A 57,671-nucleotide genomic window follows, 5' to 3' on the forward strand; every position below is an offset into this window, starting at 1 on the left:
GTCGCGTCTCTTGCTTCCACTCCGGCAAACCACCCATCAGGCACCAGAGCCGACGAATCGGTCCATCCCGCCAGCTGAGAACGCATCAGCCCTGCTTTCCGAGCGGCCTGGCGGGGGCAGGCCTCGTAGCGCATGAACTGATTTGTGAGCACTGATTCGTCCTTTTCTCGCCAGGGGCGAAAGCGCTTCCGACGTGGGGTGGGAAGCACTCCCGTCTCGACCTAGTTATCCGAGTAAGGAGAAATAGAGGAGTACGGCGAGCGTGGTCCAGACATTTGACACGCCCCCGCCAACAAGACTCCTGCATCCCCCGACGCCGTCTGGCATATGCAGTACGGCCCGTCCAAGATTCAATAACCGACAATGCCGCCCCCGCCACTTCTTTTAATGTGATGTCCATCACATGGCTTGATATACAACCTTTGGGTTCGTCCCCCGTCTAACAGGTGGGATCTGTATGCGCGCATTAGATGCGTCGTCTAACAACTCCCGGCATGCATTCCATAGGTGTCCTATGCGACAAGTCGGACCCTTCGGCGACGCGCCTGCGGCTCGTACAGAGCCAGCAGCAGGGCCTCCGCCCGGTCCGGAGAACTCACCCCTCTCGCCTTCATCGACCGCTTGGACTCGATCACCGTCCGCCCGGTCGCGCTCGTGCCGAGCTTGGGCGCGGACAGCTGGGCCTGAGTTCGCCGGTCCACGCGCAGGCGTAGCGCCGATGCGGCGGGCGAGACCAGCGCCCGGGTCGCCAGCCACATCTCATCGCGCTGGGTCGCAGGGCGCAGCGTCGCCGCCTCGTCGTCCCGGCCCGGTGCCTCACTGACGACGACCGAGACGATCTCCGCCTCGTGCAGCCCTTCCCGCCGCCATGCCTCCAGGAGACCGGCCACACCCCAGCCGACCCCAACACCATCGACCTTGACCCGAACCGGGAGCTGGGTGCCGATCGCTTGCGCGAGGACCTGAGCCGCCAGGATCTCGCGCAGCACGACGCCGGCGACCGCGACGGGGTCAGCGTTGTCCTGGCCAGCCGTGGCGTGGCGCAGCTCTACGAGGTCGCCGACCGAGCGGGCGATCACCATCTCGTCGCCGCCGCCGGCTGCGACGTCGACGCCAAGACGCACCCACGCGCCAGCCTTCACTCGGTGGGCGGACCGCTCGGTTTCCAGCCCTAGGCTGTCCAGAGCGCGGAAGTTGTCGCCTTCGGGTTCGGCCGCATCGGCGGCGGCCTCTACCCAGGACGACGGGATGGCGCGGGCCTGGCCGCCGCGCGGGAAGCGGGCGTGCACCTTCGCCGCGACGAACGGTGCGTCAGGTCCGTGGTCCCGGATGGTGTCCTGCACCCACTCGGGGTCGACGAGGTGGGATGCGAGCAGATGCGCGGGGGCCTGCGAAGGGCAGGACCGGCACCGGCGGGTTCGCTCGCCGGACAGCAACGGGGTGTCGTAGACGCTGATCGGCAGAACGTGGACGGCTGGGTCCGCGCAGGTTTGCTCGAACCAACTGCCCTCGTCGTCCGTCGGCGGGTTGCCGATCAGCAGTGCCCGGGTGTGCTCGCCCGTGAGGACACCGCGCATCGCGGCACCGATGATCCGGCCGATGCCGCCGGCCTCGTCCACGATGAACATCAGCCGCGGGGCGTGGATGCCCTGGACAGCGGACTCGTCGTGGTCGGGCGCGGAGAACCCGTAGGCCACCACCACGTCCGAGCCGTGGGAGTCGGGCATCTTCCACTGGGTGACGCCCACTTCGCCGGGCAGGCCGGCTCGGGCGACGATCTGACGGATGTGCGGCCACATCTGGCGCTGGACCTGCCGGGCACGGGTGGCGGTGGTGACCGTCAGGGCCGTACCTGGGGGGTGGACGACCGAGCTCCACACGGCGGCCCGGGCGGCGATGTGCGTCTTGCCGGAACCGAAGCAGCTCGGCACGGCCACCCGGCGGTTGTGGACCAAGGCCTCGAGGATTTCGCGTTGTCTGCTCCACTGGCTTTCTCCGAGGACGTCTTCGACGAAACCAACCGGGTCGTCGGCCCACAGGGCGTACGGGGTGCCCGCAGCCGCGTTGGCGGCAGCGAGGACCTGGCCCCAGTCCTTCGCCGTTAGGCCGTCGTAAAACCTGCGCCGCAGGGCGGGGGGTGCTGCGGCAAGGTCGGCGTACAGGCGGCGGCCTTCCCTGCCGGGGCGGGGTGCAGGCAGGGCTGGCAGGGGCTGCTTCACGTGCTCCCCCATGGGTCGGGAGTGATCGGCCAGCCAGGGTGCCCGGGCATCCGCCGTGTGTCGCGTCGAGTCTGCGAGCGGATGAATTTACCTGGGTAAGTTTTCTAGACCTGGGTCCAGTTATCTGCGAGGCTGGTACCGCCAGCCGGGGACCGCGAACCCCCGGCCCACTCACAAGGAGACCAACCATGGCCCTGACCAGCCGGATCACCGCCCGCCACACGGCCGTTGCCCTCGCAGTCGTCGCCGCCTTCGCCACCGGAACCACCCTCGCCTCCCACTCGACCATCAGCCCTGCCGCCCCCACCAGCCCGACGACCGTCTTCCTCAGCCCCGCCCCGGCCCAGCCCGTCGCCGGGCCGACCGGGCCCGCAGTCCCGGCCGCCCCTGCCACCTCGACCGCACCGCTGGCCCCGTCCCTCACCACGTGCCCCATCCCCGTCCCCGTCACCGACGACCCCAGCCCGGCCGCCGCGATCACCATGACCCAGCCCGCCGCAACCGTGACGGTCACCGAGCCCGCCCCGACCGTCACGGTGACCGTCACCGCCACCCAGGTCGTCACCGGCCCCACGGCCACCGCATCGGCCAGCGCCCAGCCCGTGCCGTTCCCGACCACCAGCCTGTCGCCGAGCCCGAGCGCCCCGCACAGCCCGACCCAGCCGGGCACCAGCCCGCAGGCGACCCGCTAGAGGTCAGCGCGCCCGGCCCCTCGGCGAGGGGCCGGGCAGCCGCTCATCGGCCGACGTGCTGCGGCGGCAAGGAAAGGACCCAACCGCGGGAGGTCTTGGTCGCCACAACGCCCAGCTGCGTGCGCGCCCGCTGGACCGTACGAGGGGCAAGTCCTATCGCCGCCGCCGCCGTAAGCACCTCCCTGGCCGGGGCTGGCCCCCCAGAGAGCAGGTTCTGCAGAAAGCTGTAGGCGCTGGCACTGGCAGGGCGGCGCCGGCACAGGTCGGCGCCCTCGATCGCCCGACACGTGCCACGCGGAAACCGGCTATTCCACACGATCGGCCGGTTCCGGCCAGCCTGGTGGAACTCCAGGCCGCCCATGACTTTCCACGACTCGCTGGCCACCGGCACCAGGGCCATCGACCCTGCAGGACCGTTGACCGCCATGTGCACCGCCGCCGTGCTGGCCAACACCGCCGCTGCCTGCGCCCGGCGCGACGCCAGCCAGCCCGCCCGTTTGGAGGCCTCCCGCACCGCCAGCACCGCCGTGCCCAGCCGGACCGCCAGCTCCGCCAACGCCCTCAGCGCCCGCTCTACCGGCGTGCGGTACGGGCACACCAGCATCACGTCCACAACGACAAGCTCCACCTCCCGCCCGGTGAGCTGCGCCTCCAACTCCGGAAGGTCCGCCGGCAGCCGCAACCCGCGCCGACCACCCCTCCCGCCCAGCACCTCGAGCACCTCCGCCAGCTCTTCGGATGCTCCCGACGCCGCAAGAAGCCGCCTCGCCGCAGCGGAGGTATGCGGCGCTGTCAGCACCGCCACCTTCCGTCCCCGGCAAAGCTGACCGTCTGGCAGTCCCCTGCCTGCCGATGCCCTGGCCGCCAGGTCAAGTGCCAGAGCCAGGGTGTTCACCCCTTCCTCGCCGTCGATCAACGTCAAGCCCGCGGACGGCACGTAGCCTGGCCAGATCCACCCGGGGCCCTGCCCGAACGCCGGCGGAGGCACCGCCACGAACTGCGCACCGATGCGGAGGGCCGACGCCACGTCCTGCGGGTCGCACCCCGCCCCCAAGCAGTCCAGCTCCACCCGGCCATCGCCCGCCGCGAGCACCAGCAGCGAGCCCTGCCGATCGTCGTGCGCCGGGCACCGTGCCAGCCACCCGCCCTCGGTCAGCCTCACGTTCCCCCAGCGGCGCAGAGCCTCCTGCACCACCGCGTAAGAGCCATCCGGCACTTGAATCACCCCTCCTTTGATCGCCGTCCACCAACGGCATCCACCTCTAGGTGCTACGTCTCCGCAGTCGGCGCGCTACGCGCCCTGGCCGTCGGCACTGACGGACCATCACCTGCCCTACCTGCAAGACGCACCAGAATGCGCAAGGTTGCGCTGTTTCGCACAACGGGCTCGGCAAACCTGCTGCTCATCGGCGCCACCTCAACGCCGTCGCGCCGTTGCGCGCCCGGCAGGTTGCCACGTGCGGCGCGTAAAGCCGTTCGTAGGACATCAGCGGGAGTTCCGAGGTCGGGCGACGTGAGCGAATCGTTCCCGTCCCGTCCCGGTAGACCGCGGTGTTGCCCTGCACGCTCGGCTCCGGGTCAACGGCGAGCCGCGCTCCGGACGCTGTAAGGCTCCAGTGCACGGGCCGCCCGCACCGGCGACACGTCGCCAGTCCTCGACGCGGCAGCTTTTACGACCCGACGGACGCCGGATCCGCTACAGCCAGAAGCGCAGCCACCTGGCGCCAGCCGTACATCGCCACCGCGTTCGCCTGCCCGTGCTCGGCGATCGCCGCCACCACGTCCACCGGATCTGCGGCCACGTGGCGGCCGCCGGGCAACGCGGCCATCAACGGGTGCTGCCCCGGCATCGCCAACGCCGCTCGGCTCTTCCCGCTGGATGGCGGTGTGTCCACCAGCGTCAGGGCCCGCCGCCCGGCGACCGCTGGCCCCTGGTCCTTCGCCACCTGCTCCTCGATGCCGGCCAGCCGCTCGGCAACTGAGACCGCCGCCGCGTCCGCAACGCCTCGGCGGCTGCCCGAACGGGACACGGCCGCCGGCGCCTGCGCCGGCCGGGCTTCTGGGTTCGCCCGCTGCTCCCTGACCCACTTGCGCCACAGCGCCTGCCAGTCCGCGCCTTGCGTGCCCCGGCCCCGGTGCCAGTCCGTGAAGGCCGCTGTCGTGGCCGCCAGGCCCGCCCGGCCGCCGAGGCGGTCGGTGTGCCCTTCGGCAGCGGCCCAAAGCAGGGCCGCTTCGTCCGGTTCGAAGCCTTCCGGCAGCGGGCGCCGGCGCGCCGGCCCCCAACTACCTGCCGGCCACACACCCACACCAGCCCCCTCCCTTCGGGAGGGGAGGGCAGGGGCCGGGCACGCGCGAGGACCGTGACCGTCCCCAGGGGACTCGACCGTCTGACCTGTATCTTCACCGCCACCGAACCGGCGACCGGTCGGCAGATCATCCAGCGGCGCGTCATCCTCCGCCGATGGGGAACCGCCTCCTCGCTGCTGGCGCTTCTTCTCCGCCGCGCGCCTTCGGCGCTCCTGGACCTGCCGCCGGCTGGGGTTCGCGTCCAGGTAGTCGTGCATCACGAAGTCGCCCTCCCGCACCTGCGGGCACTTCAGACAGGAGTGCCGAGCGGCGTGCCACAGGCCCGACGCCACGAGCTTGCGGATCTGCGTCGCGGTCCCGTTCTTGGCGGCCACCGCGCCGGGAATCACCCCGTCGGTCAGGTGAGCGCTCGCGTAGGCACCGCAGCGCACCCACAGCCCGAGGGCTGCGTTGCCTGCCGCCAGCGTCTTGCAGTGGTCGTCGGTGCTGTCGCCAACGGCGAACCAGGACATGGGGGTGATCTCCTACCAGGGGTTGGGTGCCGGGGCCGCAGTCCGGCAAGGCGCGGGGGAAGGCTGGGCCGCTCAGGCCGCCGCATCCGTCGTGGTCGCCACATCGATGCCGAGCAGGGCGCGCAACTTGGCCGTGGGCACCAGCAGGCGCCGGCCAACCGAGATCGTCGGGATCTCACCGCGCCGCGCCGCGTTGTAGCTCGCGGCCTTCTGGAGACCGAAGTACCGGCCAGCCTCCGGCACGGTCATCGTCGGCTGCACCCGCGGGTCCGGCAGGGCGGGAGTGGTGTCTGTCGTCGTCATGGCCGAACCCTGACTCAGGACCGGCCCTTTCGTCCCGCTGTCCACCTCCAGCCCCACCCGTCTCAGGATGTGCCACGGACGGCCGCTGCGGTACACGCCAGGCCACATACAGGCAGGTCACAGCGCATGCAAACCGCAGATGGCGTTCTTGGCGCCAAGCGACTGACGTGTGATCAGCCACCGTGCTGCGTGCCTTCACCTACCGAAATGCGCCTGGTGACAGTGCAGTTGCGGCGCCATCGGTCCACGCTTGTCCACAGCCGTCCCCCCTGCCCGCGCGCCGACCATCCGCGTCCAGGCGGACCAACTTGCAGATTTTCAGCCTGAAGGGCCCTGGAGGGCTTGCAGTACGGCAACCCGCTCTACCTGGCCAGGACCCAGGCCAGTTCGAGCACGTGTGTATGGCGCCATGCCGGGCAAGGTGCACGCGATGCACACGGTGCCTACGTTGGAGATAGCAGCCTCATCGCTCAACAAATCCTTGGTCTTGGGGTGCCTATGTCTTGGTGGAGAGAGAATCCCGGGCAGTGGGTCCGCGTGAAGGTCCCCAGGCCGGCCGTCGGCGGGTACGGCTGGCTGTGTGGATTCTTATTCGCGGCAGCCGCCGCCCTTTGGGGAATAGCGGCGTTCTGGCAGAATTCCCGAAGGGCGCAGGGCGACGTATGGGTTACGGCTCTGCAAGTTTCCAACCCTTTCCGATTCTTTATAGTTGGAATTTTCGCGATTGGGGCTTGCTACTGTTTTCGAAGATTCCGAATTAGTCGCAGAATGATAGTTCCCGGGCCGATCTCGGTACCGACCTTCAGTAGCGAAGGCAAAGACCCAAGGATCGAAGTTGAGAGATTGACGACAAACTTTCGCGAGGCTCTGGCGGAAGTCAGCCTGGAGGCGCCTTCCCCGATGCCTGGAGGGTCACAGCAGATCGATTTTGTGGAAGTTCTGCACAGCCCCGCGCTGGACTCCGGTAGTTCACCCGCCAGTCTGGCGGCAGCCTTTGGGAAACTCTTGAGCGCGACTCACGTCAGTTACTCCTATCAGGTCAACGGAGTGCTCTACCGTAGCCCGGAGAACGCGTGCAGCGTGACAGTGCAAGTCATCGTACTCCCCAAGTGGGCCAGCCAATCAATCACCTGCACCGCCTCGACATTTGAGGCCGCCATAAAGAGCGCGGCATACGAGGTCTGCGCTTTCATTCTTCCACTGACGCGGCTTGTAGAAAAACCGCCCTGGGCTGCCTGGTACGGCCTGGCCATCCCGCACGGACTGTTCAGGGATGTACAGGAGGCGCAGAAGTACAAGTTCTCCAGGCATTACGACGAGGCCCTCGGCAAGTACTTCGATGCAATTTCACAGGACCCTCACAACCCGTTCCTTCGGCTTGAGGTGGGGTTCATTCAGGAGCAGCTCGGTCTATGTCTTGATGCACTGATGACCTACCAGGACATCATCAAGCTGGGGCTGGATCGGGACCTCAGACGCCTGGCGTGGATAAAAGGAACTCCGGCGTATTTCCGCAAAATTGGGGTCCGGAAGAACTGGTGGCACGCAGCATTGCTCACGGCGCGATACCGTCAAGCGATACTGCTCGGCATGGGAGAGCAACTGATCGGTGATTGGTGCTCATGCAAAAAGGAACCGTCCGGAGAGAGTAAACGAGATGCCGAGCTCCAGCACCTACGCACCCGAATTCGGCAGATGTTCAAGGAGCATGAATCCGACTTTGCCGAGTACCTCAAGGATCATGGCGAGAAGGCTGGATCAGGAGGCAGGGCGGGTGTAAAGGAACTATTGGATCGCGATTTCGCGAATACGCCCAAGGGCAAGTACGACAAGTACCTGGTACAGGAGTTCCTTCAGTTTGTCGGGCAGAAAAAGGCGCAGGACCTGTGTCGGGCCTACCGTTTCCGGAGAGTTCCAGGGGGCACCGTGTCGCGGGTGGCTCTGAGACTCATGCTGGTATGGACGCCGGCGCGACGGTGCTGGACCCGGGCGGCTCGCAGGGATTTGGGGGTCTATAGGGAACTGTGCGAGCTGAAATATGCCAGAGTTTACGGTAGTTCACGCGTGGCGAAGTTGAGAAAGTCCACGTCGCAAGTGCTGACAAAGGTCGCCGGGCGAGAGTGGAAATGGCCGATGACCGTAGAGCACATCCATCGGGAGATACGGCTCGCCTGGTTCAGGGGCGTGCCGCTGCACCGGAGCCCATGGCACGACTTCTACTACTCTGCGTGTATTTTTGCTATTGGACTCCTGCCTTTCGACAAAGACAAGCCGGTCAGGGTGGAGAGCGAAAACGAGGACGAAAACGCGAAATCTCTGGCCGAGCGGGCCGTGGACTGCCTCGACAAGGCGTGTCGGCGTGCGGACAGCAGTTCCATCGCCTCGATGCGGTCGTGGATCGTGGCAGAGGATCCGGACCTCGCGGGCCTGCGAACATTCACTGCGTTCGTGGACTGGGAGGACGAGCACTACCCGCTCAAGAACCCGGCGTGTCTTCGCCCGGTCGACGTGCACGATCTGGAGCTGATCAGATACCAGCACGATTTGGTGGAAAAAGTGGCAGGCCTGATGGTTCAGATATGGGAACGTCGTGAGCGTGATCTTTCAAGCTCGCGCATCGACGCCGGCGAGATGCTGTCGCAATGGCGCGAACAGGAGAGCCGCACCTGGAAAATGGCTCGTGACTTCGTCGTCGACCGGCACCACTGGCAGACCAGGTTCGATTTCATCAGGACCATGCACGACTTAGCCCAGGACAACTCGTTCCTGTTTGATCATTCGTGTCCGAGCTACGGTGATGATCCAGTAATGAAGCTTCGGGAAGCGCGTCGCCGCCGCCAGGGTCCGGATAATTCTCACTGGGAATTCCAGCGAACAGTTCGCTCGGTGCACGAAAGCCGGAAGGACAGGATGGGCGCACTGGGTGAGCTTCTCGGAAGCGAGGGGAACCTCAAGGAGCCGATCCGGCTTCCGCTCCCCAAGACGTCGAGCCAGAAGGAGATGCGCCGCCTGTGTTCCGACCGTTCTCGGATGTGGGAGCGGCTGGCACAAGCCTTCTCCGAGGTGCCTGGAGAAGACTCCGTAGGGGCGGTCGGAGACGTCAACACCGTCTTCGAGGGGCCTGGCGGGAAGTAGCTGTGCCGGTAGACCGGGGTTGCCCCGACCGAAGATCGGCTTGGCGTCGCGTCTGCCCGGGACGATCGCCAGGCCTCCTGTACGGAGCCGGACCAGGGGTGCAACGTCCGCCGCTTCGGGCGTGGGTGCCGGGTCCTGCTCGGGGTTGGTGGTGCTGGCCATGCCGGTGATGCTCCCGTCTCGCCGAGGCAGACTAACCCGACATACCGGGCGTCTCAGTCGAGACTGTCGGGGAGGAGGACGATCCAGCCCTGAACCCCGGGATCCCCAGTGCTCATGAAGCCGCTATCCGCGCGGTCCTCGGCGCCGACCTCCAGAGCCCGCTGCATGAGGTGCTAGCCCGGAACATCAGCAATCGCACGGCCGCTCGCGGGTACCAACAGTTCCGCTCGCTGCTCGCTCCCCCGTCTCAGGCCTGAGGGGCCACGCGGCTTCGACAGGCCGCGCCGCCGATCCCAGCGACATCCCGACTAGGCACCGGGCGTCGCTAGGTGCGCGGCCCAGCCGGCAGCCACCCCGCATGACTTCGGACCTGGCGTCGCTATTCACCCGGACCGCCGACATCGCTGCGCGCCCCTAGCAAGACCGCCATCCGCGACCTGCACCATTTAGGCAGCCACGGCTACGCCAAATCGGGCGAGCCCACGCCCCGGTGACCTGCGCAGACTCCAGTGGCTCACGTGGCAGGGGCGAGCAGCCGCGGACGTGTAGCGACAGGGCAGACGCGGCGTGCCCCCTGAATCTCAGCGTGCTCTGAAGACCACTGCGTGCGTACGGTCTGCCTCAATCAGCACGCCAAAGCCTGTTCCGCCCGCCCAGGTGGCCAGGTGACTGTGGGCGTGCCCAGCCGAGCCCTAGCGGCTCCCACGCCCCCACAGAGGGAGACCATGCCTGCCCAGTCCCACACGTCCATCCGCACTCGACCTGCCGAACTGCTCCCCGATGCCGCTGGCCACCCCGAGCCTAAGGCCGAGCCTGCACCCGAGTTCGACCTCCTGCACAGCGGCTGGTACTCGACCGAGGAACTCGCGACCCTGCTAACCGTCGATCCCTCGACCCTGCGGCGCTGGCGCTCGGCTACTCCCCCGCAGGGGCCACCCTTCGTGCAGATCGCGCCGCGGCTCTACCTCTACAGCATCCCCGACACCCAGGTGTGGCTCGCCCAGAGGCGCACCGTCCCACCCAAGGCAGCCTAAATTGTCCGACCGCACCCAGCTCATCCCCATGGGTGTTCACCTCACCACCGACATCGAGCACCGCCCCGACAGGCAACCATCCCGCCAGTACCGCGCCCGCGTGCGCTGGACAGACCCAGGCGGTGACGGCCGCAAATCGCTCTCCTCCTCCGTCGCCACGGAGGAGGAGGCAGAAGCCTGGATCGCCCGCATGGAGCGCGCCGCAGGACGCGGCATCACACCCCATACCCTCACCATGACCCTCAGCGAATACGGCGACGAGAACTGGGACTTGGCCATGCGCGGCCTCGAAACCACCACCCTCGACCCCTACACCGCAGGCTGGAAGCTCCGAGTCGTCCCGACCCTCGGCCACATACCCGTCACCAACATCACCAACGGCATCACCGACCGTGCCCTGCACTCCTGGATCGCCGACGAGCTCAGCATCTCCTCCGTCAAGAACAGCCTCGCCCCACTCGTCCGCATCATGGAGCAAGCCGTCCGCGACGGCATCATCGACTTCAACCCCTCACGCATGAGCGGCTGGCAACGCCTCTACAAGAAAGCCGAGGACGAACTCGACGACCCCCGCTCCCTCGCCCTCAAGGACTGGGACGCCCTCGAAGAACTCGCCAACGCCGTCATCGAACGCTCCCACAACCACTACCGCGGCTGGGGCGACATCGTCCGCTTCGCTGCCTGCACCGCCGCCCGCATCGGCGAAGTTTCCGGCGTCCGCGTCAAAGACATCAACCGCTTCGACTGGACCTGGGACCTCTGCCGCCAAACCACCACCGGCCCCGGCGGCCTCATCGACAAAGGCACCAAAGGCAAGCGCCGCCGCACCGTACCCATCATCGAAGAGATCCGCGACCTCGTGAGCTGGCGCATGAGCGTCGTCGGCAACGACCCCATGGCCCGCCTCTTCACCGGCCCACGCGGCGGCCGCGTCACCACAGCCATCCTCCGCGACGCCACCCACTGGGACGAAGTCGTCGTCAGCCTCGGCTACGAATACCTGCGCCGCCACGACCTCCGGCACACCGGTCTCACCTGGCTAGCCGACGCCGGCGTTCCAATCCACGTCCTTCAGAAGATCGCCGGACACGGCCATATCACCACCACCCAGCGCTACCTCCACCCGGATAAGAGCGCCATTGAAAACGCTGGTCGAACCCTCAGCAAGCACCTGGCAGCAGACCGCCAAACCGCACCTGACTTCCGCGATGCCATGAGCACAAGCCCGAGCACAGCCGAGGCCCCAGTCCGTCATCTACGACTGGTCCAGTAGAACAGCCGATACCCACCCGCGTAACAGGTGGTTCGGCACGGCCGGAGCAATGGCGGTCACGCTGAGGTGGCCAGTGTGGCTGGCCATTTTGCGTGGCCGCCAGCAGCATGGGTGCCGACACGGCGACCGCCTGCGGCGAGGACTCGACACAGAGTTGTCGTGATCGTGGGCAGTTCCAGCGGCCGATTGCCAGCGGAACATGTGCCTGTCTGTCGTGCCGTATGACAGCCGGCCCCACCTGCGGTCGATGGTGACGACTCGCGGAGCTACAGGCCGGGCCCGGCGATGTACAGCGGAACACCGGTGCGGCGGGCTGCGCCGAGCTGCGAGATCAGCTCGAACTGCTCGGTCGGCACCAGCGGCTCCCACTCCTGCAGGCTACGGACCGCGTAGTCGGTGTGCTCCTGCGGATCCAGGACGATCGCCTCGATCTCCGTGTCCGTCATCGTGCCGCCGTCAAAGATGTAGCCGAACCGGGTGGGGAGCTTCTCCGTCGGCGGCCGGAACACGGAGGCAAGGATCTTCGGCTCCCCGGTGAGAACGCGACCGGTCTCCTCCCTGGTCTCGCGCACCGCGGCCTCCCACGGGGTCTCGCCGGGGTCAAGCATGCCGCCCGCCAGGAGCTGCCAGCCCTTGTCGCGGGACTTGAGCAGGATCGGTCGCCCAGCCGTGTCGGTGGTGTAGGTGCAGGCCCAGCCGAAGGCGTAAGGGTAGCCGTCGAACAGCCACCTGTGGCTCGGGGCGATGGTCACGTGCGGTCCCCGTTCGCGCTCCAGTCAGCCACGTGGTCGGACAGCATCGTCGCGGCGTCCGATGTCGTCGCCCGCAGCGCGACCATGCCGGCCACGATGACGTCGCACAGCTCGGCCTGGAGCTGCGCGAGGGTGTGGCTGTGGCCCTTGCGGGGGTTGGTCCCGAGAACTCCGAGAAGCGCTTGGGCCGCCTCGCCGACCTCTTCCTGAAGCTTCACCATCTGCATCGTCAGCAGCGGCTGCCCCAGGCTCTCGCAGTGCTCGTCGAGGCCATGGTGAATGCGGTCGACGGCCGCCCACACCCGCGGCTTGCCGACCCGCAGATGCCCCTCCAGCTGCCGCAGGTAGTCCTTCAGCGCCGGAGGAACCTTCATGGACTGGACCTCGGCCAGCGGTACGAGCCGCAGCTCCTGGCCCTCCCCGAGGACCAGTTCCGCGGGGTCCACCTCCCGGATCGCGTGAAAGAAGCGCGTGCTCACGGTGTCGTGTCCGTCGAAGGGAACCGGGTCGAAGGGCAGCAGACCGGGGACGTCCAGCCCCGTCTCCTCCCGCAGCTCCCGCCGGGCGGTCTCGTACGGGGTCTCGCCGGGCTCACGCTGGCCGCCGGGGACGACCCAGTGAGCGGGCCAGCAGATGTCCGGCGTATCGTCCCGAAGCTGGAGCAGGACTTCGTTCCGGCTGGTGGTGATGATCGCGTCGGCGCTCTTGAAGTCGTCCATCCGGACAGTCTGTCGTCTCCGCAGGGCAGTTGTCGGTGGCTCACTCGAATGAGCGACGGCCCGAACCCCGGCGCGGCGGTGATGATCAGACCGGGGAGCCCAGGCGCCTGCTCCCTCCCTCGACAGGCCTGCGAAACAGGCAGCCGTCCTGGTCGTGGAAGTGGCACCCAGCGCGACGTCGGGATGCCCGCGCTGTCGAGGCCGGATCGTGCGACGTTCTCCGGCATCGAATCCACAAGTACGCCGCCCGCCGGCCCCTGCGGCGGGAATCGCGCCTGGGGCGTCTGGGCCGGCCTCGATGACGCCCGGCAGCTCGTGACTGGCGCTGGTCCGCTCGCCTCGTGCGGGACCTCCGAAGGGCGGGCGGTCTCGCAATTCAAGCGTGAGAAGGGGTGGCCTATTCACGGCCAGGGCACCGGCCCTCGTGGGGTAATTCGCACGCCTCGAAGGGCGGCATCCGGGGCGTGTGCCCCTGTTACCGACGTCGCGTCAGGCGGCAGATCAGACGGCGACTTTTCCCGGGGGACGACCCTCAGGAATGTGCCGAGGGAATTCGGGGGGCGGTTTCTTAGGTGAGCCGTTGGTGGGTGTCCTAGCCGCCTCGCCCGACCTCGCGAGAGGCATGTGGCAGGTGCTGGTCCCTGCGCGGTCCCCAGCAAGATCGTTTAGGAGTCTTCGCGGGCGGCCCGCTCTACTGATGGAACGTCATGCAAAAGGCCGCTGACCTGGGATTTCTCCCGGTCAACGGCCTTTCCGACTCACGTCGGGACGACAGGATTTGAACCTGCGACCCCTTGACCCCCAGTCAAGTGCGCTACCAAGCTGCGCCACGTCCCGTGGTCTCGGTGCCTGCAGCGGGGCCTGGGGGGCTCTGCTGTGGGCTTCTCGACCTTGTCTCCGGTTGTCCCGGCGACGTGGAAAACAATACAGCACGTCGGGGGGTGCTCGCTGCCAGGTTTGAGGGGTGGGGTGGGTCAGGGGGTCGGGTGGCGGGCGTCGTAGGCGAGGAAGGCGGGGCGGCGGGCGGCGAGGAGGAGCACGGCGGCGACACAGGCGAGGCCGCCGCTGATCACGGAGGTGGCGGGGTTGGTGAGGGCGGCGACGGTGCCGGATTCGAAGTCACCGAGGCGGGGGCCGCCGGCCACGACGACGATGAAGATCCCTTGGAGGCGGCCGCGCATCTCGTCCGGGGCGGCGACCTGCATCATCGTGTTGCGGAAGATCATGCTGATGGTGTCGGCGCAGCCCGCGACGGCGAGCAGCAGGAGGCCGAGCCAGAGGTTGTGGAGGACGCCGAAGACGGCGATGGCGAGGCCCCACGCGACGACGGCGGCGAGGACGGCGACGCCTTGGCGGTTTACGCGGCTGACCCAGCCGGAGAAGAGCGCGCCGATCAGGGCGCCGACGGCCGGGGCGGAGACCAGCAGGCCGACGGTGCTGGCGTCGCCGTCGTAGAAGGTGACCGCGATGGCGGGGAAGAGGGCGCGCGGCATGCCGAAGACCATGGCGGCCAGGTCGGCGAGGAAGCTGGTGCGCAGGTTGGGTTGCTCGCGCAGGAAGCGGAGGCCGTCGAGGACGGAGGCGCGGCCCTTGCGGTCGCCGAGCGGGCGCATGGCGGGTAGGCGCCACATCGCGTAGAGGGTGCCGGTGAAGGCGACGGTGTCGAGCAGGTAGGCGGCCTGGGCCCCGTACACGCCGATGAGGACGCCACCGAGCATCGGGCCGATGGTGAGGCCGAGGTTCATGCTGACGGTGTTCAGGGCGTTCGCGGCCGGGAGCTGGTGGGTGGGCACCAGCCGGGGGATCATCGCGGAGCGGGCGGGTGAGCTGAGGGCGAAGAACCCGGCCTGGACGGCGACGGCCGCGTAGAGGACGGTGACCAGGCCGAGGCCGGCCAGGGCCTGCGCGGCGAGGATCGCGGAGACGACCGCCAGGCCGCCCGAGCCGATCAGACCCAGCCTGCGCCGGTCGACGGTGTCGGCGATGGCGCCGCCGTAGAGGCCGAAGGCGACCAGCGGGACGAGGGAGAAGATGCCGACCAGGCCGGTCGCGAAGGCGGAGCCGGTCAGCTCGTAGACCTGGACGGAGACGGCGACGGCCGTCATCTGCTGGCCTATGGAGGAGACGGCCTGGCCGAGCCAGACCCGGCGGTAGTCGACGTGGTCGCGCAGCGGGCTGAGGTCGGCGAACGCCCGCCGGTACCACGGCGCGGCGGTGGCCACCGGGTCCGCCGGCAGGTCGCCGGCGGCCACGGCGTCGGACATCGCGGCACCTGCGGCTGCGGCGCCGGCGGCCGCAGCGACGGGTGCCGATGCGCCGCCCGCCGGGTCAGGCGCGGGCTCGGCGGCGGGCGGAGCGTCCGCCGACGCGGCGGAGATGGAATGTTGATCGTTCGACATAGTCCTCCATGCTCCGCCCCGCCCCCGGCTGCCCCCGCACCGGGGCCCGCCCTCGACACCGCTGAGCCGACCGGCCCCCGTTGCCGCGCACCCGTCGCCACGAGCCCACGGTCGCACCCGCCGGTCTACCGGCTCAGCACCTGCTTCTCCCCCGCCTCCACCGCGAAGTCCAGCCGGTTGCCCGGCGGCGGGAACGGGCAGATGAAGTGGTCCGAGAAGGCGCATGGCGGCAGGTAGGCCCGGTTGAGGTCGAGGACCGTACGGCCGTCGGCGTCCGGCGCCGGCAGCGTGATGAAGCGGAAGCGGTAGCTGTCGATGCCGCTGCCCGCGTCCGCGATCACACCGCTGAGGCGGTTGCCCGACCGGCTGACGGTCAGCGTGCGGTGCTCGCCGGCCACGGTGAAGGCGATCTGCCCGGTGACGGCCAGTGGACGCTCCTTGCCGTCCGCGTTCGGGACCACGACCGACCGGGCCTCGTCGTCGAACGGGGTGAAGATCGCGGGCACGGCCCACTCGGGCGCGTACGCGTAGGCGGAGATGCCGGCGAAGGCGGCCCGGCGCGGCGCCGCCGGGTCGAAGACCCGCAGGGCCAGTTCGCCTTCACGCTCGATCGGGACGAGCAGCAGGTCGCCCAGGGTCGCGGTGTCGGCAGCCGGGTCGCTGTCCGGGCGCAGCAGCAGCTCGCCGTCCACCGGCCCGTCCGTGCCCGTGACGGTGATGCCGTCGCCCGCCTTCGCCCGGCCCCGGACGCCTTCGGTGTCGGCCCACCAGTGCCCGGGCAGGCCGGGGATCTCGGCGGGCTCGGGCTCCAGCCAGTGCGTGCCGGTGAGTGCGAGCTGGCCGTGCGGCGAGCTCACGGACGCCGCCCGCCCGTCGCTCCAGTGCTTCCAGTCCTCCGCGGCCGTCGCCGTCATCGGTCCACCCTCCCGGTCGGTCCGCGGACGGCCCGCCGTTCGGGCCGCCCGTCTCCTCATCCACAACACCGCCCGCTCGGACGGATCATTCCCACCGGTCCGAAGCCGCCGAAACGCAACACGGCGGCGACGCACCGAGACACCGCACAACTCGGAACACACACCACGGATCACGATGACGGATCACGGGTCGCGAAGCACGGATCACGGATCACGGATCACACGACGCCTACCCGTCCCGGCGCTGCAGCGGCCGGAACAGCCCCTCCTGCATCACGGACACCACCAGTTGCCCGTTCCGGTCGAAGATCTGCCCGCGCGCCAGGCCGCGCGCGCCGTGTGCGATCGGGGATTCCTGCTGGTACAGCAGCCAGTCGTCCGCCCGGAACGGCTGGTGGAACCACATCGCGTGGTCCAGCGAGGCCATGTCGAAGTGCCGCTCGCCCCACAGCGGCTCGACGGGGGCGCGGACGGCGTCCAGCAGCGTCATGTCGCTGGCGTAGGTGAGGGCGCAGACGTGGATCAGCGGGTCGTCCGGCAGCGGGCCGTTGGTGCGCAGCCAGACGCCGCTGCGTGCCTCGACGCCGACCAGTTCCTCCTTGGTCCAGCGCAGCCGGTCGACGTAGCGGACGTCGAAGGGTTGGCGGCGGCTGATGAACGGGGGCAGTTCGCCGAGCCGGGAACCGACCTCCTGCAGGGCGCTGGGCAGGTCCTCGGGGGCGGCGACCTCCGGCATCGGGTACTGGTGCTCGATGCCGCCCTCCTCGGGTCTGTGGAAGTCGGCGGTGAGCGCGAAGATCGACCGGCCGCCCTGGATGGCGAGCACCCGGCGGGTGGTGAAGGAGCGGCCGTCCCGGATCCGGTCGACCTGGTAGACGATCGGCACACCGGGCACCCCGGGGCGCAGGAAGTAGGCGTGCAGTGAGTGGACGGGGCGTTCGTCCTCCACCGTGCGGCCCGCCGCCACCAGCGCCTGCCCGGCGACCTGGCCGCCGAACGTACGCTGCAGTGCCTCCTCGGGGCTGCGCCCGCGGAAGATGTTCAGTTCGATCTGCTCGAGGTCGAGCAGATCGACAAGGTCGTCGACGGGGGTACCCATGAGCACGCTTCCTCTCCGGACTCCGATCCTTCCGGATGCGGACTCCGATCGAATTCTCCAGCTCACTCGAATTCTCCGGCGACCCGGGTCATTCCCGCTCACCGTGTCCAAGTCTCCATTTCACTCGAACGAGTAAACGAGTCGACGAACAGCTGACGGAAACCGCCCGATCCCTCCCGGGCACGCGTCCCTACGCCCCAGCCCCGCCGCGCCCCTACGCCCCCAGCCCCGACTCCCGCACCGTGATGTTGAGCCGCCCCACCAACCCCAGCTCCGGCTCCGCCGTCCCCGGCAGCGTGCGCACCACTCCGTGGTACGCGAACCGGGCCGGGCCGCCGAACACCAGCAGGTCCCCGCTGCGCAGCTCCAGGTCGGTCCACGGCCGGGTCCTGGTCTCGGTGTTCCCGAGCCGGAAGACGCAGCGGTCGCCGAGCGAGAGCGAGACCACGGGCGCGTCCTTCCGCTCGTCGCGGTCCTGGTGGAGGCCCATCTTGGCGCCGTGCGGGTAGTGGTTGACGATCGCGACGTCCGGCTCGTACGACGCGGCGCCCGCGATCTCCGGCAGCACCTCTCCGTACGCCCGGGCGACGGCCCGGCGGGCGAGGCTGCCCAGCTCGGGCGGGAACGGCTTGACGGGCGCGCCGTCCTCGGCGACCCGCCGGTACCCGTAGGGGTACCAGTGCCACCCGAGGCTCACCATCCGTACGGACATCATCCCGCCGGTGGGCATCCGCACCGTGTGCAGACCGGCCGGCGGGCGGGCCCACTCCCGGCAGGCGGCGATCAGGCGCAGCTGCGCGTCGAGGTCCAGCCAGCCGGGGAGCAGGACGGCGCCGGGAGCGGGCTCGAGGCGCGCACGCGCGCCGGTCCCGGAAGTCCCCGCATCCGCCGGGTCCCCCGAACCCCCGGAATTCCCCGAAGCGCTCGAGGTTCCTGGGGCCCCGGCTGCCCCGGGCAGGTCACCGAACAGCTCGCCCTGGATCACCCCACCATCCTCCCGCACCTCCCCTACCCGGGCCCAGTCCCGGCCCCAACCCCGGGCCCACCCCCGGGCCCGGCACCGCCGCTCCGGGCTGCCCCGCCCCCGAGCATCCCCAGTTCCCGCGCACAGGAAGGCCAGGCCTCCCACCCCTGCCGCCGTACGATCTCCTCGCCCACGGTCGTCTGCTCCCGCCGACTCGCGTGGTCCGGTCGGTCGGCGAAGCGCAGGCCGTCGGACTCCTCCCAGGTGGAGGGCCGGATCTGCAGCCCGCCGTAGTAGCCGTTGCCGGTGTCCGCCCGCCAGTCGCCGCCGCTCTCGCAGTCGGCGAGCTCGTCCCACACCAGGTCCGCAACTCGGACGGCAGCGTCGGCCCGCACGGCACCCATGGCAACCGCCAGCACCAGCATCACGGCGGCACCACCCCGGACCACAGCCCGACGGCGACCTATCGCTTCATCACGCGAATGCGGCATGGCAGCCGAGCCTAGGCACGCCAGGCGCCACCCGCCACGAAACGCCGACGGCCGCTCCCCCACTCGGCGGAGTACCCGCGCGAGGGAGAAGCGGCCGTGGGAGCCGGAGCCGCTGGCACATCCGAGCAGCCGGTGTCAGCCGCTCACGAGGCCTCAGGACTTTTGAGTCTCAGGACCTCCGAGCCTCAGCAGCTCGGATACACAGCAGCCCGGTTACACAGCTCGGATACGCAGCTCAGATGCTCAGATGCTGAGGGTCTGACCGGGGAAGATCAGGTCCGGGTTGCCACCGACGACCTCGGCGTTGTTCTTGTACAGGTCGTGCCAGTCCAGGCCCTGCGCGGCGGCGATGGAGCTCAGGGTGTCACCGGACTTGACGGTGTAGTTGCCCTTGGCCGGCTTGGCGTCGTTCGAGCCGGTCCATGCGTCGGCGCCCTTGTCGGCCTTCGGGGCAGCAGCCTTCGGGGCAGCAGCCTTCGGCGCGACGTCAGCCTTGGGCGCGGCAGCGGCCTTCGGGGCCTGCGCCGGCTTGGCGGCCGGGGCGGCGGGCTTGGCAGCCGGGGCGGCCGGAGCGGCCGGCTTGGCGGCGGTCGAGCCGGAGGTGGCGCCCGCCGAGGTGTCGACGGCGGCCGGGGCGCCGCCCTTGGTCAGACCGGCCTTGACGGAGCAGACGGGCCAGGCGCCCGGGCCCTGCGAGGCGAGGACCTTCTCGCCGATGGCGATCTGCTGCGCCTTGGTGGCCAGGTTGGCCTGCGAGGCGTAGGCGGTGCCACCGAAGGCGGCCCAGGTGCTGGAGGTGAACTGCAGACCGCCGTAGAAACCGTTGCCGGTGTTGATGGCCCAGTTGCCACCGCTCTCGCACTGGGCGACAGCGTCCCAGGTGGAGACCGAGGCGGCGGAGGCCGAGGTGGCCGTGACGAGGCCGGCCACCGGCAGGGCCGCGACAGCGGCGCCCGCCACGACAGCCATCCGAACGCGGTTGCGCTTGGTGGCGGTGGAGGTGGTGGCAGCGGCGTTCTCGTTACGGAAAGTCATGAGGTTCCTCTCGACAGCCCCGGGCGGACATGCGGAACCAGACCCCGTGAGGGGCCGCGTTCGCTTGCCGCGTCCGTCGGGCGGCCGTGCACGTGTCGGACGTGCCGCTGCCGCCCCGGCCACCCAGCCACTCGCCGACGACCTGTTCGAGCGATCGCGTCGGCGGGCACCGGCCGCACCCGGCGGACCGGGGGGCTGTGCGTCGGGGGTGAACCCGGGTGGCGCTCGTTGCGCCGACCAAGAAGCTACGAGCCGGTCGCCGGGGATTCCAAAACTCGAACGGTCTGCCCAGCTCAGCCAAGGGTTACCGGCGGTAAGACCAACACAATCATGTCTGAAATGTCGGATTTGGCCATTGATTCCTAGATCAAACACCCCCGCCGCGTGACTCACCTCACCGCTTCATTCCGGCAGTCCCGTCACCGACATCGACAGATTGCGACCACGAGAACACGCATCGCGGTCGGATAGGGGGCAATTCCCGTCAGCCTCGACGGGCACCCGTGACGCCTGACACAAGGGCCCGTTGGTCATGTCGACCTCCCCCTGTCCGCCCCCGAAGCCCCATCCGCATCCATCCGAGGAGACCCTGTGCCGCGCATGCTCGACGTCAGCGACGAGGTCCGGTCCGAGATCGGCGACGACGAAGCCGACCGCCTACTGGGCGGCGACCGCGCCCCCGACAGCTACGAGTGCACCTCCTGCCGGACCCCCGGTGACACCCATGTGGAGCCCACCAGCACCGTGCTGTTCGTCGGCGACGAGACCGCCGTGCTCGCGTTCGCGCACGCCCGCTGCATCCCCTCCCAGGTGGTTCCGGTCTCCGAGGCGCAGCTGGTCGGCGCCGTCCGCAGCATCAGCCAGGCCCAGACCGGCGCCCCGGACCTCGCCCTCCCCACCGCCCCGGCACCGGGCCCGGCCACCCCCGCCGAGTCCGCGGCCCAGTCGCCCGCCCCCGGCCAGGCCGCCATCCTCGGCATCACCTGCGGGCTCGTCCTGCACGGCAAGGTCGGGCACGCCTCGCTGGTGGTCGAGCCCACCGGCCCGGTGGGCCGCCCCGGCAGCACCTCGGGCGAGGACGAGTTCCTCGACCTCCTCCAGGACGCCGGCTTCCAGCCCGTCACCAACCTGGACGAGACCCCGGAGCAACTGGCCGGCTGGTCGGTCCTGGTCGCGATGGGCAAGCTGCACGCGATCCTGCAGCCCGCTGCCGCCGGTGGCAGCACCGGCTGGTGGCAGGCGCACCAGCCGCTCCAGGTCACCGACGCCTGGCGGATGGCCGCGAGCCAGCTCTCCGAGGTGACCATGTACGCCGTCCCGGCCGGCATGGTCGGCCGCCAGCCCCGCGAGGACCTGCTGCGCCAGGCGCTGGAGCGGGCGGTGGCGCTGGGCCAGGTGGTCGCCGCCTCCCTCCCGCTCGCCGGCACCTGATCCGCCTCCTCCCCTCTCTACGCGCCGGACGGCGGCCGCCTCCACCTCGGGCCGCCTCCGGCGCGGGCTCGCGCCCCGTAGCCCGGCGCACCGTGCGCATCCGCGTCGCCCCACACCGCGCGCTTCCCCCGCATGAGCCGCTCGCATGGAACGCAACACATGAGCGCCACTCATGAGGAGCTCCGCACCGCACATGAGCATCACTCATGGGCATCGGCATATGAGCATGACGCATGGGCGCCGCACATGAGCAACATGCATGGGCGCCCCTCGCATGAGCGTTGCTCATGGGCCCCGCACCTGAGCAGCACGCATGGCGCCCCCCGCATGAGCGCCCCGCATCCCCCGCCCCTCTCGCTCGTTGGCCCCTACGTGTACAGCTACGACGTCTCCGCGTCTCCCGGCCGCTCCGCCAGCGCCCCCCGCTCGATCCCGGGCATGCGCCCGTCGTACGACGCCGAGCACCCGCACTCCATCACGCCGATCTACGACGAGCTGTACTCCGAGTACCGGCGCCTCTTCCGTGCGCTGCCCGGCGACCGCTCGGGCGAGGAGGACCTGGCGTTCACCGGCTTCGCGGTCCGCGACGGCTACCCCCTGCTCGGTGAGCAGCGTCCGCACCCGCCCCAGCACCAGGCCTTCCACACCCTCGCAGGCCAGATGCCGGGCCTCCCGCAGTTCCTGTCGTCCCAACCGCACGGCACGGGCTTTGCCTCCGGCCACAACGGCGGCCACCACAGCGGGCACACGGGCAGCCACCAGCACAGCCACCACAGCCACACCGGCAGCCACCACCACGCCGGGCACCACACCGGAACCCACACCGGGCACCACCCCGGAGCCCATGCAGCCCACGCGACCCACCCCAACCCCGCCGCCACCACCAGCAACGGCCTCGGCCACACCGCCCCACCCCCCACTCCCGCCCCCACCTCCAACCCCAACCCCGCCCCAAACTCGGTCCAACTCGCCGGCACACCACCCCAGTTCACCAACGGCCAAGGCTGGATCGCGGCCGGCTACCTCGGCCCGCTCCCGCACCCGGTGTCCGTACCCGCGCCCGCACCGCCCGCGCCACCCGCACCATCCCCGGTGATGGGTACCGTCACCGGGCTCGCCACCACCCCGTCCACCGGCGGCCGCCACCGCCAGATGCTCTCCCTCCCCCCGGGCCGCAACGGCGATCACCACTGACACACCGCCCCACCGGCGCACAGAAACGCCGAAAGGCCCCGCCACCACCGTGACGAGGCCCTCCAGCCGTAGGTCCGTCGCCCGACTACGACGACGTACTACCGGACGTACTTACTGCTGCTACTACTTCCTCTTGCGCTTCTCCCGGACCCGCACCGAGATCGAGATCGGCGTCCCGACGAAGCCGAACTCCTCACGCAGCCGGCGCTCGATGAAGCGCCGGTAGCCGGCCTCCAGGAAGCCCGAGGCGAAGAGCACGAAGCGCGGCGGACGGATGCCCGCCTGGGTGCCGAACAGGATGCGCGGCTGCTTGCCGCCCCGGATCGGGTGCGGGTGGGCGGCCACCAGCTCGCCGAGGAAGGCGTTCAGGCGCGCGGTCGGGATGCGGGTCTCCCAGCCCTCCAGCGCGGTCTCGATCGCCGGGACGAGCTTCTCCATGTGCCGGCCGGTCTTGGCCGAGACGTTGACCCGCGGGGCCCACTGCACCTGGACGAGGTCGCGCTCGATCTCGCGCTCCAGGTAGAAGCGGCGCTCCTCGTCCATCTGGTCCCACTTGTTGTAGGCGACGACGACGGCACGCCCGGCCTCGACGGCCATCGAGATGATCCGGGTGTCCTGCTCGGCGAGGGTCTCGCTGGCGTCGATCAGGACGACCGCGACCTCGGCCTTCTCCAGCGCGGAGGAGGTGCGCAGCGAGGCGTAGAAGTCGGCGCCGGCGGTCAGGTGGACCCGGCGGCGGATACCGGCGGTGTCCACGAACTTCCAGGTCTTGCCGCCGAGTTCGATCATCTCGTCGACCGGGTCGCGGGTGGTGCCGGCCACCTCGTTGACGACGACGCGCTCCTCGCCGGCGACCTTGTTCAGCAGGCTGGACTTGCCGACGTTCGGTCGGCCGATCAGCGCGATGCGGCGGGGGCCGCCGGGGGCGCCGTCGCCGAAGGTCTGCGGCGGGGCCTCGGGCAGCGCGGCCATGACGGCGTCGAGCAGGTCGCCGGAGCCGCGGCCGTGCAGGGCGGAGACCGGGTACGGCTCGCCCAGGCCGAGCGACCACAGGTAGGCGGCTTCGGCCTCGGTGGACGGGCCGTCGACCTTGTTGGCGCACAGGACGGTCGGCTTGCCCGCCCGGCGGATGATCTTGATCAGGGCCTCGTCGGTGTCGGTGGCGCCGACCTTGGCGTCCACGACGAACAGCACCGCGTCGGCCTGCTCGATGCCCAGCTCGGCCTGGGCGGCCACCATGGCATCGATGCCGAGGACGTCGATCTCCCAGCCGCCGGTGTCGACCACCTTGAAGCGGCGGCCGTTCCAGGTGGCCTCGTAGGTCACCCGGTCACGGGTGACGCCCGGCTTGTCCTCGACGACGGCCTCGCGGCGGCCGATGATGCGGTTCACCAGGGTCGACTTGCCGACGTTCGGGCGGCCGACCACCGCCAGCACCGGCAGTGGGGCGTACTCGGCGCCGTCGAAACCGTCGACGGCGTCCATGTCGAAGCCCTCTTCGGCGGCAAGGGCCATGAACTCGGCGTAGTCGGCGGCGTCCAGCCCACCGTGATCGGCGGCGGAGTGCTCTGCGGTCATGTTCGTCTGTTCCGTTTCCCGGCCCGGCCCTTCCCAGGGGCGTGCCGTGCGTACCTGCCCCGTTCGGGGCAGCGCGATGGTTGTCTCCGCGGCGCCTTGGCGGCCCGCGGTTCACTCAGTGGCCGGACCGACGGCAGTCGGACCGGCAGTACTTCACACCGACAGTGCTTCCCGCCGACAGCGGTTCAAGCCGACAGCGGTCGGACCGGCAAGGGTCAGACCGAGGACAGCCCGGCCCGCTCCTCCACCAGCGCGGCGATCCGGTCGATCACCTGCTCCAGGGTGAGGTCGCTGGTGTCCACCAGGACCGCGTCCGTGGCCTGGGCCAGCGGGGCCGTCTCCCGGGAGGAGTCGGCGGCGTCCCGGCGGGCGAGATCGGCGGCCATCGCGGTGATGGTCGCCTCGTCCACGCCCTTGGCGCGCAGCTCGGCCGCACGACGCGCGGCCCGGGCCCCCTCGGACGCGGTCAGGAAGACCTTGACGGTGGCGTCCGGGAAGACCACGGTCCCCATGTCCCGGCCCTCGGCGACGATGCCCCGCTCGGCGACCTCGGCGCAGCCGCGCTGCAGCTCCACCAGCCGGGCCCGCACCGCCGGCACCGCAGCCACGGCGCTGACCTGCGCCGTTACCTCGGGGCCGCGGATCGGGCCGGAGACGTCCTGGCCGTCCACCGTGATGGTGGGGCCGTCGGCGTCCGTGCCCGACACGATCACCGGCTTGCCGCACGCGACGGCAACCGTCTCCGGGTCGTTGACGTCGACCTCGTTGGCCAGCATCCACCAGGTCATCGCCCGGTACATGGCGCCGGTGTCCAGGAAGCTCAGGCCCAGCCGGGCGGCGACCGCCCGCGAGACGGTCGACTTGCCGGAGCCGGAGGGTCCGTCGATGGCGACGACGACCGGGGCGTGCGCTCGGTCGGCAGTGTCCACGGGGGCGAACCTCTCTCTGAGCATGGGCGCCGAAGCCTGCACAGGCGGACGGCCGGGGATTGTCTCCCTCAAGGTTAATGGACCGCCGCCGTGACGAACTCCGCCGCCCGCCCCACCCCTGCCGGCAGAGCCCCTCAGAGCCCCGGAAAACCCCCGAAGCCCCGAGCCCCCGAGCCCCGGAAATCCCCCGAGCCTCCGAGCCCGGGAACACCCCGGAGCCCCCGGGGCCCCCGGAACCTCAGTCCCGCACGCTCCACCCGCTCGCCCGCAGGGCCTTCACCAGCCGCTTGACCGCCGTCGGCGCCACCGACAGCTGGACGAAGCCGACCTGCTGCCCGGTCGAGTGCTCGATGTCGACGTCCTCGATGTTGACCCCGGCGTCGCCGACCTCCCCGAACAGTCGGCCCAGCTCGCCCGGCTGGTCGCCGAGGACGACCGCGACGGTCTCGTACCGGGTGGGCGGCGCGCCGTGCTTACCGGGGATCCGGGCCTGGCCGGTGTTGCCGCGGCGCATGACCGCCTGGATCCCGGCCGCGCCCGCCCGCCGCTCGCCCTCCTCGGCGGCTTCCATGGCGCGCAGCGCGGTGACGGTCTCGCCGAGGTCGAGGGCGACCGCGTCCAGGATGTCGGCGACCGCGCCCGCGTTGGCGGAGAGGATGTCGACCCACATGCCGGGGTTGGAGGCGGCGATCCTGGTGACGTCGCGCACGCCCTGGCCGGAGAGCCTTATGGCGGTCTCGTCGGCGTTCTCCAGCTGGGCCGCGACCAGCGAGGACACCAGCTGCGGGGCGTGGGAGACCAGGGCGACGGCGCGGTCGTGCTCGGCGGCGTCCATCACGATGGGCATCGCACCGCAGAGCGCGACCAGCTCCAGCGCGGCGTTGAGCGTCTCGGTGTCGGTGTCGGCGGTCGGGGTGAGCACCCAGGGGCGGCCCTCGAAGATGTCGGCACGGGCGGCCAGCGGGCCGGAGCGTTCGCGGCCGGCCATCGGGTGGCTGCCGATGTAGTGGACGGTGTCGCACCCGAGCGCGGCGACCTCGCTGCCGGGGCCGGCCTTCACGCTGGCGACGTCGGTGTACCAGTGCGCCAGGTTGCGGCGCTGGCAGTCGGCGAGGACCTTGCCGACCAGTGCGGGCGGGACTGCGATGATCGCCAGGTCCACCGGGCCGTCGACCGGTTCGGTGGTGCCCGCGCCGAGCGACTCGGCGGTGCGGGCGGCGTCCGGGTCGGCGTCCTCCAGATGGACGGTCAGGCCTCGAGCGGTCAGGGCGAGCGCGGCGGAGGTGCCGATCAGTCCGGTGCCGACGACGACGGCAGTGCGCATGGCGGGTCGCTCTCCTCATCACGATTCTCGACAGGTGCCGGGACCGTCCGGGAGCACCCGCGCCCCATCCTCCCTCATCGGCCGCGCCGAAGTCCTCACCTGCCACCCGGCAACCACGCGGGCAGTTCCCGGCAGCTCCCGGCACCGGCAACCGCGACGATCCCGCCCCCGTCCCATCCAGTGCACGCGCCGCGCCCGGAAATCCGGCGACGCCCGTACCGAAGCCGGGCAGACTGGCCGCCCGGGGAAGGCCCGGACGAGCAGCCGGGCGGATGAACGAGCGAGCGCACGTACGGGCAAGCGGGCAAGCGCGGAACCCGCGTGACACGACGAGCGGCACGCGGCAGGCAACACGCGAACGAAGGGGTTGCGCATGGACGATCAACACAGCAGTCGGACCGGGCAGACCAAACCGCCGGCCGTACCGGCCCATCCGTCGGTCCTGGACTCCGTGGTGGTGTACGCGGAGGGCGCGGTGTGCCGCCGCCGGGCGACCGTCCCGGTTCCGCGCGGCGGGCGGCTGCGCCTGACCGGCCTGCCGACGTCCCTGGACGGCCGTTCGCTGCGTGCCCGGGTGCTCGCCGGACCGGCCGGCACGGCGGTCACCGAGGCCCGGCTGGAGCGGCAGGCCGAACTCCGCAGGCCGGGCGAACTCTCCGAACTGCAACGGGAGTTGGACGAGGCCACCGAGCACCGCAGCGTGCTCACCGAGCGCCGCCGGCTGGTCCTCGCCACCATCGCCGACACCGCCGCCCTGCGCGCCGTACCGCCGCAGCACCGGCCCGAGGAGCCGCTGCGCCGGACGCCCGCCGACGCCTGGCTGGAGCTCGCCGACTTCGTCGACGAGCGGCTGGCCGCCCTCCAGGAGCGCGCCGAGGAGCTCAACCGGGAGATCGAACTCGCCGACCACAAGCTCGACTTGGCAGCCGACCGGCTGGAGCGGGCGTCCACCGCCGACCGGGCCGAGCCGGTCGCGACCGCCGCCACCGTCCTGCTCACCCTGACCACGAGCAGCACCACGAGCAGCACCACGGACAGCACCACCGCCGAGGGCAACACCGGCAGCACCACCACCGAGGACGCCACGGACAGCACCACCGCGACCCTCGACCTCGAGCTGGAGTACGGCGTCCCCGCCGCCCGCTGGGTGCCCACCTACCGCCTGTCCCACCGGAGCGGCTCCGACGCCGGCCGCCTCGTCCTGCGCGCCGGCGTCGCCCAGCGCACCGGCGAGGACTGGACGGGCGTGCGCCTCGCCCTCTCCACCGCCGACCTCGACCGCCGCACCGACCTGCCCCGGCTCGCCTCACTGCGGATCGGCCGCAGCCAGCCCGCCCCGCCGCCCTCCGGCTGGCGCGAGCCCCCGGCCGGCCTGTCCGACCTGTTCACCGGCTACGACGCGGCCGACGCCCAGGCCCCGCGCGGACAGGCCCGCCGCGAGGACCGCCGCAAGGCCGCGGTGCCGCCTCCGGTCCCGCCCGGGGCCGCCCGTCTCGCCGGCCCCGGGTCGTTCGCCCCCCGGCTGGGCGGGGCCCGCCCGTCCGGCCCCCGTCCGGAGGCCCTCGCCGGGGCGGAGGGCGCCCCACCCGGGCCCTCCGGCCCGTACGGCGGCGGCAGCGGCAGCGGCGGCGGCACCCTGAGCGCCGACGAGCCGACGCCCGCGCTCCCGCCCGCCCCGGGCGGCTTCGCCGGCTACGGCGGCCCGCCGCCGCCCGTCCCCGCCGCCTTCGCTCCCGCCGCCTCGGTCCCCGCCGCCGCCCCGCTCCCGCAGGCCCCGGGCGGGCGCGCGCCGGAGGCGGCCCGCCGCTCCCGCCGGAGCCGCCTCGCCGTCCCGCCCCCGGCCACCGGCTTCGCCCCGGACACCACCCTGCTCGACTATCCGGACCTCGTCCTGGCCGGCCCCGACGAGGCCACCGCCCGGCGCGGCGCCCTGCACCCCCGCCCCGAGCGGGTCGAGCGCGAGGAACTGGACCGGACGCTGCCCGGCGGCAACCCGGGCGAGCAGATCCGCCGCCTCGCCCTCCCCCGCCACGCCGTCCCGCCCCGCAAGTCGGCCGGCTCCTTCGATCACCGCTTCGACGCCGCCGCCCCGGCCGACATCCCGTCCGACGGCACCTGGCACACCGTCACCGTGGACGAGATCCCGCTCACCGTCCGCCCCGAGTACGTCACCGTCCCCGCCGTCGAGGAGAAGGTGTACGCGACCCTGGTACTCGCCAACCGCACCGACCGCGCCGTCCTGGCCGGCCCGGTCGAGGTCACCGTGGACGACGAGTACCTGCTCACGGCCGCCCTGCCTACCCTGGCGCCCGGCGGCATGCGTCGCCTGGGCATCGGTGTCAGCGAGAGCATCGAGGTGGCGCGCCGCACCGAGCTGCGCGAGTCCACCACGGGCATGCTGAAGGGCAACAGCACGGTCCTCGACCACCGGGTGCACATCCGGCTGGCGAACCGGCTCGGCCGCGCCGTCACGGTGGAGGTCCGTGAGCGCGTGCCGGTCACCTCCGATGCCGAGATCCGGATCGAGGAGCGGGCCGACTGGCAGGCTCCGACCGTCTCCACGCCGGAGTGCCCGCCCAGCACCAGGCTCTGGCGGGTCGATCTGCCGCCGGGTGGCAGCACCGAGCTGGACGGCGGCTACCTGATCAAGATCCCGGCCGGAAAGGCCATCGTCGGCGGAAACCGGAGGAACTGATCATGACCGGAGAAACGACCGGGGAAACGACCGGAGCCCTGCCCGGACACACGACCGGAGAAGCAACCGGGCAAGCGACCGGACAAGCGACCGGAGCCACGCCCGGAGCGACGAAGCCCCTCCCCGTCACGGCCGTCACCTGCCTGGAGGACCGCAGCCAGGTCGAGCGGTCGACGACGGTCGCCCTCGCCGCGGGCGTCCAGCGGCTGCGTCTCGGCCCGCTCACCGCCCTCGCCGTCGACCGCACCCTGCGCGCCGAGTCCACCACGCCCGGCGTCCGCGTGCTGGACGCCCGGCTGGTCCGCACCTGGTCCCCGCGCGCCCCGCTGCCGCCCGGCCCGGACGACTCCGACCTGCGCCACCGGCTGCACCGGCTGGACACCGAGAGCCGCCTGGCCGACCAGACCCGGGCCCGGCTGGAGGCCCGGCTGGCCCTGCTCGCCCAGCTCTCCGCCGACCTGCTGCGCGAGATCGGCGAGGGCGCCGGTGTCGGCGAGCTCGAACGCACCCGCTGGTCCCGCGAGCTGGACCGGGTGGACGCCGAGCGCGAGCGCTACGGCGAGGAGCTGCGCGCCGTCCACTCCCGGCTGCGCCGCCTGGAGCAGGAGCGTTCGCAGGCCCTGACCGCCCTGGACGAGGCCGAGGAGGACCCGGCCGAGCTGGTCGCCCACCTGGACCTGACGGTCGAGGCGGCGCAGCCAGGCCCGGCCGGGCTGACCGTCTCCCACCTGGTGCCCTGCGCGCTCTGGCGCCCGTCGTACCGCGCGACCCTGGACGGGGGCGGGCTGCGCCTGGAGTCGGAGGCGGTGGTCTGGCAGCGCACCGGCGAGGACTGGACGAACGCCCGGCTCACCTTCTCCACCGCCCGATCCGCCCTCGCCACCGACCCGCCGGCCGTCGCCGAGGACGTCCTGATGCTGCGCGAGCGAACCGACGAGGAGCGCCGCACGGTCGAGGTCGAGCTTCGCGAGGAGGCGATCAGCGAGCTCGGGCCGACCTCCGAGGTCCCGGGTGTGGACGACGGCGGCGAGGTCCGGGTGCTGCCGGCGCCGGCCCCCGCGACCGTGCCCTCCGACGGCCGGGCGCACCGGGTGCCGCTCGGCGCCTTCACCGGCCCGGCGAGCAGCGAGTACGCCTGCGCCCCGGAGCTGTCCCCGCTGGTCACCCAGGTGGTCCGGTTCCGCAACGCGGCCGGGCATCCGCTGCTGGCCGGCCCGGTCGAGCTGGTCCGCGGCAGCGGCTTCACCGGCCGGGGCGAGTTGCGCTTCACCGCCACCGGCGCCGACGCCGAGCTCTCCTTCGGCAGTTCGGACGGCTACCGGGTGGTCCGCGAGACCGAGGAGCGCCAGGCCACCGCGGGCCTCACCGGCCGCCAGACCACCACCCGCACGGTGCGGCTGCGCCTGTCCCGCTTCTCCGGCCCGGAGGAGCGCGACGAGCGGATCGTCACGGTGCGCGAGCGGGTGCCGGTCTCCGAGGTGTCGGCGGTCGAGGTCCGGCTGCGCAAGGAGGAGTGCGCTCCGGCTCCGGACGCGTTCGACGCCGAGGGCATCGTCCGCTGGGACGTCCCACTCGGCCCGGGCGCCCGCCGCACCCTCACCCTGGTGTACGAGATCACCGCCTCCGCCAAGGTGGCCGGACTCTGACCGCCGCCCGGCGGGTACTCCGACCACCGTCCGGCGGGTGACGGCCGCTCAGGAACAAACCCGGAGACAACGGGTAGAAAAGGAAACATGATCCTCCACCTCGCACCCCTGGACGACTGGCTGGCCGACCCCGGCCGCCCGTACGCCACCGCTTCGCTGCTCACCGACGGGTTCATCCACTGCTCGGCGGACGAGCAGACGGCGCTCGCGGTGGCCAACGCCTTCTTCGCCGACACCCCCGACCCGCTGATGGTGCTGCTGATCGACGAATCGCTGGTGGAACCGATGGTCAAGTGGGAGGCCCCGCACGGCGCCCCACCTCCCGGGGCCACCCCCGACGTGCTCTTCCCGCACATCTACGGGCGGCTGAACCGCACCGCCGTGGTCGGTCTGGAGAAGATCGAACGGGGCCCGGACGGCCGCTGGGCCTCCCTCACCCCCTGGAGCTGAACCTCGAGCTGAACCCGAAGCCGAACCCCGGAGCCGAGCTCACAGCCACCCCCGCTCCCGGGCCGCCATGCCGGCCTGGAAGCGGGTGGTGGCGCCCAGCGAGCGCATCAGGCTCTGCAGCCGGCGCTGGGTGGTCCGGGCGCTCCAGCCGAGCGAGCGGGCGATCGACTCGTCGGTGAGTCCGGCGGCCAGCAGGCCCAGCAGTTTGCGGTGGTCGGCCTCCGGCTCCAGCGACGCGTCCGTGGTGCCGATCGCGGCCTGTAGTCGGACGGCCCGCTCCCACTCCGCCTCGAACAACGTGTCCAGGGCCTGGAGCAGCGCCGAGGGGTGGATCACGTACGCGGCGTCCAGCACGCTGTCGCCGACGCTGATCGGGATGATCGCCATCCGGTCGTCCGAGATGATCATCTTCATCGGCAGCGTCGGCCGGACCCGAGCCTCCTCGCCGTCCGCGACCCCGATCAGGATGTTCTTCTCCAGCCGACCGGGCCAGGCCACCGCCTCCCGGTCGTAGATCGTCCGGAACTTCACGCCCTCGCGCAGCCGTCGCCGCTGCAGCGGCATCGGCGCCACCGGGTCCTGGATGTACGGCGGGCGGTCGAAGCCGCGCACCTGGTACTGGCTGGTGTCGGTGATGTGCTCCAGCCGCTGGGCGATCGCCTCGCCGCCGGTCAGCACCTCCACCGAGTGCGCCGGGTCGGTGTAGCGCGAAGCCTCCCGGAAGGCGTCCATCAGCCGGTGCATCTCGGCCCTGGCCTGCCGCAGTTCGGATTCGCGGTGGCCGATCAGGGTGCCGATCGCGACGTCCGGCGCGACCGCCAGGTAGCGCTGCCGGTCCACCGGCGCCCGGGTGGCCATGCCCTGCTGCGCCAGCCGGTCCAGGGCGCGCACGCCCTGCTGGAGCGTCAGGCCGCAGCCCTGCGCCAGTTCCTCCGCGGTGGACTGCGGATTGGCCACCAGCGCCGCGTACACCTGCCCGTCCGGCTCGGGCAGTCCCAGTGTGCCGAGGGCCCGTCCGCTGACCCGCCCCAGTGGTGCATCGGACACGACGCCGTCTCCCCCTGTTCGCCCTGATCCGCCCCACCGGTGCCCGTGCCGGCGCAAATCTGCCACGCGACGCGGTGGTGGCCCGGCGGCCATCCTCGGCTACGGATCATGACGCTGACAAGGCCGTGACCAGCGGTTGCGTCCCGGCTCACACGACCCGCACACGCCCCACACCCCACAGGGCCCGCACACGCCGCACCGCCCGCCACCCCCGTACAGCCCGCCCCACCCAGCCTTGGCGGCCCGCACCGCCCGCACGGCAAAGGGCCCCCGGCCGCAGCACGGCGACCGGGGGCCCTCAGGGGCGGGCGAACGCGACGGCCTACAGGCCGACCTCGCGCATCAGCTGGCCGACCTCCGGGTTGGTCAGGCGGCGCAGCCAGCCCGACTTCTGGTCGCCCAGGGCGATCGGGCCGAAGTGCGTGCGCACCAGCTTCTCGACCGGGAAGCCGGCCTCGGCCAGCATCCGGCGGACGATGTGCTTGCGACCCTCGTGCAGGGTCACCTCGACCAGGTAGTTCTTGCCGACGTTGGAGATCACCTTGAAGCTGTCGGCGCGCGCGTAGCCGTCCTCCAGCTCCACGCCCTTGGCCAGCTGCTTGCCCAGGTCGCGCGGGATCGGGCCCTGGATGGCGGCCAGGTAGGTCTTGGTCACGCCGTACCGCGGGTGGGTGAGACGGTGGGCCAGCTCGCCGTGGTTGGTGAGCAGGATGATGCCCTCGGTCTCGGTGTCCAGGCGGCCGACGTGGAACAGCCGGGTCTCCCGGTTGGTCACGTAGTCGCCCAGGCACTGGCGCCCGTCCGGGTCCTCCATGGTGGAGACCACGCCGGCCGGCTTGTTCAGCGCGAAGAACAGGTAGGACTGGGTGGCGACGGTCAGGCCGTCCACCTTGATCTCGTCGTTCTGCGGGTCGACCCGCTTGCCCTGCTCGGTGACGCGCTTGCCGTTGACCTCGACCCGGCCCTGCTCGATCAGCTCCTCGCAGGCGCGCCGGCTGCCGATGCCGGCCCGGGCCAGCACCTTCTGCAGGCGCTCGCCCTCGGGCTCGCCGAAGGTCTTGGGCAGCTTGACGGCCGGCTTGTCGTGCCGGGCGAGGACGGCGTCCTCGATCTTGGCCTGCAGCTCGCGCGAGCGCTGCGGCTGACGGCGCGGGTCACCCGGGGCGCCCTGGCCCTCACGGCGCGGACGCGGGGCCGGGCCGGGGCGCCGGCCGGCGAAGCCGCCGCGGGCGGGGGTGGCATTGGGGCCGCCGCCGAACTCGGGGCGGTCGTACTTGCGCTCCTCGGGCCGCAGCGGACGGTCCGGGAAGCGGCGGTCGTCACGCCGGTCGTCGCGTCGGTCGTCCCGACGGCCGTCCCGTCCGTACGAGCCGGAGCCGCCGCGCGAGCCCGAAGCCGAACCCGAACCCGAGCCGCCACGGCCGCCGCCGCCCCCGTAGGAGCCACCGCCGTACGAACCCCCGCGCGCGCCGCCCGAGCCGCCGCGGCCACCACCGCTGCCGCCGCCGTAGGAGGAGGAGCCCCCGCCCCGGCCCCCGCCCTGTCCGCCGCGACCGCTCCCGCCGCCGCTGCTGTTCCTGCCGTTGCCACTGCTACGCATCAAAGTGTCCGTACGTCGTTCCGTCTGGGATGTGCGGTCGTTTCGGCCGACCTCACCGCCCCCTACCGATCGGGCCCGGCCCGACCGGCCTCGCCACTGCCGTCCGCGGACTGCGCGGCGGCGACCGCCTCCGCGATCATCGTGCCCTCCAGGGACTCCGCTTCCACGTCGTCGACCTCGGGCAGGAAGGGAGCAAGCTCCGGCAGCTCATCCACGCCGCGGAGCCCCATCCGTTCCAGGAAGTAGTTCGTCGTCCGATACAGGATCGCACCTGTTTCGGGCTCGGATCCGGCCTCTTCCACCAGTCCTCGCTGTACCAGGGTACGCATCACGCCGTCACAGTTCACACCGCGGACGGCGGAAACCCGCGATCTGGACACCGGCTGCCGGTAGGCGACCACCGCCAGAGTCTCCAGCGCCGCCTGGGTGAGCCGGGCCTGCTGGCCGTCCAGGAGGAAGCGATCGACGGCCGCGGAGCAGGTCTCCCGCGTGTAGAACCGCCAGCCACCGGCCACCAGCCGCAGGTCGAAACCGCGGCCCTGGGCGGTGTAGGAGGCGGACAGCTCGCGCAGCGCCGCCGCCACCTCGGCCCGGGGCCGCTCCAGCACCCCGGCCAGCCGCTCCTCCGCCACCGGCTCGTCGACGACCATCAGGACCGCCTCCAGCTCGGCCCGCAGCCCGGGGCCGGCGGGCTCCCCCGGGTCGGCCGACAGCCCGGGGCCGACCGGCTCCTCGACACCGGAAGTCGACGGAGCCGACTTCTGGTGTACCACCCGGGCGTCCGGATCCACCGGATCCACCGGATCCACCGGATCCACGAAGCCCACCGGATCCACGGGGCCCACCGGCTTCACGGGGTCCGGCAGCAGCGCGAAGGCCGGCTCCAGCCACTCCTCGACCCGCGGCTGCCCCCGCAGCCCCAGCGGGCGCCGCACCGGCCGCCCGCCCTCGTTCCCGCCGCTCATCGCCGCTCGTCCTCCTCCGCCTCGCCCGAGGCATCTCCTCCGGCCTCGCCCGCAGCCTCGCCCGCCGGCCGGTCGAACTCGTCCGTCACCTCGACCACGCCCCGGCCCTCCTCGGCCACCCAGCGCACCCGCAGTTCGCCGAGCGCCTCCGGCTGCTCGAAGGCGAGCACCCGCTCCCGGTACAGCTCCAGCAACGCCAGGAAGCGGGCGACCACGACCAGGGTGTCCGGCGCGTCCTCCACCAGCCGCTGGAACGACGCCTCGCCCAGCGCTGTGAGCAGCCCGACCACCAGCCCGGCCTGCTCCCGCACGCTGACCGGCGGGGTGTGGATGTGGTCCACGTACACGACCGGCTTCGGCCTGGGCTCCATCGCCTTGGCCGCCAGCTCGGCGAGCCGCTGCGGACCGATGGTGATCACCACCTCCGGCAGCAGCTCCGCGTGCCGGGGCTCCAGCCCGACGGCCCGCGGGCGCCGCCGCAGCTCGGCGGCCCAACGCTCGCCGAACAGCGCCGCCGCCCGCTTGTACGCCCGGTACTGCAGCAGCCGTGCGAACAGCAGGTCACGGGCCTCCAGCAGAGCCAGGTCCTCCTCGTTCTCGACCTCCGCCGCGGGCAGCAGCCGGGCGGCCTTGAGGTCGAGAAGCGTGGCGGCCACCACCAGGAACTCGGTCGCCGCGTCCAGGTCCCAGTCCGGCCCCATCGCCCGGATGTGCGCCATGAACTCGTCCGTGACGGTGGCCAGCGCCACCTCGGTGACGTCCATCTTGTGCTTGGCGATCAGGCTGAGCAGCAGGTCGAAGGGGCCCTCGAAGTTGTCCAGTCGCACCCGGAACCCGCCCCGCGACCCGTCCTCGGTCGCGCTCACGGCGGTTTCAGCTGGTTCGGCGGTGCTCGGCATGACGGTCCATCTTCACCCGTCCTCGGCCCCCGTCCCGCCCCGGGCCCCCCGACACGCCGCCCGACGGCCCCGCCCGCGACTCTCAGCCCCGCACACAGGCCCTCGCAGCCCACCGGACCCGCAGGGGGCCCGCGCCCCCGGAAAAGGCCCTCCAGCGCCCGTCCCAGACCCCGTCGGCCGCCGAGACCAACCATTGGCCCCATACCGGCGGACATCGCCCCCGAGGCAAGCGGCCTCATGAGCCCGACTCATGACCCTCGGCGCCGAACCAGGGCCGCACCCCACGAGCCCGGCTCATGACCCATGAATGCCCGACCAGGAACCCCACGCCCGAGGCAACAACCCCATGAGCCCGCTTCACAGCCCTTGGCGCCCAACCGCCCACCGACGGGCCTCCGGCGCCGCGCCGGGCCGATGGCCCCTCGACGCCCTGCGGCGGCCCTGCCGGACCCACCGTGCCGCCCTCCGGACCCACCATGCCGCCCTGCCGGGCCTGCCCCGGGCCTGCGGGCCCGCCCTGCCGCGCCCTACCGTCCGCGCAGGCGCCGGACCAGGATGGAGGCCTCGCCGCGCTGCTCCAGGTCCGCCAGGACGACCGCGATGGCCTCCCGGACGATCCGTCCACGGTCCACGGCCAGGCCATGCTCGCCGCGCAGCACCAGCCGGGCGTGCTCCAGGTCCATGAGCTCCTCGGCGGACACGTACACGGTGATCTTCTCGTCGTGCCGTTCACGCCCGCTGGGCCGACGCGGCGCGCGGCCGCGCGGCCGGGCGCGCCCGGCGGCGCCGGCCTGCTCCTCGGCGGCACCCGCGTGCGTCCAGGCCGCCGGGGCGGCGGCGCCTCGGCCGCCGGGCACGGTCTTCCCGGCCGCCGGGGCACCCGACACGGCCTGGGACCCGCCCGGCCGCTGGACGGGCGGCTGCGCGGGCGCCGGCACGGCGGCGGACGACTGCTGCTCCGGCGTCAGCCGCCGGTCACCCTGGGAGCCCTGAGACCCCTGGGGGCCCTGCGCCCCCGGGGAGCCTTGGGCGTTCTGGGCGGACTCGGCGCCCTCGGCGCCGTCCGGGCCGTTGACGGTCCGCGCGGTCTCCGGTCTGGATGCCTCGGCGGCCGAACGCGACGCGAGGGACGGCGACAGCGCCATCCCTCCCGTGGTCCGGAACAGCTCGTCGGCACCCGGGAGACTCACTCGGCGGGGCGGCACCGGTCGAGCACCTCCCTGGCGAGCTGGCGGTAGGCGGCGGCCCCGACCGAGTTGGTGGCGTACGTGGTGATGGGCTCGCCGGCGACGGTGGTCTCCGGGAAGCGCACGGTCCGCCCGATGACGGTGTGGAAGACGTGCTCGCCGAACGCCTCGACGACCCGCGCCAGCACCTCACGGCTGTGCACGGTGCGCGAGTCGTACATGGTCGCGAGGATGCCGTCGAGGCGCAGCTCGGGGTTGAGCCGCTCGCACACCTTCTCGATGGTCTCGGTCAGCAGCGCGACACCGCGCAGCGCGAAGAACTCGCACTCCAGCGGGACGATCACGCTGTGAGCGGCCGTCAGCGCATTGACCGTCAGCAGGCCCAGCGAGGGCTGGCAGTCGATGATGACGTAGTCGTAGTCGGGCAGCAGCGGCTTCAGGGCGCGGGCCAGCGCGGACTCCCGGGCCACCTCGCTGACCAGCTGCACCTCGGCGGCGGAGAGGTCGATGTTGGACGGCAGCAGGTCCATGCCCGGGACCGCGGTCTTCAGCAGCACCTCATCGGCCGTCAGGCCCCGCTCCATGAGCAGGTTGTAGACGGTGACGTCCAGTTCCATCGGGTTGACGCCGAGGCCGACCGAGAGCGCGCCCTGCGGGTCGAAGTCGACGAGCAGCACCCGGCGGCCGTATTCGGCCAGCGCCGCGCCCAGGTTGATGGTCGACGTGGTCTTGCCGACGCCGCCCTTCTGGTTGCACATGGCGATGATCTGGGCGGGGCCGTGCTCGGCGACCGGCGCGGGGATCGGGAAGTACGGCAGCGGCCGGCCGGTGGGGCCGACCCGCTCGCGGCGCTGGCGCGCGGCGTCGGGGGCCAGCGTGGCGGCGTACTCCGGGTCCGGCTCGTATTCGGCGTCCGGATCGTCGTAGGCGCCGTAGGCGAACTCGCCGTAGGCCAGGCCGTAGGCCGCCAAGTCGGCGTCGTGATCGGTCACCGTGGTCACCTGCGCTGTGTTCTGGCGTGCTTCGAAGGTGCGGAGTGCGACCGAGCCGACCTCGGCCGAACCCACGGAGGGCTGCCGGGCCCCGGGCTCCACACTCGGCTGGCCGGCGGTGTGCTCCGCCAGTCCTGGCTGACCACCCCCGGGAGCAATTGTCGACTCATTCACAAGTCGTCTTACCTCCTTGGGCATCCCGGACTCTATGTCGATTCGTCAGCGTGGCAGCATGCCGACGGTTTGCGACTCTAGGCCGTTCAAGGCGTTCGCAGCAACACAATCCACGGTAGTGGGCAGGATGTGTCGACTATCAGGCGGGCTGCTGTCAAGGGATGAGTGGGTCAATGACCCCGACGTTTCTGCGGGCGGGTGACGTGACCGACGGAAATTGACGACAGAGCGACCTACCTGCTCCACCCACCGTTCACGGGCACGGCGAAGCCCCCGACCCGAAGTGATCGGGTCGGGGGCGAACGACCGCCGTGCGGTCAGGCGGTTCAGGCGAGCACGCTCTCCAGGGTGACCGACTCCAGGCCGAAGGCCTCGGCCACGGCCGGGAAGGTGATCTGGCCCTCGTGCACGTTCAGGCCCTTGGCGAGCGCCGGGTCGCGGCGCAGCGCCTCCTTCCAACCGCGGTTCGCCAGCTCGATGACGTACGGCAGCGTGGCGTTGGTCAGCGCGTAGGTGGAGGTGTTCGGGACGGCGCCCGGCATGTTGGCCACGCAGTAGAAGACCGAGTTGTGGACCTGGAAGGTCGGGTCGTCGTGCGTGGTCGCGTGCGAGTCCTCGAAGCAGCCGCCCTGGTCGATGGCGATGTCGACGAGCACGGAGCCCGGCTTCATGCGGGAGACCAGCTCGTTGGTGACGAGCTTGGGGGCCTTGGCGCCGGGGATCAGCACGGCGCCGATGACCAGGTCGGCCTCGAGGACGGCCTTCTCCAGCTCGAACGAGTTGGACATGATGGCCTTGATCTTCGTGCCGAAGATGCGGTCGGCCTCGCGCAGCTTGTTGATGTCGCGGTCCAGCAGGGTCACGTCGTAACCCATGCCGATGGCGATGGTGGCCGCGTGCCAGCCGGAGACGCCACCGCCGACGACGACGGCCTTCGCCGGGTGGGTGCCGGGCACGCCGCCGGGGAGCACGCCGCGGCCGCCGGCCGGACGCATCAGGTGGTACGAGCCGACCTGCGGGGCCAGGCGGCCCGCGACCTCGGACATCGGGGCGAGCAGCGGCAGCGCGCCGTTGCCCAGCTGCACGGTCTCGTACGCGATGGCGGTGGTGCCCGAGGCGATCAGCGCGTCGGTGCCGGCCCGGTCGGCCGCCAGGTGCAGGTACGTGAAGACGGTCTGGCCCTTGCGCAGCCGGTGGTACTCGGAGGCGATGGGCTCCTTGACCTTCAGCAGCAGGTCGGCGGTGGCCCACACCTCGTCGGCGGTGGGGAGGATGGTGGCGCCGGCGGCCACGTACTCCTCGTTGGGGATCGAGGAGCCGAGACCGGCGTTGTCCTCGATGTAGACCTCGTGTCCGTTGCGGACCAGCTCATGCACGCCGGCGGGCGTGATGGCCACGCGGTACTCGTGGTTCTTGACCTCGCGGGGGATGCCGACCTTCACGGCTAAACACGTCCTCTTGCCATGGGGGTCCCGACCGGAGAAGTCCGGTGGGCTGCGCGCACGGGGGGAAGCCTCCGGGCAGCCCGGGGCGGGGATCGCTGCGCGACTAGGTCCGAGTGTAATGAAGCCCAGTCGGCGTGTCAGCCTTCCAAAGTGAATAAATTTCCCGCACACATTGGCAGGTTCGTAGGCTTCCCCTGCGACTTACCTACCAAAGACGTCGCAACCGGGCATCTTCGACAATACCTCTGAAACGCCCGTCACCACCCGGCGTCGACGCGTTCCCGCAGGTCCGCGAGGGCCGCCCCGACGGCTTCCCGGGCGCTGTCGTCGCCGATCCTGCGGAGCACCGCGAGGGCAGCCCGGTACTCGCGGTCCGCCTCGTCGAAGCGGCGCTGGGCGGTGTGTGCCTCGGCCACCCGGGCCAGCAGCCGGGCCTCGGCCGCGTGGTCCCCGAGCGCCTGCCGCAGGCCGAGCGCCCGCCCGTACCAGTCGGCGGCGCGCACCGCGTCGCCGAGCGCCCGGTGGCAGCCGGCTGCGCCCTCCAGGGCACGCGCGCAGAGCGGTTCGTCGTCGGCCGTCCGGGCGTGCTCCAGGGCGGCCCGGTAGTGCGCGGCGGCCTGCTCCCAGCGGCCCGCCGAGACCTGCAGGTCTCCCAGGTTGAGCAGCGCGGCCGCGGCCCGGCGGGGCCGGCCGTTGCGCTCGGCGACGGTCAGCACCAGCTCGTGCAGCCGGTAGAGGTCCACGGGGGCGGCGGCGCCGGTCAGCGGCAGCGACCGCAGCAGCGCGGTGACCAGCCGCCCGGCCGAGCCGTCCAGGTCGCCCTGGCCGATCGCGTCGGCCACCGCGCCGAGCAGCAGCTCCCGCTCGCCGAGCAGCCACGCGCGCGCGTGCTCGGCCGAGCGCAGCCGCAGCGCGGACGGCAGCGGCTCGGGGGCGGGGGCGCCCGCCGGGTCGAGCAGCGCGCGGGCCGACTCGGTGAGCCGGACCAGCCGCTCCAGCAGCCGGGCCCGGGCGAGTTCGGTCTCGGCGGGCCGGTCCTCCTGCTCGCGCAGCCGGACCAGCCGGGGGTAGAGCCGCCCGGGCACCCGGTAGCGCGGGGTGCCGTCGGCGGCCGGCGCCTCCTCGCCGAGCAGTTCCCGCTCGGCCAGCGCGGCCAGTGTCGTGGCCGCGTCCGGCACCGGACAGCCGACCAGGGCGGAGGCGGTGCGCGGGTCGGCGGTCTGCGCCGGGGCCAGGGTGAGGGTGCGCAGCATCCGTGCCTGGGCAGCCGGCAGCCCGCGGTACAGCAGGGTGAACGCGCCGAGCAGCGGGTCGTTGTCGGGGACGGGCACCGGCTCGGCCGGCCCCGGGCCGGGCTTCACCCACGCCGCCGGATCGCCCGCCGACTCCGCACCGGGGGCGGCCCCGTCCTCCTCCCCCTTCTTCTTGGACGCGTTCCTCGACGCGTTCCTCGGCGTGTTCTTGGACGCGTCCTTGGACGTGCTCTTCGACACGTTCTTCGGCGCGCCCGTCGACGGCGTCGCCTTCTCCGCCCCCGCCCTCGGGGCGCCGTTCGCGCCGCCCTCGGACCCCGGCGCCGTCTCCTCCCCCACCACCCGGTTGAGCTCACGCGCCGCGTCGGTGACCGCGGTCTTCGCGCTCCCCCGCAGCCACCCCGCCATCAGCCGCAGTGTGGCCGGCCGGGCGGCGCAGGCCTCGGCCAGGTCGGCGGCGCCGACCGGGTCGCAGGAGACCCGGGTGCCGCCGACCAGGTCGGCGAGCAGTTCACCGGAGGCCGTCCGGTCCAGTCCGCCGAGGATCACCGGGTCGATGTCCTCGATGCCGGTGAGCGGCCCGGCGGTGGTGGCGAGCACCAGGCAGCCGGGTTCGTCGGCGAGCAGCGGCCACACCTGCCCGGCGTCCCGCACGTCGTCCAGGACGAGCAGCACCCGCAGCCCCGCCAGCGCCTCGCGCAGCGCGACGCAGCCCGGCTCGTCCCGCCCGTCCTCGACCGCCCCGGGCAGCGGTACGGCCGACTCCGGGTCGAGCTGTTCCAGCAGCAGCCGGGCGGCCCGCGCGGGCGGCACCCGCCCGCCGTCCGGGGCGGACAGCCGGGCGAACAGCACGCCGTCCGGGTAGTCGGCCGCGACGGTACGGGCGAAGCGCGCGGCCAGCGCGGTCCGCCCGGAGCCCGGGCGCCCGGCCAGGACCAGGACCGGGCAACGGCCGCTGGCCGGACGGGCGGCGGCCGCCCGCAGCGCGGCGAGTTCGGCGCGCCGCCCGACGAACAGCGCGGGCCCGGCCGGGAGCCGGTCCAGTCCCGGGGCGGCCCCGGCGGGCGCGTCGGGGCCGGGGTCCATCGTCGCCGTCTTCCTCGCCACGCGTGCCACTCCCGATGTCGTTCCGCGCTCGGCACCCGGCGCCGGCATCCGGAGTTCGGCATCCGGCGCTGGCATCCGGTGCTGGGCATCCGGACGCGGCGCCCGGTGCTCAGCGGAGGCGGCCCGGAACGGGCGCCCTGTCTGCGAAGCGTAGTTCGACCGTCCGGCTCAGCCGAGGTGACATCCGGTCGTACGAACCGGCAAATCACCCGGGCGAATCAACCGGGAGGTTCGTTCACGCCTCGAAGGGCCGGGCCGGCCAAGGCGAGTCCGCCGGGCGCAGCGCGTTGAGCCCGTCCGGGCCGGTGAGCGCGGCGTGCACGGCGAGGGTGCCGGTGACCAGGGTCGGGTTGTGCAACTGCCCGGCCTGGATCAGTCCGATCAGTTCCGGCACCGGCACCCAGGCGACCTCGATCTCCTGTTCCTCGCCCTCGGCCGCGTAGCGCTCGCCCTCGGCCGCCGACAGGTCGGTGGCCAGGAACATCCGCAGGGCCTCGTCGGTGCCGCCCGGGGAGGTGTAGTAGTCGGCGAGGATCCGCCAGGTGCCGGCCTTGCAGTGCGCCTCCTCGTACAGCTCGCGCTGGGCGGCGTGCCACGGGTTCTCGCCGGGGACGTCGAGGAGGCCGGCGGGCAGCTCCCACAGGCGCTGGCGCACGGGGTGGCGGTACTGGCGCAGGACCAGCACCCGCTGCTCGTCGTCGAGCGCGAGCACCGAGACCGAGCCGGGGTGGGTCTGGTAGTCGCGGCGGGCCCAGCTGCCGTCGGGCATCCGGACCTCCTCGCTGCGCACGCCGGTGACCTTGCCCTGGAAGGGCGTCCCGCTCGCCCGGACCTCCCACTCCTCGGCCACGTCGGCGATCACCAGGTGGCTCTGCTCGTCCATCACTCTCCCCTTTTCGTCAGTACGACACAATCTAACGCCGAACGGCGGCCCCGCGGGAATCGCGGGGCCGCCGTCCGGTGAACGACCGAGGCCGAGGAGGGGAAGACTACGCGGAGGCCGCGGTCTTGATCTCGATGGCGGCCTTGACCAGGCCCGCGAACAGCGGGTGCGGGCGGGTCGGGCGGGACTTCAGCTCCGGGTGGGCCTGGGTGGCCACCAGGTAGGGGTGCACCTCGCGCGGGTACTCGACGTACTCGACCAGGTCGCCCTTGGGCGAGAGGCCGGAGAACATCAGGCCGGTCTTCTCCAGGTCCGCGCGGTAGGCGTTGTTGACCTCGTAGCGGTGGCGGTGGCGCTCCTCGACGTACTGCTCGCCGCCGTAGACCTCACGGACGATCGAGCCCTCGGCGAGCTTGGCCGGGTACAGGCCCAGGCGCATGGTGCCGCCCAGGTCGCCCTTGCCGTCGACGATGGCCAGCTGCTCGGCCATGGTGGAGACGACCGGGTGCTTGGCGGCGGCGTCGAACTCGGTGGAGTTGGCCTCCGGCAGGTCGGCCAGGTTGCGGGCCGCCTCGATGACCACGCACTGCAGGCCCAGGCACAGGCCCAGCAGCGGGACCTTGTTCTCGCGGGCGAAGGTGATGGCGCCGACCTTGCCGTTGACACCGCGGTCGCCGAAGCCGCCGGGGATGCAGATCGCGTCCACGTCGCCGAGCTGCTCGCGGGCGCCCTCGGGCGTCTCGCAGTCGTCCGAGGTGACCCACTTGATCTCGACGCGGGCGTTGTTGGCGAAGCCGCCGGCGCGCAGCGCCTCGGTCACCGACAGGTAGGCGTCGGGCAGGTCGATGTACTTGCCGACCAGGGCGACCTTGACGATGTGCTGCGGCTCGTGGACGCGGCGCAGCAGGTCGTCCCAGGTGGTCCAGTCCACGTCGCGGAACGGCAGGTCGAGGCGGCGCACCACATAGGCGTCCAGGCCCTCGCCGTGCAGCACCTTGGGGATGTCGTAGATCGACTTGGCGTCGATGGCCGCGACCACGGCCTCCTCGTCCACGTCGCACATCAGCGAGATCTTGCGCTTGATGGCCTGCGGGACCTCGCGGTCGGCGCGCAGCACGATGGCGTCCGGCTGGATGCCGATGTTGCGCAGCGCGGCGACGGAGTGCTGGGTGGGCTTGGTCTTCAGCTCGCCCGAGGGGCCGATGTACGGCAGCAGGGAGACGTGCACGAAGAACACGTTGTCCCGGCCGACCTCGTGGCGGACCTGGCGGACGGCCTCCAGGAACGGCAGCGACTCGATGTCGCCGACGGTGCCGCCGACCTCGGTGATCACGACGTCGACGTCCTCGGTCGCCATCCGGCGGATCCGGGACTTGATCTCGTTGGTGATGTGCGGGATGACCTGGACGGTGTCGCCCAGGTACTCGCCGCGGCGCTCCTTGGCGATGACGGTCGAGTACACCTGGCCGGTGGTGACGTTCGCCGAGCCGTGCAGGTTGGTGTCCAGGAACCGCTCGTAGTGGCCGATGTCCAGGTCGGTCTCGGCGCCGTCGTCGGTGACGAACACCTCACCGTGCTGGAACGGGTTCATGGTGCCCGGGTCCACGTTCAGGTACGGGTCGAGCTTCTGCATCGTGACGCGCAGGCCGCGGGCCTTGAGCAGCGCTCCGAGGCTGGAGGCGGTGAGCCCCTTGCCGAGCGAAGAGGCGACACCCCCGGTGACGAAGAGGTGCTTGGTCGTCACGGCTCGGCCGTTCGCTGCCTTGCCGGAATGGGGCTGTGCCAAGAGGGGGCTCCCGTGGGTCGCGTGTCGAAGGTGACGTGGGCGGGAGGCTCGGGGTTCGCCGGGCGACGGAGCCGGGTGCGGTGCACCGCGCTCGAAGGGTCGCCGGTTCGGCTGGTCCGGGGCGTTTTGATCCCGCCGGTCCACGGGATACCAGGGTAACAGTGACCCGACCGGGACGCCGTCCGGCCCGCGCGCGCCACTCCGGAGGCGCACGCCGGGCGCACCACCGGCGCATCATCCGCCGCATGCGTCACACCGGTCGCACAACCTACCGGACCGGGTCAGGCCGCGGCTTCCGTCCGGGTCATGGCGGCTCCTCCGTAAAGGCCACCCGGAGGTGATCCTTCCGGACCATCCTGCGCCACGCCCCCGCGATGCACGGCATTTCCGCCGAATTGCGGCGCCACATCGGGCTGCGCCCGCGTGCTTCGCCCCTTTCGTCCGTCGTAAGCTGCTCGGACGCATCGCCGACAGCACGAGCACGCGGAGGGCGTGGGAGCGTCAGGACACTCCCGGTCCCCGATGCGCGACCGGACCTCCCCGTAATTTCAGCTCATCCCCACCCACCCAGGGGCTCGAAGAGCCCCGCGCGGACACTCCAGCAAGGCCTGCCACCACCCCCGGCAGGCCGGACGTCCCGGGGTGGACCCCCGGCCCCGCAGACCGCTCGCTCTCTCCGCTCGCCGATGCCCTGACCACATTGCGAACTGGAGATCCACGTGGCCGGCCGTATCGAGGACTACGCACTCATCGGGGACATGCAGACCGCTGCCCTGGTCAGCAGGGACGGGGCGGTGGACTGGCTCTGCCTGCCCCGCTTCGACTCGCCGGCCGTGTTCGCCGGCCTGCTCGGCACCGATGAACACGGCTTCTGGCGGATCGGGCCCGCCGAAGCCGTCCTGACCGAGGTCCCCGCCCCCGCTGCCACGGCCCCCACCGGCGCGGCCCCCACCGGCGCGGGCCGACTCCGCGTCGCCGACACCGCCGACCTGCGCGTGCCCCCGCCCACCGCCTCCGCCCCCGCCGTGCCCGCGGACCGCCGCCGCTACCGGGGCGACTCGCTGATCCTCGAGCAGGAGTGGGACACCCAGGGCGGCACCGTCCGGGTGATCGACTTCATGCCGCCGCGCCCGCTGGCCGGCCGCGACGCCGTCCCCCAGGTGATCCGGATCGTCGAGGGCGTGGTCGGCACCGTCCGGATGCGCTCGGCGGTGCGGATGCGCTTCTCGTACGGCCGCATCGTGCCCTGGGTGCACCGGGTCGAGCAGGCCGACGGCAACCACCGCACCGTCGCCGTCGCCGGGCCCGACTCGGTCTGGCTGGACGGCGCGGCCGACACCTACGGCCGCAACCTCACCACCTACGCCGACTTCACCGTCACCGCCGGTGAGCGGATCGCCTTCGCCCTCACCTGGCAGGCCTCCCACCTGGAGGCGCCCACGGCCCCGGACGCCGAGGAGATGCTCGACGCCACCGCCGACTTCTGGCACGAGTGGGCCGACCAGTGCACCTACCAGGGCCCCTACCGCGAGGCCGTGATCCGCTCCCTGATCACCCTCAAGGGCCTCACCTACGCCCCCACCGGCGGCATCGTCGCCGCCCCCACCACCTCGCTGCCCGAGGACATCGGCGGCGAGCGCAACTGGGACTACCGCTACACCTGGCTGCGCGACGCCGCGATCACGCTCTCCTCCCTGCTGCGCACCGGCTACCGCGAGGAGGCCAAGGCCTGGCGCGAGTGGCTGCTGCGCGCCGTCGCGGGCGACCCGGAGAACCTGCAGATCATGTACGGCATCGCGGGCGAGCGCGAGCTCACCGAGTCCTCGCTGGACTGGCTGCCCGGCTACGAGGGCTCGCAGCCCGTCCGGGTCGGCAACGGCGCCGCCGGACAGCTCCAGCTCGACGTCTACGGCGAGGTCGTGGAGGCCCTGCACCTGGCCCACATGACCGGCCTGGTCCGCAACGACCACGCCCACCACCTGCAGCTGCGCCTCATCGACTACCTGGAGGAGCACTGGCAGGAGCCGGACGAGGGCATCTGGGAGGTCCGCGGCCCGCGCCGGCACTTCGTCCACTCCAAGGTGATGGCCTGGGTCGCCGTCGACCGCACCATCAAGCTGCTGGAGCAGACCCCCGAGGACGCCCCCGCCGACGGCCACCTGGAGCGCTGGCGCGAGCTGCGCGACACCATCCACCGGGACGTCTGCGACAAGGGCTACGACCCGGAGCGCAACACCTTCACCCAGTACTACGGCGGCAGGGAGCTGGACGCCTCGCTGCTGCTCATCCCCCAGGTCGGCTTCCTGCCGCCGGACGACAAGCGGGTGATCGGCACCATCGAGGCGATCCAACGCGAACTGTCCACCGAGGACGGCTTCGTGCTGCGCTACCCCACCCACGACGAGAGCGGCAACAACGTGGACGGCCTGTCCGGCCACGAGGGCGCCTTCCTGGCCTGCTCGTTCTGGCTGGCCGACGACCTCGCCATGATCGGCCGGGTGCAGGAGGCCCGCGACCTGTTCGACCGGCTGCTCTCGCTGCGCAACGACATCGGCCTGCTCGCCGAGGAGTGGGACCCGCGGCTCAAGCGCCAGGTCGGCAACTTCCCGCAGGCCTTCAGCCACGTCCCGCTGATCGACACCGCCCTGCGGCTGACCGCCTGCGGCGCCGCCTACCTGTCCGCCCAGCCGGACGGCCTGGCCGCCGACCGGGTCGAGCAGGCGACGGTCTGACGGTGTGGGGGCCTGTCCTCCCGAGGACAGGCCCCAGCCGCCCTAGCCGCGCTGGACCAGCTCGTCGTACGTGCTGAGCACCTGGGCGACGGTGGCCGCCTCGTCCGGCCAGGTCTCGGCCTGCTGCCGGCCGGCCGCCACCAGCCGCTCGCGGCGGACCGGGTCGGACAGCAGCCCGCGCACCCCGCCGCCGAGCGCGGCCGGGTCGCCGGAGGGCACTAGCACGGCGGCGTCGCCGACCAGTTCGGGGATGCCGCCGACGGCGGTGGCGACCACCGGCACGCCGGCCCGCATCGCCTCCTGCACCACCAGCGAGCGGGCCTCCCAGCGGCTGGGGACGACCACCACGTCGGCGGCGGCCAGCAGGTCGGGCACGTCGGTGCGGTAGCCGAGCAGCCGCACCGGCAGCTTCTCGGCTGCCACCCGCTCACGCAGCGCGCCCGCCTCCGGGCCGTCCCCGGCGAGCAGCACCAGCGGCTCCGGGTCCAGGGCGGACAGCTCCCGGGTGGCGTCCAGCAGCAGCCCGAAAGCCTTCTGCGGGACGAGCCGGCCCACCGCCAGCACCAGCGGGCGGTCCGGGCCCGCACCGAGCAGCGCGGCCCGCGCCTCGGCCCGGCCGAGCCAGCCCTCGGGCATCGGCGGGGCGGCCACCGGACCCAGCCGGGCGTCGGTGGCGCCCAGTTCGCGGGCCCGGGCGACCAGGTCGGAGGAGGCGCCGAGGACCAGGTCGGCGGCGCGCGCGACCCGGCGTTCCATCAGCCGCTGCAGGCGGCGCTCCATGCCGGTGGCCAGCAGCGCGTGGTGCGAGGTGACCACCAGCGGGGTCTCGGGGCGCAGGCCCGGGAAGCGGCCGGCGGTGCGCAGCGCGAGGTCGGAGAGCAGCCCGGCGCGCAGCCCGTGGGCGTGCACCACGTCCGCGCCGGTGAAGGCCCGGCGCAGCTCGCCGATCGCGGTGGCGTCGCTGCGGGCGCCCGCGGTGGGGGTGATGTCGACGGTGTGGAACCTGGCGCCCGTGCGGGAGAAGCCGAACAGGGCGTCCGTGCCGGCCGGCGCGCAGACCGTGACGATCACTCCGTGCGCGACCAGGCCCTGGGCCAGGGAGCGCACGTGCGCACCGATGCCGCCGGTGCTGGCGGCCAGGACGAGTACCACGTGCAGCTGCCCCGGTTCCGGGGCGGCCGCGGTGGCCCGGGCGGCGGAATGGTCCACGTCGTCTCGCATCCGACTCGATCAGGTTCGCGCGCCGCTTCGCGAGGGTTGCCCGCCGGGCGGCGCTCGGGGCTGGGAAGCCAGTGTCCAGCGGCCACCATGCCAGGTCGGCGGCCCTCTTGGACAGTCGGCGCCACCCGGGGCGCGTCGCCGACGATCCGCGGGGCCGCCGCCGTCGGCTACCGGTGGCGCGGGGCCCGGGCGGCGGCCAGCAGCTCCTCGGCGTGGGCGCGGCCCAGCTCCGAGTCCTCCAGGCCGGCCAGCATCCGGGAGAGTTCGCGCACCCGCTCCTCGTCGTTCAGCACCTTGACACCGCTGCGGGTCACGGTGCCGTCGTTGGTCTTCTCCACCACCAGGTGCCGGTCCGCGAACGCGGCGACCTGCGGGAGGTGGGTGACGACCACGACCTGGGCGGACTCGGCCAGTTTGGCCAGCCGTCGGCCGATCTCGACCGCGGCCTTGCCGCCGACGCCCGCGTCCACCTCGTCGAACAGGTAGGTCGGGACGGGGTCGGCGCCCGCGAAGACCACCTCGACGGCGAGCATCACGCGGGACAGCTCACCGCCGGAGGCGCCCTTGGCGATCGGCCGGGGCTGGGCGCCCGGGTGCGGGGCGAGCAGCACCTCGACCTCGTCCACGCCGTGCGGGCCGTACGCGACGGTGCGGCCGCCGACCTCGATCCCGCCCAGGTCGTCGACCTGGCTGAGCGAGAAGGTCACCCGGGCGTGCGGCATGGCCAGTTCGGCGAGTTCGGCGGACACGGCTTCGGCGAAGCGCCCGGCCGCGGCCTGCCGGGCGGCCGACACCTCGGCCGCGAGTTCGGCCAGCTCGGTCCGCAGCTCGGTCTCCCGGGCGCCGAGGTCGTCGATCCGGTCGTCGTCGCCGTCGAGTTCGGCGAGCCGGAGGGCGCCGGCCTCGGCCCAGGCAATCACCTCGGCGAGGGTGTTGTCCTCGCCGCCGTACTTGCGCAGCAGTTGGGACAGCACGGCCCGGCGGTCCTCGACGGCGGCCAGGCGCACCGGGTCGGCGTCCAGGTCGTCGGCGTAGCCGGCCAGGTCGCCGGCCACGTCGGCGAGCAGGTAGCCGACCTCGTTGAGCCGGTCGGCGAGGGCGGCCAGGCGCTCGTCGTGGTGGCGCACGGCGTCCAGGGCGCGGCGGGACTGCGCGAGCAGGGTGCCGGCGTCCAGGGCCTCCGGGTCGGCCGGGTCGCCGGCCAGCGCGGCGTGCGCGAGGGTCGCGGCGGAGGACAGCGCGTCGGCGTGGCCGAGCCGCTCGGCCTCGGCCGCGAGCTCGACGTCCTCGTCGGCCACCGGCTCGGCGGCGGCGATCTCGTCCAGCCCGAAGCGCAGCAGGTCGGCCTCCTGGGCGCGCTCGCGGGCCCGGGTGGTCAGCTCCTCCAGGGTCGCCGAGACCTCGCGCAGGACGCGGTAGGTCTCCCGGTAGCGGGCCAGCGGCTCGGCCACCGCCCCGCCCGCGTACCGGTCCAGCGCGCCGCGCTGGCGGGCCGGGCGCAGCAGGCGCTGCTGGTCGGTCTGGCCGTGCACGGCGATCAGGTCCTCGCCGAGTTCGGCGAGCAGCCCGACCGGGACGGCCCGACCGCCGACGTACGCCCGGGAGCGGCCCTCGGCGGAGACGGTCCGGCTGATCAGCAGGGCTCCGTCGTCCAGTTCGGCCCCGGCCTCGACGGCGCGGGCCGCCACCGGGGAGTCGGCGGGCAGTTCCAGTCGGCCCTCGACGACGGCCCGTCCGGTGCCGTTGCGCACCAGGCCCGGGTCGGCTCGCCCGCCGAGCAGCAGGCCGAGGCTGGTGACGACCATGGTCTTGCCGGCGCCGGTCTCACCGGTCACGGCGGTGAAGCCGGGGGCGAGTTCGACCACCGCGTCGTCGATGACCCCTAGATCCCGTATCCGCATCTCGTCCAACACGGAGACGACCTTACGAGGTTCCGCCCCCGGCGCGCGACGAGCGGCAACGGCGGGCGGCAACTCCGTGCCCCGAAATTCACCCCTTCCGGGAGTTTCGCGCGGGCGTCGGCGCGGTGCACCAGGGCAGGAAGATCTGCACCAGCGGGCCGATGGCCAGCGCGTATGCGACGGTGCCGACCCCGGCGGTGCCGCCGAGCAGCAGGCCGGCGGCCAGAACGGTCAGTTCGATGCCGGTGCGGATCAGCCGCAGCGAGCGGCCGGTGCGCCGGTGCAGGCCGGTCATCAGACCGTCGCGCGGGCCGGGGCCGAGGCGGGCGCCGATGTAGAGGCCGCTGGCCAGGCCGTTGAGCACGATCGCGGCGGCCGTCACGGCGATCCGGGCGGGCAGGGCCGCGAAGTCGTCGACGATCCGCAGCGTGAGGTCCATCGCCGCGCCGATCACCAGCACGTTGGCGACGGTGCCCAGCCCCGGACGCTGGCGCAGCGGTATCCACAGCAGCAGCACCAGGGCGCCGCAGATGGTCACCCAGGCACCGACCGAGAGGCCGACGCTGCGCTGCAGACCCTGGTGCAGGACGTCCCAGGGGTCGAGGCCGAGGCCGGAGCGGAGCATCAGCGCCATGCTCACGCCGTACAGGGCGAGGCCGGCGAACAGCTGCGGGATCCGGCGGCCCAGGCCGTGGGTGTCGCCGAGGACGCGGACCGCGAGGGAGGCCTTCCCGGTGGCGGGTACGGGCGCGGTCGGTACGGGGGTGGTCGTGGTGGCCAAGGGTGCTCCTGCGGTGGTGCTGCACCTCCGGGCGGCCCGGCGGTGGCGGCCGACACGGCCACTCTGCCATGATGACCGGGCCAAAACGACGCCCTCCAGGGCCAATCCAGAGCAAGTGGACTGATCTCCATGGCCGACTGGCACACCACCGTCACCCCGCCCGCGCTGGCCCGGCTGCTCGCCACCGCCCGGCTCCCCGAACCGGCCGCCGCCCGCCGCCCCGCCTACCGCACCCTCGCCGGGCAGATCCGGCTGCTGGTCACCGAGGGCCGGCTGCCGGTCGGCGCCCGCCTGCCCGCCGAACGCGAGCTGGCCACCACCCTGGAACTGAGCCGCACCACCGTCGCCACCGCGTACGAGACGCTGCGCGGCGACGGCTACCTGCACAGCCGGCGCGGCGCGGGCAGCTGGACCGCCCTGCCCGAGGGCGCCCCGCCGCCCGGCGACGCCCTGCACCCCGTCCCGCCGGACGAGCAGGGCCGCACCCTGGACCTCGGCGTCGCCGCACCGCCCGCCCCGCAGCCCTGGCTCGGCGCCGCCGCCGCCCGGGCCGTCGAACAGCTGCCGTACTACGCCTCCGGGCACGGCCACTACCCCACCGGCGTCCCGGTGCTGCGCGAGGCCGTCGCCCGCCGCTACACCGAGCGCGGGCTGCCCACCACACCCGACCAGATCCTGATCACCACCGGCGCGATGGGCGGCCTGCACCTGGTCCAGCGGGCGCTGGTCGGCCGCGGCGACCGGGTCGCCGTCGAGGCCCCCAGCTACGCGCACACCCTGCAGGCCCTGCGGCTGTCCGGCGCCCGCCTGGTCCCGGTGCCGTACGTCTACCACCCCACGACGAGGTGGGACCTCCCGGAGTGGCAGCGGGTGCTGCGCGGCGCCGCCCCCAAGCTCGCCTACGTGATCCCGGACTTCCACAACCCGACCGGCGCGCTGATCGGCGAGGAGCAGCGCCGCGAGTTGCTGGCCGCCGCCCGGGCCGCCGGGAGCATCGTGCTGGTGGACGAGACCACCGCCGAACTCGGCTGGGGCGTACCGGAGTCCGAGCCGCTGCCGCGCCCGATGGCGGCGCTGGGCCGGTCCGCCCAGGTGGTCACCGTCGGCTCGGCCGGCAAGCTCCTCTGGGGCGGTCTGCGGATCGGCTGGGTCCGGGCCGCGCCCGCGCTGGTGCGCCGGCTGGCCGGCGAGCGGGTCTACAGCGACGTCGGCACCCCGGTGCTGGACCAGCTGATCGCCGCCGAGCTGCTGGGCGAACCCCTGGCCGCCGTCCGGGCGCACCAGCTGGACCGGCTGCGGGCCGCCGCACACGCCTTCGCCGCCGCGCTGCCCGAGCGACTGCCCGGCTGGACCTTCCCGATGCCGACCGGCGGGCTCGCGCTCTGGGTCTCCACCGGCGGCCTGTCCGGTGCGGCGCTGGCGCAGGTCGGGGAACGCGACGGGGTGCGGATCGCCTCGGGCAACCGCTTCGGCTCGGACGGCGCGTTCGAGCACCACATCCGGATCCCGCTCACCGTGCCCGCCGTGGCTGTTCCGGCCGCCGTCGAACGCCTCGCCGCGACGGCCGGCCGCGCGGCGGCCGGCGGTCGGCTCGGCTCGGCCGACGAGGCCCAGCCGCTGGCGGTCTGACGGACCGTCGACGGCCGGGCCTGCCGGTCCGTTGTGGTGCGGCTCGTCCTACTGGTGGTCCGCCCGGCCGCGCCAACCCGTCACGGGCAGCGCGAACTTGGCCACCAGCCGGTCGGTGAACGGCGCCCGGTGCAGTCTGGCCAGCCGCACCGGGGTCCGTCCCCGGCGGACCTCCACCCGTGCCCCGGCGGGCAGTTCGACCGAACGCCGCCCGTCGCACCAGAGCACGCCGTGCGGGGTCTTCGGCTGCACCTCGACGGCCAGCACCGACTCGGGCGAGGTCACCAGCGGCCGGGCGAACAGCGCGTGCGCCGAGATCGGCACCATCAGCAGCGCTTCGACCTCCGGCCACACCACCGGCCCGCCGCCGGAGAACGCGTACGCGGTGGACCCGGTCGGCGTCGCGCACACCACGCCGTCGCAGCCGAAGTTGGAGACCGGGCGGCCGTCCACCTCGGTCACCACCTCCAGCATCCGCTCCCGGGACGCCTTCTCGATCGAGGCCTCGTTCAACGCCCAGTCCTCGTGCAGCACGTCGCCGTTGGTGCGGACGATGACGTCGATCGTCATCCGCTCCTCGACCTCGTAGTCGGCGTCGACCACCCGCTCGACCACCACGGCCAGGTCGTCCCGCTCGGCCTCGGCGAGGAAGCCCACCCGGCCCAGGTTGATCCCGAGCATCGGCAGCCCGTGCGAGCGCGCCAGCTCGGCCCCGCGCAGCAGCGTCCCGTCCCCGCCGGCCACCAGGATCAGCTCGCAGCCGTCCGCCGCCCCGGGGCCCTCGGCCACCTTCTCGACGCCGTCGGGCAGGTCCAGGTCGACCGCCTCGGCCTCCAGCAGTCTGATCCGGAGCCCGGCCTTCAGCAGCCCGTGCACCAGGCTCTCGACGCTGCGCAGCGCCGCCTCCCGGCCGGTGTGCGCGATCAGGAAGACCGTACGTTCTTCATCGCTCATGCCGCTGCCCTCTCCCTCACGCCTGCCGGGTCACCCTCGGCCCGGTGCGGCCCCCATACAGCATGACGGGCCGGACGTCCGCTGAGCACCCTATCGGGGCCCCTCCGCCACGGCCCGGTCCGCGTCCGCGGGGTCCAGCTGCGGGGCGTCCCGGCGCAGCCAAAGGAAGTACTCCACGTTGCCGGACGGTCCCGGCAGGGGGCTCGCGGTGACGGCGCGCACGCCAAGCCCGAGCGCCCACGCCTGCCCGGCCACCTGGCGCACCATCTCGGCGCGCAGCTCGGGGCTGCGCACCACCCCGCCGCTGCCCAGTCGCTCCTTGCCGATCTCGAACTGCGGCTTGACCATCAGCACCAAGTCAGCGTCCTCGGCCGCGCAGGAGGCGAGGGCGGGGAGCACCAGGCCCAGCGAGATGAACGACAGGTCGCCCACCACGAGGTCCACCGGGGTGCCGCCGATGAGGTCCGTGGTCAGCTCGCGCACATTGGTGCGGTCCATCACGGTGACCCTCTCGTCGCTCTGCAGCGACCAGGCGAGCTGCCCGTACCCGACGTCCACCGCCAGCACGCCGGCCGCCCCGGCGCGCAGCAGCACGTCGGTGAACCCGCCGGTGGAGGCGCCCGCGTCCAGCGCCCGGCGGCCCTCGACCACCAGACCCTGCGGCACAAAGGCGGCGAACGCCCCGGCGAGCTTGTGGCCACCGCGCGAGACGTAGTCGGGGTCGTTCTCGTCCTTGGCCACCACGACCGCCGCCGAGGTCTCCACCTGGGTGGCCGGCTTGGTCGCGGTGGTGCCGCCGACGGTCACCCGCCCGGCCGCGATCAGCTCGGACGCGTGCTCACGCGACCGGGCCAGCTTGCGGCGGACCAGCTCCGCGTCGAGTCGGCGTCGTGCCACTGCCACTGGTGTTCAGCTCCTACGGATCCCACGGGTCATTCCTGGTCGAGCGCGGCCAGCGTGTCGGCGAGCCGCTGGTGAACATCTTCGTACACCGCGACGTGCGCCTCGGCGGGGACCCCGTCCAAGGCCTCCAGCCGGGCCAGTCCGGCGTCCACCGCGGGATGGCCGGTGGGCAGCAGGTCGACGCCGAGCGGCTCCACCTGCTGGGCCTGCGCGCCCGCCTCGGCCGCTCCGGCCGGTTCACTCGTCTCGGGCATCGGGCTTCTTCGCGCTGGTGGCCTTGCGGACGGTGGTCTTCCTGGTCGCCGTGCGCTTCGCGGGCGCCTTGGACTGCGCGGCGGACTGCTCGGCGGTGGTGGTCTTCTTGACGGTCGTCGTCTTCCTGGCGGCGGTCCGCTTGGCGGCGGACTTCTCGGCCGCGCTCTCCTTGGCCGCGGCCTTCTTCGCGGCGGGCTTCTCGGCCGGAGCCGCCTTCTTCGCCGCCGTCTTCCGCGCGGCGGCCTTCCGCGGCGCCGCCTTCCGCTCCTGCTCCTGCTCCTGCGGCGGAGTCGGCGCGAGCAGCGCCACCGGCGGAACCGGCGGAACCGGCGGATCGACCTCGACCGGCTCGTCCACCTCCACCCGCTCGGCGACTATCGGCTGCCCCGCCGACCGGCCCGCCGACGGCTCGTCCTCGTATTCCCAGCCGCGTCCGAACAGGTCGTCCGCCCGCGGCGCAGGGACCGGCTCCTCGGCGCCGTACGCACCCTCGCCGGGCGTCGCCGCCGGAACCTCCTCCTCCACCTCGCGCAGCTTGCTCTCCAGGTACGCCAGCACCACGCCGACCTTGGTGACCTGGTCACCGACCTTCTCGAAGACCTTCTCCGCCTCGTTGCGCGCCACCCCGACCGCCAGGTCCACCCCGGCCAGCCCGGCGGTGACCGCCTCCCCCGCCAAGGTCTGCAGCGTCTTCGCCGACGGCGGGAACTCCCCGCCCAGCCGACGCTCGACCTCCGCGACGTCGACCCCCGCCTTCTCCAGGATCGAGGCCGCCGTCACGACGACCCGCTTGCCGACCTCCTCGACCACCTCGGCAGCGGTCTCCACCACTCCCCGAACCGTCCTCGGCAGCATCCGGGTGCCTCCCAATCGCCTACGCGCGTCGCTCCGTCGCCCTCGGTACCCGAGCCGTTCCGGGCACCCCACTGACGACGCTACCGCCAAAACCCCGCTGAGGTACCGTGGCCCGCAGTCAGCACCGTAGCGACCGCGGGAGGGAGCCGCCGCCTATGGCGAACGCCGAGGAGTGCCGGGAGGCGCTGGAGCAGCTCAGCCGGAACATGGCGAAGTCCACCGGTGACGTCCGCAAGGCCGCGTCCCTCGACCGCTCGCTCAGCTGCCGGATCACCGACCTCGACCTGACCTTCACCGGGCGGCTGCGCGAGGGCCGGATCCAGGACGTGGTCACCACGCCCGGCCCGCCCGCCGGGAAGGCCGAGATCCGGCTCACCATGAGCAGCGACGACCTGGTCGCGCTGGTCGGCGGCCGGCTCAACTTCGCCTCCGCCTGGGCGAGCGGCCGGGTCCGGCTGGAGGCGGGCTTCCGCGACCTGCTGCGGCTGCGCACCCTGCTCTGAACCCGGCCTGCCCCGCCACGAAACCTCAGGAACGCAAGGCTCGGGGACGCAAAGCCCTCGGGACCGTAAAGCCCTCCGGGACCCCGGGACTCGAAAGCCTCGGGGCTCAGAAGCCCAGCTCGGCCAGCGTCTTCCGTCCGTCCACCGGCTCGCCGCCCGCGTCCAGCGCCGTCCACGCCGCCGCGCACAGCGCCCGCAGGCCGTCCCAGCGGTCCCCGGAGCCGGTCAGCCGCAGCGCGCCGCCCTCGACGCCGGCGACCCAGCCTCCGCACGCGAAGCCGTCGGCCTGGGCCGTCACCGCCGCGTGCGGGACCAGCAGTCCGCGCAGGTCGGCCGCCAGGTAGGTCGGCCGGTGCTCGACCGGGGCCGCCAGCAGCAGCTCGGGGGTGGTCACCCCGGTGAAGACCAGCAGACTGTCCACCCCGCCGTTGAACGCGCCCTCGATGTCGGTGTCCAGCCGGTCCCCGACCACCAGCGGCCGCTTCGCGCCGGTACGCAGCACGGTCTCCCGGTGCATGGGCGGCAGCGGCTTGCCCGCCACCTCCGGCTCCACCCCGGTCGCCGCCCGCACCGCCGCCACCAGCGTGCCGTTGCCCGGCGCGATCCCGCGCGCCCGCGGCACCGTCAGGTCCAGGTTGGACGCCACCCACGGCAGCCCGCTCTGCACCGCGTACGCGGCCTCCGCCAGGTCCGTCCACCCCACCGAGGGGTCGAAGCCCTGGACCACCGCAAGCGGCTGGTCGGCCAGCGAGCGGACCGCGACCAGGCCCTGCTCGGCCAGCGCCTCGTCCAGCCCGAGACCGCCCACGACCAGCACCTTCGCCCCGGCCGGGACCTTCTCGGCGACCACCCGGGCGGCCGCCTGGGCCGAGTTGATCACGTCCCCCGGCTCGGCCGGCACGCCCAGCTCGGTCAGGTGCTCGGCCACCACGCGCGGCGGGCGGGAGGCGTTGTTGGTCACGTACGCGAGCCGCATCCCGGCCGTCCGGGCGGCGTCCAGCGCGGCCACCGCGTGCTCGATCGCGTGCGCGCCCGCGTAGACCACGCCGTCCAGGTCCAGCAGCGCCGTGTCGTAGGCCTCGGTCAGCGGCCGCTCGCTGCCGCCGGGGGCGGTCCGTCGCACGGGGGTGGCCGTCTCGGTCATGGCTGCGCTACCTCATTCACTGCGTCGTCGGTCACGTCGGTCACGTCGTTCACCTCGGCGCCGCACCGCGCGGTGCGGCACTGCGCCCCTCGGTCGGACGCCAGCCGGTCGGACGCCCATCGGTCGGGCGCGGGCCGGTCAGGCGTCGCCGTCGCCGCCGTCCGGCTCTCCCCCGACCGGGTCCGCGGCACCGGGCGG

The 57,671-nt window shown here is 72.4% G+C and carries 46 protein-coding genes and 1 tRNA gene (1 of these 47 running past the window's edge); 12 read left to right on the plus strand and 35 right to left on the minus strand.

Features of this window, described 5'->3' with window-relative positions:
- Window positions 1-512: 512 nt before the first annotated feature.
- The gene (locus tag ACZ52R_RS37905) at window positions 513-2,219 is read right to left on the minus strand and encodes a DEAD/DEAH box helicase family protein (RefSeq protein ID WP_465755038.1); all 1,707 of its coding nucleotides are present in this window, start codon (window positions 2,217-2,219) and stop codon (window positions 513-515) included.
- Between the two features lie 188 nt (window positions 2,220-2,407).
- Here ACZ52R_RS37905 and ACZ52R_RS37910 point away from each other — a divergent pair, with 188 nt between their 5' ends.
- Window positions 2,408-2,911, plus strand: a complete 504-nt coding sequence (locus ACZ52R_RS37910) for a hypothetical protein (protein WP_465755039.1) — start codon at window positions 2,408-2,410, stop codon at window positions 2,909-2,911.
- Between the two features lie 43 nt (window positions 2,912-2,954).
- On the opposite strand, the gene ACZ52R_RS37915 is transcribed toward ACZ52R_RS37910, so the two are convergent.
- From ACZ52R_RS37915 to ACZ52R_RS37925, 3 genes are all read right to left on the minus strand, one after another.
- On the minus strand, window positions 2,955-4,136 hold the full coding sequence (locus ACZ52R_RS37915; RefSeq protein ID WP_465755040.1) for an AAA family ATPase: 1,182 nt from the start codon (window positions 4,134-4,136) through the stop codon (window positions 2,955-2,957).
- Between the two features lie 445 nt (window positions 4,137-4,581).
- Entirely contained in the window at window positions 4,582-5,730 is a 1,149-nt protein-coding gene (locus ACZ52R_RS37920) for a hypothetical protein (protein WP_465755041.1), read from the minus strand.
- Between the two features lie 72 nt (window positions 5,731-5,802).
- Complete coding sequence (locus tag ACZ52R_RS37925; RefSeq protein WP_465755042.1) at window positions 5,803-6,033, minus strand: helix-turn-helix domain-containing protein; 231 nt, start codon at window positions 6,031-6,033, stop codon at window positions 5,803-5,805.
- Between the two features lie 843 nt (window positions 6,034-6,876).
- Here ACZ52R_RS37925 and ACZ52R_RS37930 point away from each other — a divergent pair.
- The 3 genes from ACZ52R_RS37930 (at window position 6,877) to ACZ52R_RS37940 (ending at window position 11,637) form a co-directional block, all read left to right on the plus strand.
- Window positions 6,877-9,168, plus strand: a complete 2,292-nt coding sequence (locus ACZ52R_RS37930; protein ID WP_465755043.1) for a hypothetical protein — start codon at window positions 6,877-6,879, stop codon at window positions 9,166-9,168.
- A gap of 887 nt (window positions 9,169-10,055) precedes the next feature.
- On the plus strand, window positions 10,056-10,364 hold the full coding sequence (locus tag ACZ52R_RS37935; RefSeq protein WP_465755044.1) for a helix-turn-helix transcriptional regulator: 309 nt from the start codon (window positions 10,056-10,058) through the stop codon (window positions 10,362-10,364).
- A gap of 1 nt (window position 10,365) precedes the next feature.
- A complete protein-coding gene (locus ACZ52R_RS37940) occupies window positions 10,366-11,637 on the plus strand; it encodes a tyrosine-type recombinase/integrase (RefSeq protein ID WP_465755045.1) in 1,272 nt (423 codons plus the stop codon).
- 266 nt (window positions 11,638-11,903) lie between these two features.
- Here ACZ52R_RS37940 and ACZ52R_RS37945 read toward each other — a convergent pair whose 3' ends face one another.
- The 9 genes from ACZ52R_RS37945 to ACZ52R_RS37985 all read right to left on the minus strand — a co-directional run bounded on the left by ACZ52R_RS37945 (window position 11,904) and on the right by ACZ52R_RS37985 (window position 20,010).
- Window positions 11,904-12,389, minus strand: a complete 486-nt coding sequence (locus tag ACZ52R_RS37945; RefSeq protein WP_465755046.1) for an NUDIX domain-containing protein — start codon at window positions 12,387-12,389, stop codon at window positions 11,904-11,906.
- Entirely contained in the window at window positions 12,386-13,108 is a 723-nt protein-coding gene (locus ACZ52R_RS37950; protein ID WP_465755047.1) for an NUDIX domain-containing protein, read from the minus strand. The genes ACZ52R_RS37945 and ACZ52R_RS37950 overlap by 4 nt, the downstream gene beginning before the upstream one ends.
- A 763-nt stretch (window positions 13,109-13,871) precedes the next feature.
- A tRNA-Pro gene (locus tag ACZ52R_RS37955) sits at window positions 13,872-13,945 on the minus strand.
- 137 nt (window positions 13,946-14,082) lie between these two features.
- Window positions 14,083-15,372, minus strand: coding sequence for an MFS transporter (locus tag ACZ52R_RS37960; RefSeq protein ID WP_465755048.1), 1,290 nt, complete (start codon window positions 15,370-15,372; stop codon window positions 14,083-14,085).
- Between the two features lie 260 nt (window positions 15,373-15,632).
- Complete coding sequence (locus tag ACZ52R_RS37965; protein ID WP_465623794.1) at window positions 15,633-16,421, minus strand: DUF1684 domain-containing protein; 789 nt, start codon at window positions 16,419-16,421, stop codon at window positions 15,633-15,635.
- A gap of 229 nt (window positions 16,422-16,650) precedes the next feature.
- Window positions 16,651-17,520, minus strand: a complete 870-nt coding sequence (gene tesB, locus ACZ52R_RS37970) for an acyl-CoA thioesterase II (RefSeq protein ID WP_465623796.1) — start codon at window positions 17,518-17,520, stop codon at window positions 16,651-16,653.
- Between the two features lie 214 nt (window positions 17,521-17,734).
- Entirely contained in the window at window positions 17,735-18,346 is a 612-nt protein-coding gene (locus tag ACZ52R_RS37975) for an alpha-ketoglutarate-dependent dioxygenase AlkB (RefSeq protein ID WP_465755051.1), read from the minus strand.
- A gap of 182 nt (window positions 18,347-18,528) precedes the next feature.
- A complete protein-coding gene (locus ACZ52R_RS37980) occupies window positions 18,529-18,909 on the minus strand; it encodes a transglycosylase family protein (protein WP_465755052.1) in 381 nt (126 codons plus the stop codon).
- Window positions 18,910-19,218: 309 nt separating this feature from the next.
- Window positions 19,219-20,010: a transglycosylase family protein gene (locus ACZ52R_RS37985; RefSeq protein ID WP_465755049.1), complete on the minus strand. Its 792-nt coding sequence runs from the start codon at window positions 20,008-20,010 to the stop codon at window positions 19,219-19,221.
- 591 nt (window positions 20,011-20,601) lie between these two features.
- Here ACZ52R_RS37985 and ACZ52R_RS37990 point away from each other — a divergent pair.
- Both ACZ52R_RS37990 and ACZ52R_RS37995 read left to right on the plus strand, forming a co-directional pair.
- Window positions 20,602-21,441 carry a hypothetical protein gene (locus tag ACZ52R_RS37990; protein WP_465623799.1) on the plus strand — a complete coding sequence of 280 codons (840 nt, stop codon included), beginning with the start codon at window positions 20,602-20,604 and terminating at the stop codon, window positions 21,439-21,441.
- A 327-nt stretch (window positions 21,442-21,768) separates the two neighbouring features.
- On the plus strand, window positions 21,769-22,635 hold the full coding sequence (locus tag ACZ52R_RS37995; protein ID WP_465664287.1) for a hypothetical protein: 867 nt from the start codon (window positions 21,769-21,771) through the stop codon (window positions 22,633-22,635).
- A 123-nt stretch (window positions 22,636-22,758) separates the two neighbouring features.
- Here the strand turns inward: ACZ52R_RS37995 and der are convergent, their stop codons facing one another.
- The 3 genes from der to ACZ52R_RS38010 all read right to left on the minus strand — a co-directional run bounded on the left by der (window position 22,759) and on the right by ACZ52R_RS38010 (window position 26,466).
- The gene (gene der, locus ACZ52R_RS38000; protein WP_465623801.1) at window positions 22,759-24,213 is read right to left on the minus strand and encodes a ribosome biogenesis GTPase Der; all 1,455 of its coding nucleotides are present in this window, start codon (window positions 24,211-24,213) and stop codon (window positions 22,759-22,761) included.
- Between the two features lie 215 nt (window positions 24,214-24,428).
- Window positions 24,429-25,142, minus strand: coding sequence for a (d)CMP kinase (cmk, locus tag ACZ52R_RS38005; protein WP_360500509.1), 714 nt, complete (start codon window positions 25,140-25,142; stop codon window positions 24,429-24,431).
- 238 nt (window positions 25,143-25,380) lie between these two features.
- Window positions 25,381-26,466 carry a prephenate dehydrogenase gene (locus ACZ52R_RS38010; protein ID WP_360500506.1) on the minus strand — a complete coding sequence of 362 codons (1,086 nt, stop codon included), beginning with the start codon at window positions 26,464-26,466 and terminating at the stop codon, window positions 25,381-25,383.
- A 373-nt stretch (window positions 26,467-26,839) separates the two neighbouring features.
- Here ACZ52R_RS38010 and ACZ52R_RS38015 point away from each other — a divergent pair, with 373 nt between their 5' ends.
- The 3 genes from ACZ52R_RS38015 (at window position 26,840) to ACZ52R_RS38025 (ending at window position 31,257) form a co-directional block, all read left to right on the plus strand.
- Window positions 26,840-29,161 carry a DUF4139 domain-containing protein gene (locus ACZ52R_RS38015; protein ID WP_465623804.1) on the plus strand — a complete coding sequence of 774 codons (2,322 nt, stop codon included), beginning with the start codon at window positions 26,840-26,842 and terminating at the stop codon, window positions 29,159-29,161.
- Between the two features lie 2 nt (window positions 29,162-29,163).
- Entirely contained in the window at window positions 29,164-30,807 is a 1,644-nt protein-coding gene (locus ACZ52R_RS38020) for a mucoidy inhibitor MuiA family protein (RefSeq protein WP_465623805.1), read from the plus strand.
- Between the two features lie 87 nt (window positions 30,808-30,894).
- Complete coding sequence (locus ACZ52R_RS38025) at window positions 30,895-31,257, plus strand: DUF952 domain-containing protein (RefSeq protein ID WP_360500499.1); 363 nt, start codon at window positions 30,895-30,897, stop codon at window positions 31,255-31,257.
- 39 nt (window positions 31,258-31,296) lie between these two features.
- Here the strand turns inward: ACZ52R_RS38025 and ACZ52R_RS38030 are convergent, their stop codons facing one another.
- The 10 genes from ACZ52R_RS38030 to ACZ52R_RS38075 form a co-directional block, all read right to left on the minus strand.
- Complete coding sequence (locus ACZ52R_RS38030) at window positions 31,297-32,304, minus strand: helix-turn-helix domain-containing protein (RefSeq protein ID WP_465623806.1); 1,008 nt, start codon at window positions 32,302-32,304, stop codon at window positions 31,297-31,299.
- A 322-nt stretch (window positions 32,305-32,626) separates the two neighbouring features.
- A complete protein-coding gene (locus ACZ52R_RS38035) occupies window positions 32,627-33,904 on the minus strand; it encodes a pseudouridine synthase (protein WP_465623808.1) in 1,278 nt (425 codons plus the stop codon).
- A 62-nt stretch (window positions 33,905-33,966) separates the two neighbouring features.
- Window positions 33,967-34,554: an SMC-Scp complex subunit ScpB gene (gene scpB, locus ACZ52R_RS38040; RefSeq protein ID WP_396289408.1), complete on the minus strand. Its 588-nt coding sequence runs from the start codon at window positions 34,552-34,554 to the stop codon at window positions 33,967-33,969.
- A gap of 311 nt (window positions 34,555-34,865) precedes the next feature.
- Window positions 34,866-35,768: a segregation and condensation protein A gene (locus ACZ52R_RS38045; protein WP_465664286.1), complete on the minus strand. Its 903-nt coding sequence runs from the start codon at window positions 35,766-35,768 to the stop codon at window positions 34,866-34,868.
- Window positions 35,769-36,295: 527 nt separating this feature from the next.
- Entirely contained in the window at window positions 36,296-36,913 is a 618-nt protein-coding gene (locus ACZ52R_RS38050) for a hypothetical protein (protein ID WP_465623811.1), read from the minus strand.
- A 41-nt stretch (window positions 36,914-36,954) separates the two neighbouring features.
- A complete protein-coding gene (locus ACZ52R_RS38055) occupies window positions 36,955-38,022 on the minus strand; it encodes a ParA family protein (protein ID WP_030245868.1) in 1,068 nt (355 codons plus the stop codon).
- Between the two features lie 425 nt (window positions 38,023-38,447).
- The gene (gene ald, locus ACZ52R_RS38060; protein WP_360500484.1) at window positions 38,448-39,563 is read right to left on the minus strand and encodes an alanine dehydrogenase; all 1,116 of its coding nucleotides are present in this window, start codon (window positions 39,561-39,563) and stop codon (window positions 38,448-38,450) included.
- Window positions 39,564-39,823: 260 nt separating this feature from the next.
- A complete protein-coding gene (locus ACZ52R_RS38065) occupies window positions 39,824-41,926 on the minus strand; it encodes an AAA family ATPase (RefSeq protein WP_465623812.1) in 2,103 nt (700 codons plus the stop codon).
- A gap of 235 nt (window positions 41,927-42,161) precedes the next feature.
- Window positions 42,162-42,809, minus strand: coding sequence for an NUDIX domain-containing protein (locus tag ACZ52R_RS38070; RefSeq protein WP_465623814.1), 648 nt, complete (start codon window positions 42,807-42,809; stop codon window positions 42,162-42,164).
- A gap of 106 nt (window positions 42,810-42,915) precedes the next feature.
- Window positions 42,916-44,553: a CTP synthase gene (locus ACZ52R_RS38075; RefSeq protein WP_360500477.1), complete on the minus strand. Its 1,638-nt coding sequence runs from the start codon at window positions 44,551-44,553 to the stop codon at window positions 42,916-42,918.
- 761 nt (window positions 44,554-45,314) lie between these two features.
- Here ACZ52R_RS38075 and ACZ52R_RS38080 point away from each other — a divergent pair.
- Complete coding sequence (locus ACZ52R_RS38080) at window positions 45,315-47,327, plus strand: glycoside hydrolase family 15 protein (RefSeq protein WP_465623816.1); 2,013 nt, start codon at window positions 45,315-45,317, stop codon at window positions 47,325-47,327.
- A 42-nt stretch (window positions 47,328-47,369) separates the two neighbouring features.
- On the opposite strand, the gene ACZ52R_RS38085 is transcribed toward ACZ52R_RS38080, so the two are convergent.
- From ACZ52R_RS38085 to yczE, 3 genes are all read right to left on the minus strand, one after another.
- A complete protein-coding gene (locus ACZ52R_RS38085) occupies window positions 47,370-48,548 on the minus strand; it encodes a glycosyltransferase family 4 protein (protein WP_465664285.1) in 1,179 nt (392 codons plus the stop codon).
- 167 nt (window positions 48,549-48,715) lie between these two features.
- A complete protein-coding gene (gene recN / locus ACZ52R_RS38090) occupies window positions 48,716-50,449 on the minus strand; it encodes a DNA repair protein RecN (protein WP_465623836.1) in 1,734 nt (577 codons plus the stop codon).
- Between the two features lie 88 nt (window positions 50,450-50,537).
- Window positions 50,538-51,230: a membrane protein YczE gene (yczE, locus tag ACZ52R_RS38095; protein ID WP_465623819.1), complete on the minus strand. Its 693-nt coding sequence runs from the start codon at window positions 51,228-51,230 to the stop codon at window positions 50,538-50,540.
- Window positions 51,231-51,359: 129 nt separating this feature from the next.
- Between yczE and yczR the strand changes: the two genes are divergently transcribed.
- Complete coding sequence (yczR, locus tag ACZ52R_RS38100) at window positions 51,360-52,859, plus strand: MocR-like transcription factor YczR (RefSeq protein ID WP_465755050.1); 1,500 nt, start codon at window positions 51,360-51,362, stop codon at window positions 52,857-52,859.
- Window positions 52,860-52,907: 48 nt separating this feature from the next.
- Here the strand turns inward: yczR and ACZ52R_RS38105 are convergent, their stop codons facing one another.
- The 4 genes from ACZ52R_RS38105 to ACZ52R_RS38120 form a co-directional block, all read right to left on the minus strand.
- Window positions 52,908-53,813 carry an NAD kinase gene (locus ACZ52R_RS38105; RefSeq protein ID WP_360500466.1) on the minus strand — a complete coding sequence of 302 codons (906 nt, stop codon included), beginning with the start codon at window positions 53,811-53,813 and terminating at the stop codon, window positions 52,908-52,910.
- 90 nt (window positions 53,814-53,903) lie between these two features.
- Window positions 53,904-54,710, minus strand: coding sequence for a TlyA family RNA methyltransferase (locus ACZ52R_RS38110; protein WP_465623838.1), 807 nt, complete (start codon window positions 54,708-54,710; stop codon window positions 53,904-53,906).
- 35 nt (window positions 54,711-54,745) lie between these two features.
- Window positions 54,746-54,970: a hypothetical protein gene (locus tag ACZ52R_RS38115; protein ID WP_360500463.1), complete on the minus strand. Its 225-nt coding sequence runs from the start codon at window positions 54,968-54,970 to the stop codon at window positions 54,746-54,748.
- Entirely contained in the window at window positions 54,954-55,802 is an 849-nt protein-coding gene (locus ACZ52R_RS38120) for a hypothetical protein (RefSeq protein WP_465664283.1), read from the minus strand. Before ACZ52R_RS38120 ends, ACZ52R_RS38115 begins: the two co-directional genes overlap by 17 nt.
- Before the next feature lie 179 nt (window positions 55,803-55,981).
- On the opposite strand from ACZ52R_RS38120, the gene ACZ52R_RS38125 reads away from it, so the two are divergent.
- On the plus strand, window positions 55,982-56,329 hold the full coding sequence (locus ACZ52R_RS38125; protein ID WP_360500458.1) for an SCP2 sterol-binding domain-containing protein: 348 nt from the start codon (window positions 55,982-55,984) through the stop codon (window positions 56,327-56,329).
- Window positions 56,330-56,435: 106 nt separating this feature from the next.
- Here the strand turns inward: ACZ52R_RS38125 and ACZ52R_RS38130 are convergent, their stop codons facing one another.
- Both ACZ52R_RS38130 and ACZ52R_RS38135 read right to left on the minus strand, forming a co-directional pair.
- A complete protein-coding gene (locus tag ACZ52R_RS38130; protein ID WP_465623823.1) occupies window positions 56,436-57,473 on the minus strand; it encodes an HAD-IIA family hydrolase in 1,038 nt (345 codons plus the stop codon).
- A gap of 138 nt (window positions 57,474-57,611) precedes the next feature.
- A protein-coding gene (locus ACZ52R_RS38135) for a tetratricopeptide repeat protein (RefSeq protein ID WP_465623824.1) crosses the window boundary here: on the minus strand, window positions 57,612-57,671 show its 3' end. The gene runs 558 nt beyond the window's last position; only the last 60 of its 618 coding nucleotides appear in the window; its start codon lies off the right edge, out of view — the gene reads right to left on this strand; its stop codon occupies window positions 57,612-57,614.

Source organism: Kitasatospora sp. NPDC034023, assembly GCF_055575795.1.

Excerpts from the sequence above, each read along its gene's own strand:
- ACZ52R_RS37925 (WP_465755042.1), bottom strand. The coding sequence starts at position 6,033 with ATGACGACGACAGACACCACTCCCGCCCTGCCGGACCCGCGGGTGCAG.
- ACZ52R_RS38130 (WP_465623823.1), bottom strand. The coding sequence starts at position 57,473 with ATGACCGAGACGGCCACCCCCGTGCGACGGACCGCCCCCGGCGGCAGC.
- ACZ52R_RS38070 (WP_465623814.1), bottom strand. The coding sequence starts at position 42,809 with ATGGACGAGCAGAGCCACCTGGTGATCGCCGACGTGGCCGAGGAGTGG.
- recN (WP_465623836.1), bottom strand. The coding sequence starts at position 50,449 with ATGCGGATACGGGATCTAGGGGTCATCGACGACGCGGTGGTCGAACTC.
- tesB (WP_465623796.1), bottom strand. The coding sequence starts at position 17,520 with ATGGGTACCCCCGTCGACGACCTTGTCGATCTGCTCGACCTCGAGCAG.
- ACZ52R_RS37920 (WP_465755041.1), bottom strand. The coding sequence starts at position 5,730 with ATGTCCTGGTTCGCCGTTGGCGACAGCACCGACGACCACTGCAAGACG.
- ACZ52R_RS38020 (WP_465623805.1), top strand. The coding sequence starts at position 29,164 with ATGACCGGAGAAACGACCGGGGAAACGACCGGAGCCCTGCCCGGACAC.
- ACZ52R_RS37950 (WP_465755047.1), bottom strand. The coding sequence starts at position 13,108 with ATGGACGACTTCAAGAGCGCCGACGCGATCATCACCACCAGCCGGAAC.
- ACZ52R_RS38025 (WP_360500499.1), top strand. The coding sequence starts at position 30,895 with ATGATCCTCCACCTCGCACCCCTGGACGACTGGCTGGCCGACCCCGGC.
- ACZ52R_RS38045 (WP_465664286.1), bottom strand. The coding sequence starts at position 35,768 with ATGCCGAGCACCGCCGAACCAGCTGAAACCGCCGTGAGCGCGACCGAG.
- ACZ52R_RS37910 (WP_465755039.1), top strand. The coding sequence starts at position 2,408 with ATGGCCCTGACCAGCCGGATCACCGCCCGCCACACGGCCGTTGCCCTC.
- ACZ52R_RS37995 (WP_465664287.1), top strand. The coding sequence starts at position 21,769 with ATGAGCGCCCCGCATCCCCCGCCCCTCTCGCTCGTTGGCCCCTACGTG.
- ACZ52R_RS38035 (WP_465623808.1), bottom strand. The coding sequence starts at position 33,904 with ATGCGTAGCAGTGGCAACGGCAGGAACAGCAGCGGCGGCGGGAGCGGT.
- ACZ52R_RS38105 (WP_360500466.1), bottom strand. The coding sequence starts at position 53,813 with ATGAGCGATGAAGAACGTACGGTCTTCCTGATCGCGCACACCGGCCGG.
- ACZ52R_RS37965 (WP_465623794.1), bottom strand. The coding sequence starts at position 16,421 with ATGACGGCGACGGCCGCGGAGGACTGGAAGCACTGGAGCGACGGGCGG.
- ACZ52R_RS37985 (WP_465755049.1), bottom strand. The coding sequence starts at position 20,010 with ATGACTTTCCGTAACGAGAACGCCGCTGCCACCACCTCCACCGCCACC.
- ACZ52R_RS38125 (WP_360500458.1), top strand. The coding sequence starts at position 55,982 with ATGGCGAACGCCGAGGAGTGCCGGGAGGCGCTGGAGCAGCTCAGCCGG.
- ACZ52R_RS37935 (WP_465755044.1), top strand. The coding sequence starts at position 10,056 with ATGCCTGCCCAGTCCCACACGTCCATCCGCACTCGACCTGCCGAACTG.
- ACZ52R_RS38050 (WP_465623811.1), bottom strand. The coding sequence starts at position 36,913 with ATGGCGCTGTCGCCGTCCCTCGCGTCGCGTTCGGCCGCCGAGGCATCC.
- ACZ52R_RS38115 (WP_360500463.1), bottom strand. The coding sequence starts at position 54,970 with ATGCCCGAGACGAGTGAACCGGCCGGAGCGGCCGAGGCGGGCGCGCAG.
- scpB (WP_396289408.1), bottom strand. The coding sequence starts at position 34,554 with ATGGTCGTCGACGAGCCGGTGGCGGAGGAGCGGCTGGCCGGGGTGCTG.
- ACZ52R_RS37980 (WP_465755052.1), bottom strand. The coding sequence starts at position 18,909 with ATGCTGGTGCTGGCGGTTGCCATGGGTGCCGTGCGGGCCGACGCTGCC.
- yczR (WP_465755050.1), top strand. The coding sequence starts at position 51,360 with ATGGCCGACTGGCACACCACCGTCACCCCGCCCGCGCTGGCCCGGCTG.
- ACZ52R_RS37960 (WP_465755048.1), bottom strand. The coding sequence starts at position 15,372 with ATGTCCGACGCCGTGGCCGCCGGCGACCTGCCGGCGGACCCGGTGGCC.
- der (WP_465623801.1), bottom strand. The coding sequence starts at position 24,213 with ATGACCGCAGAGCACTCCGCCGCCGATCACGGTGGGCTGGACGCCGCC.
- ACZ52R_RS38085 (WP_465664285.1), bottom strand. The coding sequence starts at position 48,548 with ATGCGAGACGACGTGGACCATTCCGCCGCCCGGGCCACCGCGGCCGCC.
- ACZ52R_RS38015 (WP_465623804.1), top strand. The coding sequence starts at position 26,840 with ATGGACGATCAACACAGCAGTCGGACCGGGCAGACCAAACCGCCGGCC.
- ACZ52R_RS38010 (WP_360500506.1), bottom strand. The coding sequence starts at position 26,466 with ATGCGCACTGCCGTCGTCGTCGGCACCGGACTGATCGGCACCTCCGCC.